The sequence below is a fragment of the Nocardioides sp. T2.26MG-1 genome, from assembly GCF_950101795.1.
GTDB lineage: Bacteria > Actinomycetota > Actinomycetes > Propionibacteriales > Nocardioidaceae > Nocardioides.
The window spans coordinates 387824-428377 of the sequence record NZ_CATNLZ010000033.1 but is presented as its reverse complement, the minus strand read 5'-3'; the positions used below and the strand labels follow the sequence as shown (position 1 = coordinate 428377).

36 protein-coding genes and 2 pseudogenes are annotated in these 40554 nt (G+C 73.0%); 23 read left to right on the top strand and 15 right to left on the bottom strand.

The features are described 5' to 3' along the window. Positions 1 to 128: 128 nt before the first annotated feature. Complete coding sequence (locus QQZ14_RS20255) at positions 129 to 803, bottom strand: helix-turn-helix transcriptional regulator (RefSeq protein ID WP_284536217.1); 675 nt, start codon at positions 801 to 803, stop codon at positions 129 to 131. 60 nt (positions 804 to 863) lie between these two features. Here QQZ14_RS20255 and QQZ14_RS25380 point away from each other — a divergent pair. Both QQZ14_RS25380 and QQZ14_RS25375 read left to right on the top strand, forming a co-directional pair. Then, positions 864 to 1274 (top strand): annotated as a pseudogene (locus tag QQZ14_RS25380) (hemerythrin domain-containing protein); the annotation flags it as partial. 162 nt (positions 1275 to 1436) lie between these two features. Then, positions 1437 to 1688, top strand: a pseudogene (locus QQZ14_RS25375) (DUF2249 domain-containing protein); the annotation flags it as partial. Between the two features lie 18 nt (positions 1689 to 1706). On the opposite strand, the gene QQZ14_RS20245 reads toward QQZ14_RS25375, so the two are convergent. Then, complete coding sequence (locus QQZ14_RS20245; RefSeq protein WP_284536215.1) at positions 1707 to 2780, bottom strand: tellurite resistance/C4-dicarboxylate transporter family protein; 1074 nt, start codon at positions 2778 to 2780, stop codon at positions 1707 to 1709. A gap of 56 nt (positions 2781 to 2836) precedes the next feature. On the opposite strand from QQZ14_RS20245, the gene QQZ14_RS20240 reads away from it, so the two are divergent. The 7 genes from QQZ14_RS20240 to QQZ14_RS20210 all read left to right on the top strand — a co-directional run bounded on the left by QQZ14_RS20240 (position 2837) and on the right by QQZ14_RS20210 (position 8121). Continuing rightward, positions 2837 to 3361 carry an RNA polymerase sigma factor gene (locus tag QQZ14_RS20240; RefSeq protein ID WP_284536214.1) on the top strand — a complete coding sequence of 175 codons (525 nt, stop codon included), beginning with the start codon at positions 2837 to 2839 and terminating at the stop codon, positions 3359 to 3361. Then, the gene (locus tag QQZ14_RS20235) at positions 3358 to 3978 is read left to right on the top strand and encodes a hypothetical protein (protein WP_284536213.1); all 621 of its coding nucleotides are present in this window, start codon (positions 3358 to 3360) and stop codon (positions 3976 to 3978) included. The genes QQZ14_RS20240 and QQZ14_RS20235 overlap by 4 nt, the downstream gene beginning before the upstream one ends. A gap of 17 nt (positions 3979 to 3995) precedes the next feature. Then, positions 3996 to 4553: a nucleotidyltransferase family protein gene (locus QQZ14_RS20230; protein WP_284536212.1), complete on the top strand. Its 558-nt coding sequence runs from the start codon at positions 3996 to 3998 to the stop codon at positions 4551 to 4553. Between the two features lie 77 nt (positions 4554 to 4630). Continuing rightward, the gene (locus tag QQZ14_RS20225) at positions 4631 to 5506 is read left to right on the top strand and encodes an AAA family ATPase (protein ID WP_284536211.1); all 876 of its coding nucleotides are present in this window, start codon (positions 4631 to 4633) and stop codon (positions 5504 to 5506) included. Next, a complete protein-coding gene (locus QQZ14_RS20220; protein WP_284536210.1) occupies positions 5503 to 6615 on the top strand; it encodes a vWA domain-containing protein in 1113 nt (370 codons plus the stop codon). Before QQZ14_RS20225 ends, QQZ14_RS20220 begins: the two co-directional genes overlap by 4 nt. Beyond that, a complete protein-coding gene (locus QQZ14_RS20215) occupies positions 6608 to 7789 on the top strand; it encodes an XdhC family protein (protein ID WP_284536209.1) in 1182 nt (393 codons plus the stop codon). The genes QQZ14_RS20220 and QQZ14_RS20215 overlap by 8 nt, the downstream gene beginning before the upstream one ends. After that, positions 7789 to 8121, top strand: coding sequence for a cupin domain-containing protein (locus QQZ14_RS20210; RefSeq protein ID WP_284536208.1), 333 nt, complete (start codon positions 7789 to 7791; stop codon positions 8119 to 8121). Before QQZ14_RS20215 ends, QQZ14_RS20210 begins: the two co-directional genes overlap by 1 nt. On the opposite strand, the gene QQZ14_RS20205 is transcribed toward QQZ14_RS20210, so the two are convergent. Beyond that, positions 8122 to 11196: a PKD domain-containing protein gene (locus tag QQZ14_RS20205; RefSeq protein ID WP_284536207.1), complete on the bottom strand. Its 3075-nt coding sequence runs from the start codon at positions 11194 to 11196 to the stop codon at positions 8122 to 8124. Between the two features lie 222 nt (positions 11197 to 11418). Between QQZ14_RS20205 and QQZ14_RS20200 the strand changes: the two genes are divergently transcribed. From QQZ14_RS20200 to QQZ14_RS20180, 5 genes are all read left to right on the top strand, one after another. Next, the gene (locus QQZ14_RS20200) at positions 11419 to 12654 is read left to right on the top strand and encodes a transcriptional regulator (protein ID WP_284536206.1); all 1236 of its coding nucleotides are present in this window, start codon (positions 11419 to 11421) and stop codon (positions 12652 to 12654) included. Between the two features lie 187 nt (positions 12655 to 12841). After that, entirely contained in the window at positions 12842 to 13312 is a 471-nt protein-coding gene (locus tag QQZ14_RS20195) for a (2Fe-2S)-binding protein (RefSeq protein ID WP_284536205.1), read from the top strand. Then, positions 13309 to 15804: a xanthine dehydrogenase family protein molybdopterin-binding subunit gene (locus QQZ14_RS20190; RefSeq protein ID WP_284536204.1), complete on the top strand. Its 2496-nt coding sequence runs from the start codon at positions 13309 to 13311 to the stop codon at positions 15802 to 15804. The genes QQZ14_RS20195 and QQZ14_RS20190 overlap by 4 nt, the downstream gene beginning before the upstream one ends. Then, entirely contained in the window at positions 15801 to 16655 is an 855-nt protein-coding gene (locus QQZ14_RS20185; RefSeq protein ID WP_284536203.1) for an FAD binding domain-containing protein, read from the top strand. Before QQZ14_RS20190 ends, QQZ14_RS20185 begins: the two co-directional genes overlap by 4 nt. A gap of 4 nt (positions 16656 to 16659) precedes the next feature. Further along, the gene (locus QQZ14_RS20180; RefSeq protein WP_284536202.1) at positions 16660 to 17373 is read left to right on the top strand and encodes an SRPBCC family protein; all 714 of its coding nucleotides are present in this window, start codon (positions 16660 to 16662) and stop codon (positions 17371 to 17373) included. A 38-nt stretch (positions 17374 to 17411) separates the two neighbouring features. On the opposite strand, the gene QQZ14_RS20175 is transcribed toward QQZ14_RS20180, so the two are convergent. Continuing rightward, positions 17412 to 18773, bottom strand: a complete 1362-nt coding sequence (locus QQZ14_RS20175) for an MFS transporter (RefSeq protein ID WP_284536201.1) — start codon at positions 18771 to 18773, stop codon at positions 17412 to 17414. Positions 18774 to 18854: 81 nt separating this feature from the next. Here QQZ14_RS20175 and QQZ14_RS20170 point away from each other — a divergent pair, with 81 nt between their 5' ends. From QQZ14_RS20170 to QQZ14_RS20155, 4 genes are all read left to right on the top strand, one after another. Further along, positions 18855 to 20606: a DUF2207 domain-containing protein gene (locus QQZ14_RS20170; protein WP_284536200.1), complete on the top strand. Its 1752-nt coding sequence runs from the start codon at positions 18855 to 18857 to the stop codon at positions 20604 to 20606. A gap of 47 nt (positions 20607 to 20653) precedes the next feature. Next, positions 20654 to 21217 (top strand): LemA family protein, encoded by a 564-nt coding sequence (locus QQZ14_RS20165; protein WP_284536199.1) that lies wholly within the window; start codon positions 20654 to 20656, stop codon positions 21215 to 21217. A gap of 117 nt (positions 21218 to 21334) precedes the next feature. Then, a complete protein-coding gene (locus QQZ14_RS20160) occupies positions 21335 to 22318 on the top strand; it encodes an iron-containing redox enzyme family protein (protein ID WP_284536198.1) in 984 nt (327 codons plus the stop codon). Then, a complete protein-coding gene (locus QQZ14_RS20155) occupies positions 22315 to 22524 on the top strand; it encodes a CDGSH iron-sulfur domain-containing protein (RefSeq protein ID WP_284536197.1) in 210 nt (69 codons plus the stop codon). The genes QQZ14_RS20160 and QQZ14_RS20155 overlap by 4 nt, the downstream gene beginning before the upstream one ends. Positions 22525 to 22544: 20 nt before the next feature. On the opposite strand, the gene QQZ14_RS20150 is transcribed toward QQZ14_RS20155, so the two are convergent. From QQZ14_RS20150 to QQZ14_RS20135, 4 genes are all read right to left on the bottom strand, one after another. Next, positions 22545 to 23183, bottom strand: coding sequence for a class I SAM-dependent methyltransferase (locus QQZ14_RS20150; protein WP_284536196.1), 639 nt, complete (start codon positions 23181 to 23183; stop codon positions 22545 to 22547). A 220-nt stretch (positions 23184 to 23403) separates the two neighbouring features. Then, on the bottom strand, positions 23404 to 24018 hold the full coding sequence (locus QQZ14_RS20145) for an alpha-ketoglutarate-dependent dioxygenase AlkB (protein ID WP_284536195.1): 615 nt from the start codon (positions 24016 to 24018) through the stop codon (positions 23404 to 23406). Between the two features lie 40 nt (positions 24019 to 24058). Further along, entirely contained in the window at positions 24059 to 26599 is a 2541-nt protein-coding gene (locus tag QQZ14_RS20140; protein WP_284536194.1) for an ABC transporter permease, read from the bottom strand. 10 nt (positions 26600 to 26609) lie between these two features. After that, positions 26610 to 27383 carry an ABC transporter ATP-binding protein gene (locus QQZ14_RS20135; RefSeq protein WP_284536193.1) on the bottom strand — a complete coding sequence of 258 codons (774 nt, stop codon included), beginning with the start codon at positions 27381 to 27383 and terminating at the stop codon, positions 26610 to 26612. A 191-nt stretch (positions 27384 to 27574) separates the two neighbouring features. On the opposite strand from QQZ14_RS20135, the gene QQZ14_RS20130 reads away from it, so the two are divergent. After that, positions 27575 to 28294 (top strand): GntR family transcriptional regulator, encoded by a 720-nt coding sequence (locus QQZ14_RS20130; RefSeq protein WP_342395249.1) that lies wholly within the window; start codon positions 27575 to 27577, stop codon positions 28292 to 28294. A 4-nt stretch (positions 28295 to 28298) separates the two neighbouring features. Here QQZ14_RS20130 and QQZ14_RS20125 read toward each other — a convergent pair whose 3' ends face one another. Beyond that, complete coding sequence (locus QQZ14_RS20125; RefSeq protein ID WP_284536191.1) at positions 28299 to 28643, bottom strand: hypothetical protein; 345 nt, start codon at positions 28641 to 28643, stop codon at positions 28299 to 28301. Positions 28644 to 28717: 74 nt separating this feature from the next. Here QQZ14_RS20125 and QQZ14_RS20120 point away from each other — a divergent pair, with 74 nt between their 5' ends. Continuing rightward, on the top strand, positions 28718 to 29440 hold the full coding sequence (locus tag QQZ14_RS20120) for a copper homeostasis protein CutC (RefSeq protein ID WP_284536190.1): 723 nt from the start codon (positions 28718 to 28720) through the stop codon (positions 29438 to 29440). Beyond that, positions 29437 to 29700: a DUF4031 domain-containing protein gene (locus QQZ14_RS20115; protein WP_284536189.1), complete on the top strand. Its 264-nt coding sequence runs from the start codon at positions 29437 to 29439 to the stop codon at positions 29698 to 29700. The genes QQZ14_RS20120 and QQZ14_RS20115 overlap by 4 nt, the downstream gene beginning before the upstream one ends. Positions 29701 to 29747: 47 nt before the next feature. Here QQZ14_RS20115 and QQZ14_RS20110 read toward each other — a convergent pair whose 3' ends face one another. Continuing rightward, the gene (locus tag QQZ14_RS20110; RefSeq protein ID WP_284536188.1) at positions 29748 to 30347 is read right to left on the bottom strand and encodes an HD domain-containing protein; all 600 of its coding nucleotides are present in this window, start codon (positions 30345 to 30347) and stop codon (positions 29748 to 29750) included. A gap of 80 nt (positions 30348 to 30427) precedes the next feature. Here QQZ14_RS20110 and QQZ14_RS20105 point away from each other — a divergent pair, with 80 nt between their 5' ends. Further along, complete coding sequence (locus tag QQZ14_RS20105) at positions 30428 to 30802, top strand: nuclear transport factor 2 family protein (protein ID WP_284536187.1); 375 nt, start codon at positions 30428 to 30430, stop codon at positions 30800 to 30802. Between the two features lie 6 nt (positions 30803 to 30808). Here QQZ14_RS20105 and QQZ14_RS20100 read toward each other — a convergent pair whose 3' ends face one another. The 3 genes from QQZ14_RS20100 to serA are packed head-to-tail and all read right to left on the bottom strand — an operon-like array spanning position 30809 to position 34285. Beyond that, positions 30809 to 32104, bottom strand: a complete 1296-nt coding sequence (locus QQZ14_RS20100) for an MSCRAMM family protein (RefSeq protein ID WP_284536186.1) — start codon at positions 32102 to 32104, stop codon at positions 30809 to 30811. 57 nt (positions 32105 to 32161) lie between these two features. Next, positions 32162 to 33031: an oxygenase MpaB family protein gene (locus QQZ14_RS20095; RefSeq protein ID WP_284536185.1), complete on the bottom strand. Its 870-nt coding sequence runs from the start codon at positions 33029 to 33031 to the stop codon at positions 32162 to 32164. A 54-nt stretch (positions 33032 to 33085) separates the two neighbouring features. Continuing rightward, positions 33086 to 34285 carry a phosphoglycerate dehydrogenase gene (gene serA, locus QQZ14_RS20090; RefSeq protein WP_284536222.1) on the bottom strand — a complete coding sequence of 400 codons (1200 nt, stop codon included), beginning with the start codon at positions 34283 to 34285 and terminating at the stop codon, positions 33086 to 33088. A gap of 178 nt (positions 34286 to 34463) precedes the next feature. On the opposite strand from serA, the gene QQZ14_RS20085 reads away from it, so the two are divergent. Continuing rightward, on the top strand, positions 34464 to 37175 hold the full coding sequence (locus QQZ14_RS20085) for a hypothetical protein (protein ID WP_284536184.1): 2712 nt from the start codon (positions 34464 to 34466) through the stop codon (positions 37173 to 37175). A 118-nt stretch (positions 37176 to 37293) separates the two neighbouring features. Here QQZ14_RS20085 and QQZ14_RS20080 read toward each other — a convergent pair whose 3' ends face one another. Together QQZ14_RS20080 and QQZ14_RS20075 are read right to left on the bottom strand one after the other, a co-directional pair. Then, positions 37294 to 38649 (bottom strand): TrpB-like pyridoxal phosphate-dependent enzyme, encoded by a 1356-nt coding sequence (locus QQZ14_RS20080; RefSeq protein ID WP_284536183.1) that lies wholly within the window; start codon positions 38647 to 38649, stop codon positions 37294 to 37296. Positions 38650 to 38860: 211 nt separating this feature from the next. Then, the gene (locus QQZ14_RS20075; protein ID WP_284536182.1) at positions 38861 to 40507 is read right to left on the bottom strand and encodes a DNA repair helicase XPB; all 1647 of its coding nucleotides are present in this window, start codon (positions 40505 to 40507) and stop codon (positions 38861 to 38863) included. Between the last annotated feature and the right edge of the window lie 47 nt (positions 40508 to 40554).

Below are 40554 nucleotides of genomic sequence, written 5' to 3'. Positions count from 1 at the left end.
AGACCACCATCGTCGAGGGTGCGGGCGACGCGTCTCGAAACCGAGTCGCCCAGCAGGACATCAAGCACCAAGACACCGACCCGCCAGAGGATCACCTCTGGCGGGTCGGTGCATTCCGCCGTCCCGCCTCAACGTGTGGTCGGGGGGATGGCGAGCAGGCACGCGCCCGGCTCGGCGAACGGCACCAGGTCGGTGCCGGCCGGGTCGACGCCGTACGACGCGAGCGCGCCGCTGACGATCCCGCGGTGCACCTCGCACACGACCCCGGGGTAGCGGTGCGCCGCGTCCAGCAGCGGGCAGCGGGTCAGCCGGACCCGCTCCGGCCGGTCGGCGTCGACCTCCGGCTCGAAGCCGAGCTCGTCGAGCATCGAGACGACCTCGGCTCGGGCCTCCTCGGGGGTCCGTGGGTCGGTGCCGCGGTCGGTGGCGAGGGTGCGGCCCCACTGCTCGCCGGCGAACCGGGCGGTCTCGGTGGGTGCCGGGCTGGTGGCGGCGATCGAGGCGGCCAGCGCGGTAGCGAGGCCGGCGTACTCGTCGTGGCCCCGGTCGTCGACCGCCTCGTACCGCCAGGCCGGGCGCCCGCGCCCCTGCGGCTCGCTGCGGACCCGGCGCACCCAGCCGTCCGCGACCAGCGCCTCGAGATGCTCGCGCAGCGTGTTGGGGTGCAGGCCGCTGGTCTGGGCGAGGGCCGCGAGCCGCGGCGGGGTCGGCTGGTCGACCAGCAGCTGGAGCACCGCCGCCCGGCCCGCGGTGAGCGGGCGGGGTCCCCGGCCCGGCCGGGGACCGAGCGGATTATTTTTCACGGGTTCTACTGTAGTAAATATGGTTCACCGACGCACATCCGATCCCCAGAGGAGCACCCGATGAACGACCTGATGGTCGCCTCCACCGCCGCGGACGCCCGCGCGGCCGAGGCGATGGTGGCCCACCACGCGGCGATGGCCGGCACGCTGACCACCCACGTCGCCGAGCTGGCGCTGGCCGCCCGGTCCGGTCGCCCCGACGACGCCGAGAGGGTCCGCGCGGAGCTGCTCACCTGGTGCCGCACCGACCTGGTGCCGCACGCGCTGGCCGAGGAGGCCGCGCTCTACCCGACGGCCGCCGCACAGCCGACCGCTTCGCTGCTGGTCACCGCGATGATCACCGAGCACCAGCTGCTGCTCGACCTCGTCGACCAGCTCGGCCGGGCCGGCGACGCGGTGACCGCCGCGGTCGTGGCCGGCTCGCTGCGCACGGTCTTCGAGAGCCACCTCGGCAAGGAGAACGACCTGCTGGTGCCGCTGCTCGCGACCTCGGCGGACGCCTCGCTCGCCGCGCTCCTCGACGGCATGCACGAGGAGCTCGAGCACCACGCGCACGACGCGCACGACGCCCACGACGGGCACGACCACGCGGCCGCCGCTCCCGCGGCCGGCCACGGCCACGGGCACGGCGGGTGCGGCTGCGGCGAGAGCGACGCCGCCGGCTACCCGGAGCTCGACGTCCGCACGATCCCGCATGCGATCCGGCACGCCACGGTCTTCGGCGCCGTCGACGGGGTACGCCCGGGCAGCGGACTGGTGCTGGTCGCCCCGCACGACCCGCTGCCGCTGCTCGCCCAGCTCGAGAGCCGGCACCCCGGCGTGCTCAGTGTCGAGTACCTCGAGCGCGGCCCCGAGGCCTGGCGGCTCCAGATCGTCCGCAGCTGAGCGACCGCCTCACACCGGTCACCCGACCGCACCGTCCGGCGGACGCCGCCGGACGGTGCGGTCCACGTGCACGACCATCGCGACGAACACCGCCACCGCGGCCGCGAACGCGACCCACAGCTCGACGGCCGCGATCCGGTGCACCAGCGGCAGGTGGTCGGCGCGGCCCAGGTAGATGCCGGCGGCCGCGTACATCCCGAGCGGGAAGATGATGCTCCACCAGGTGGCGTCGTACCGCAGCGGGATCTTGCGCACCACGTGCCGCCACCACCCGGCGGCCACCAGCGGCGGGATCAGCCAGGATGCGAACGCCCAGGCGACGACCGCCAGCCCGGCGATCAGGCTCCGGGTGACGGCGACCATCGGCGCGTCGGCCATCTCCACGATCCGGGCGCCGGCCAGCACGGTGATGGCCAGCGCGCCCATCGCCACCCAGTACGGCGGGTTGAGGTCCTCGGGCCCGAAGTCGTAGAGCATCAGCCGCAGGGTCACGACGACGCCGGTCACGGCGTACAGGAACACCCCCACCGACCACGCCACCACCGCCACCAGCGCGAGCGCCGCGCGGCCGGTCTGCACCTGTGGCTCCAGGGTGGCGGCGACGGTCGCCACGGACTGGGTGGCCACCGTCCAGATGAACCAGGTGCCGTTGGCGAGGGCGACCACCGGCCGCGGCTGCGGACCGAGCACGGCGGTCCACGGCACGACGTACCCCAGCACCAGCCAGGCGGTGCCGGCCAGGGCGAACAGCACCGCGGTCATCGTGTAGTGCCCCTCGAGCCCGAGCCGCACCCCCAGCACGTTGGTGCCCGCGACGAACGTGAAGAACCCGAAGCCGCGCCGGGGGTCCAGGAAGTCGTCGGTGGTCGCCGCCCGGTAGGAGACGAACCGCCACGACGTCAGGGCCAGCAGCAGGACGAACGCGGCCCCGCACACCGCGAGCAGCGCCAGCGACAGCGCGCGGTGTCCCTGGAGCTGCATGCCCACGGAGAGGATCCCGCTGGCCATCACGAGGGCGAAGTAGCCGGGGGCGAGGCCCTCGACGCCGGTACGGATCCGGTCGCCCAGGGTGGGCGGGAGCGTGGTCGACACCTCGGCAGGGTACGGCGGCACGGACCGGCCGGACAGAGATGTGTGAGGGTGGAGACGTGGAGAGCCGACGGGACCGCTTCGAGGAGGTCGCGCCGGGACTGATCGAGCCGCTACGCCGGTTCCTGGCCCGCCGTACCGACCCCGCGACCGCCGAGGACGTGCTCGCCGAGACGCTGCTCGTGTGCTGGCGGCGCGTCGAGGACCTGCCCGACGAGCCGCTGCCGTGGGCGTACGGCGTGGCCCGCAACTGCCTGCGCAACGCCGAGCGGGCGGCCCGCCGCCAGGAGCGGGTCGCCGCACGGATCATGGCCGTGGACCCGCCGCGGGAGGCCGCGCCCGAGCCGGACGGCGACGTCCGGGTCCGCGAGGCGCTGGCCCGGCTGCGGCCGGAGGACGCCGACCTGCTCCGGCTCTGGGCCTGGGAGCAGCTGGAGCCCGCCGAGATCGCCGTGGTCCTGGGCATCACCGCCAACGCCGCGAGCGTCCGGCTGCACCGGGCCCGCGCGAAGCTGGAGGACGAGCTCGGTAAGACCGGGCGGCCGGCCGGACATGAGGAGTCGAGAGAGGGGAGAGGGCCATGAGCGACGAGCTCCGCGACCGGCTGCGGGCGGTCGACCCTGCCGCCTCCCTGCCGCCGGCCGACCCCACGGGGGTGGCCCGACTCCTGGAGGACGTCATGAGCACCGAGCTCACCACCGAGAACCGTGCCACCGGGACCCGCGGCCGGGGACCGCTCACCTGGCTGGTGGCCGCCGCCGCGGTGCTGATCATCGCCGGGACCGGCGTGTTCGCCGTCCTGGGCCACGACGACGACCCGGCCGCGCCGCCGACCGCCGAGCGGACCCTGACCGTCACCCAGCTGAACGCGCCGAGCGCGGCGGCCTACGCCGCGAAGTGCATGGTCCCCAACGCCGACGTCATCGGCCAGCAGAGCGTCGCGTTCGAGGGGACGGTCACCACCGTGGCCGACGGGATGGTGACGCTGAGCGTCGACCACTGGTACGCCGGCGGCTCGACCGACCTGGTCCGCATCCAGGCCCCACCGGCCGACCTCCAGCAGCTGATCGGCGCGGTGTCGTTCGAGCAGGGTGGCCGCTACCTCGTGTCCGCGACCGACGACCGGGTGACGGTGTGCGGGATGAGCGCGCCGTACTCCAGCGACCTCGCCGCGCTCTACCAGCAGGCCTTCCCCGGCTGACCTGCGATCCTGGGCCGGTGCACGGACTGCTGCTCGCCGCCGGTGCCGGCACCCGGATGGGGATGCCGAAGGCGCTGGTGCGCGCCGAGGACGGCGAGCCCTGGCTGGTCCGCGGGGTGCGGGCGCTCGCCGACGGCGGCTGCGCGCAGGTGAGCGTGGTGTTCGGCGCGGCGGCCGAGGAGGCGCTCCCGCTGATCGAGGGCACCGGCGCGAGCGCGGTCGTGGCGGCCGACTGGGCCGAAGGGATGTCGGCCTCGCTGCGGGCCGGGTTCGCCGCGGCCGCCGGCACCGACGCCGATGCCGTGGTGGTCACGCTCGTCGACCTGCCGGACGTCTCCGCGGCCGTCGTACGCCGTCTCCTCGACCCGCCGCCCGACGCGCGCACGCTGCGCCGCGCCGCGTACGCCGGACGGGCCGGGCACCCGGTCGTGATCGGGCGCGACCACTGGGCCGGCGCGGGCGGGCTCGCCGCCGGCGACCGTGGCGCGCGCGACTACCTCGCCACCCACGAGGTGGAGCTCGTCGAGTGCGGCGACCTGGCCACCGGAGCGGACGTCGACCGGCCGCAGGCCTGATCCGCGGCGACGGCCCGCCCGGGAGCCGGGTCCGCGGACCAACCCCGGGCCAACACCCGCCCCCGTAGCCTTGGTCCATGGAGCTCGCGTCCCCCGCTGACGTCGCCGCCCGGCTGGGCGCGACCGGCTACCTCAGCGACGACGCGCTCGCGACCGTGACCTACCTGGCGCTGCGCATGCAGCGGCCGCTGCTGCTCGAGGGCGAGCCGGGCACCGGCAAGACCGCGCTCGCCGAGGCGATCGCCGAGAGCCTGGGGCTGCCGCTGGTGCGGCTGCAGTGCTACGAGGGCATCGACGCGACGCAGGCGCTCTACGACTGGGACTTCCCGCGCCAGATCCTGCACCTGCGGGCGCTGGAGGCCGCGGGCGCCGGGGCCGACGCCGAGGAGGCCGAGAAGAGCCTGTACGACGCTCGCTTCCTGCTCGCCCGGCCGGTGCTGCGGGCGCTCCAGGAGAGCCCGGCCGTGCTGCTCGTCGACGAGGTCGACCGCGCCGACGACGAGTTCGAGGCGTTCCTGCTCGAGGTGCTCTCGACGTACCAGGTCTCGATCCCCGAGCTCGGCACCGTCCGCGCGGCCATCCCGCCGTTCGTGGTGCTCACCTCCAACCGCACCCGTGAGCTGCACGACGCGCTCAAGCGGCGCTGCCTCTACCACTGGATCGACCACCCGGGCCTCGACCGCGAGGTCGCGATCCTGCGCTCGCGCGCACCCGAGGTGTCCGAGACGCTGCGCCGCCAGGTCGTCGGGCTCGTCCAGCAGCTGCGGGCGCGCGACGACCTGCAGAAGCCGCCCGGCGTCGCGGAGACACTCGACTGGGCCCGCGCGCTGCACCACCTCGGCACCGCCGAGATCGACCTGGCGTCCGCGTCCGCGACGCTCGGCGCGCTCGTGAAGTACCGCGAGGACGCCGACCGGGTGCGGCACGCCCTGGACCAGATGCTGCGGGCATGACCGAGCGCCAGCCGGACGAGATCTTGCTGGGCTTCGCCCGGGCGCTGCGGGCCGCCGGCGTACCGGTGACCCACGACCGCGCCCAGGGGTTCGTGGAGGCCGCGGCCGTGCTCGGGGTCGACGACCGGCGCGCGACCTATCTCGCGGGCCGGGCCACGCTGTGCGCCGGCCCCGACGACCTCGAGCGCTACGACCAGGTCTTCCACGCCTACTTCGAGGCCCGCGACGGGCTGCCCCGGCCACGCCCGGCCCAGCCGACCGCGCCGTTCGCCGGGCTGCCGCTGGAGGAGTCGTCCGGCGCCGGCGGGACGCCCGACGACGAGGTGCTCCGGGCGCGGGCCAGCGAGACCGAGGTGCTGCGCCAGCGCGACGTTTCCTCGCTCAGCGCGGCCGAGAAGCACCGGCTCGCGGGCCTGTTCGTGACCCTGCGCCCGCGCCCGCCGGTCCGGCGTACCGCCCGGCACCAGGCGTGGCACCGCGGCGACGTCGACGCCTCCCGCACGCTGCGCGCCTCGCTGCGCCGGATGGGCGAGCCGGCCGACATCGCGTGGCGGCGGCGGGGCGTGCGGCCGCGGCGGGTGGTGCTGCTCGTCGACGTGTCGGGCTCGATGAGCGGGTACGCCGACGCGCTGCTGCGCCTGGCGCACCGGTTCACCCAGGTCGGGCGCGAGGGCGGCGGCGTGGTCGAGACGTTCACCGTCGGCACCCGGCTCACCCACCTGACCCGGGCGATGCGGCTGCGCGACCCCGAGCGCGCGCTGGTGGCGGCCGGCGAGACCGTGCCGGACTGGTCCGGCGGCACCCGGCTCGGCGAGACGCTGCGGTTCTTCCTCGACCGGTGGGGGCAGCGCGGGATGGCCCGCGGCGCCGTCGTCGTGGTGTTCAGCGACGGCTGGGAGCGCGGCGACCCGGCCCTGCTCGGCGAGCAGATGGCCCGGCTGCGCCGGATCGCCCACCGCGTCGTGTGGGTCAACCCGCACCGCGGCAAGACCGGCTACGAGCCGGTCCAGCAGGGCGTGGTCGCGGCGCTGCCGCACTGCGACGACTTCCTCGCCGGTCACTCGCTGGCGACGTTCGCCGAGCTCGCGGAGGTGGTGTCCCGTGCGTGACGTGCTGACCGAGCTGCTCGGGTGGTGGCGGGCCGGGGAGACCGTCGGCGTCGGCACCGTGGTCGCGACGTTCCAGTCCGCGCCCCGGCCGCCGGGTGCCTCGATGCTGGTCGGCCCCGACGGGACCGCGGTCGGGTCGGTGTCCGGCGGCTGCGTCGAGGGCGCGGTCTACGACCTGGCGCAGTCCGTCGTGGCCTCCGGCGTACCCGTCCTGGAGCGGTACGGCGTCTCCGACGACGACGCGTTCGCGGTCGGGCTCACCTGCGGCGGGATCCTCGACGTCTGGGTCGAGAAGGTCGACCGGGAGACCTTCCCCGAGCTCGAGGACATCGCCGCCGACATCGAGGCCGGCCGCCCCGTCGCCCTCGCGACGGTCATCGAGCACCCCGACCCCGCCTGGCTCGGCCGCCGCCTCCTGGTGCGCCCGGAGACGGTAGTCCCTGACGAACGGGCCCCTGGGGAGCGCTCCCATGGGGCCCGTACGTCAGGGACTACCGCAAGCCTCGGCTCCGCCCGGGCCGACGACGCCGTCCACGACGACGCCCTGGGGCTGCTGGCGGCCGGGCACAACGCGACGCTGACCTACGGGCCGGACGGCGAGCGGCGGGGCGAGGGGATGCGGGTGTTCGTGTGGGCGTTCGCGCCCAAGCCGCGGATGCTGGTGTTCGGCGCGATCGACTTCGCGGCCGCGGTCGCCCGGGTCGGCAGCTTCCTCGGCTACCACGTGACCGTCTGCGACGCGCGGCCCGTGTTCGCGACCACCAGCCGCTTCCCCGAGGCCGACGAGGTCGTCGTCGACTGGCCGCACCGCTACCTCGCCGCCGAGGCGGAGGCCGGCCGCGTCGACGGTCGCACGGTCGTGACCGTGCTGACCCACGACCCGAAGTTCGACGTCCCGCTCCTCCAGGTGGCCCTGCGGCTGCCCGAGGTGGCGTACGTCGGGGCCATGGGCTCGCGCCGCACCCACGACGACCGCCTGGCCCGGCTGCGCGAGGCGGGCCTGACCGACGACGAGCTCGCCCGCCTCGCCAGCCCGATCGGCCTCGACCTCGGCGCCCGGACCCCGGAGGAGACCGCGATCAGCATCGCCGCCGAGATCATCGCCGGACGCTGGGGCGGCTCGGGCGAGCCGCTCGGTACGCTCGACGGACGCATCCACAAGGAGCTGGCGTGATGGACGGACTGTCCCTGGAGTCCCTGGTCGAGGAGCACCTCGCCCTGGCCCGCGAGCACGGCAGCGGCCGCAGTGCCGTCACCGTGCACGGCGGCCGCGAGCACCACCTCCGGCAGACGCTGATCGCGCTGGCCGGCGGCCGCTCGCTCGGTGAGCACGAGAGCCCCGGCGAGGCGACCCTGCAGGTGCTGCGCGGGCGGATCCGGCTGCACTCCGGGGCCGACACCTGGGAGGGCGGGCCGGGCGACTACGCGCCGATCCCGCCGCACCGCCACGACCTCGAGGCGATCGAGGACGCGGCCGTGCTGCTCACGGTCGCCAACCCGCTCTGATCACCGGCCCCGCGAGACCTGCCCCCGCGCGGGTCCGACGACCTGGCTCGCGCTGACGCCGCGCACCGTCACCTTGACGGTCTTGCTCCGGAACACGCTGGGCAGCACGAGCCGGCGCCGGTCGAGCGCCACCGACCACCGGCGGCCGTCGGAGACGGTGGCGACCACCCGCCAGGTCCGGGCGCGGGCCGCGTCCGGCCAGACCGCGACCGCCCGCGTCGCCGTCCGCCTGATCGTGACCCGGCCGGTGGCGGCCGGCCTCAGCGGACCCGGAGCGCGGTACGTCGTCACCGTGACCTCCTCCCGCGGCACCCCGTCCTGCTCGACGACCGCCACGATCGACCGCGTGCCCGCCGGTCCCGGCGCGGGCTGGAACCGGATCCGGCCCTTCGCGTCGGTCACCGTCGCCAGCAGCTGGGAGGTCCGCCCGGCCCGTTCGAAGAGCTGCACGCTCTGCCCCGCCACCCGGTTGACCGTGTAGTCCAGGGTGCGCGCGTGCCCGCTGCCGCCGACCGTCGCCCGGATCCGCGGCTTCGGCAGGGCCGAGGCCTGGGCGACCGCGACCAGGTCGGGCGACCCGTCGGCGGTGCGCACCTGCCAGCGGCCCGGCGCGGGGTCGCGGACGATGACGTACGTCGCGTGCTCGGGCGGCACCTGCAGGACGATGTGGTCGTCGGTGCCCTCGAAGGCCTCGGTGCCGGCGGGCACCACGATCTCGGTGCCGTCGGGCCCGGTGACCGTGACCTGCGGCGGGTCGCCCGCCGAGGCGAACCGGAAGTACACGGCCCGCTCGCCGGGGCGCACGGTCATGTCCTCGGTGGACACCGCGGCGGTGGCGGCGTACGACGCCAGCCGGGAGCGGGCTCCGCCGTCCCAGGCCGAGGCCCAGTGGTTGATGTCGCAGCCGGTCAGGTAGAACTTGAACTCGCCGTCCCACCGGTAGCCGAGCCCGAAGTTCGCGAAGTAGGTGTAGACGCAGCCGCCGACGCCGGTGCTCGAGATCACGAGGGCGCCGCCGCCGCAGCCCTTCCAGACGCAGACGTCGCCCCTGGCCTGGGCGTTGAACTTCATGGTCGGGGCGTAGAGCCACATGTCGATGCCGGCCTTGGCGCTGACGATGTCGTAGAGCCGGGCGTCGATCTTGCCGCCGAGACGGATCATGCCGTTGGACTCGTACTGCAGGTAGGCGCTGGCGACCCCGAAGCCCGCGATCGAGGCGTTGCCGTCGGCGCGCAGCAGCCACGGGTCGGAGGCCACGAACTTGAGGCGGCCCTCGATCGCGGCGGCCGCGACGCCGTTGACCGGCGGGCCCGCGGTGAGCTTGACGCCGCCGTTCAAGGTCAGCGGCGGCCCGGCGTCGTACCCGAAGTCGATGTGCTGGAGGAACACCCCCGACCCGAGCGCCAGTGGGGGCACGGGCGTGAAGTTCGCGGCGAACATCGTCACGGTCCTGCCGACCACCTGGATGCTCACCTGCAGGTTGCCCACCGAGGTCAGCGAGAGGTCGGCGAAGCCGTCGAACTGGAAGGACGCCGCGTTGTAGCGCAGGTCGAGATCGTTGACCGCGAACGCCCCGAACCTCGCGTTCCTCACGCGGAGGTGGACCTCCTCGAGGCGCAGCCCCTTGAGGTTGTCGGTCTTGAGCGTGACGGTCGCGGACACGTCCAGCGGCGAGGGCAGGTGGATCGTCACGGGCAGCTCGGCGCCGCGGTAGACCAGGTCGAGCCGCGCGTCGCCCTCGACCGAGAGCCCGAAGAGCTCCGCGCCCTTGGTGATCGAGATGCTGCCGAGGTTGAAGCGCGAGGACTTGCCGCTGGGGAGGTCCCAGCTGATCGTGCCGTAGTAGAACGCCAGCTTGCCGAGCGTGCTGCCCGCGTCGACCGACGCCTTGGCCTTGCCACCGATCGTCTTCACCTCGGCGGTCCAGCCGTCGATCTCGATGGCCACGCCGGAGTTGGGCCGCACGTCGATGCCGTTGAGGCGGACGGTCTTCGTGCTGGCGTAGAGCTCCTTCAGCAGCGCCTTGGGGCCGACGCCGATGCCTTCGGTGCGCCGGCGGAAGCAGGGCGACAGGGCCTCGGCGATGCCGGTGCGGACCGTCGTGTAGCAGGTCAGGTCGTCGGCGGGGTAGCCCTCGGGGACGACGCCGTCGGCCGCCGGGCCCGCACACCCGCCCGCGGTCAAGGGCAGGGCGCCGTCGGCGTACTTGCGCTCGATGGACGAGGCAGCGACCGAGACGACGTGGGTGACCGAGGTCGACACGCCGCCGCGGTCGTCGGTGACCATCACCGACACGGGGTGGTCGCCGGGGGCGGCGCTCACCATGCCGACGACCGGTCCCGCGCAGGAGGTCTCGAACGTGCCGTTGCCGTTGAGGTCCCAGCGGTAGCCGACGATCGAGCCCGAGGGCGTCGCAGGCGTCGAGCCGGACGCGTCGAGGACGGTCACGCTCCGCGTCCGGGGTGCGCGGGTGCGGACGGCGATCGCGGCGACCGGAGCCGTGCCCACGACGTTCACCTGGACCGACGCCTCGCTCGAGGCGTTGGAGAGGTCGGTGGCGACGACCCGCACCCCGTGGGTGCCGGTCTCGGCGAACGAGCGGGTCAGCGTGGGGCCGTTCTCCGGGGCGGGGCTGCCGTCGACGGACCAGGCGAGCGCGGCCGAGTCGTTCGGGTCGGGGTCGTCGATCGCGGCCGTGAACGTCACGGGCTCGCCGGGGGACGCCTGCGGCTTGTCCGCGGTGAGCGTCACGGTGGGCGGGTGGTTGGGCTGCGCCGCCCGGACCTGCACCGACGCGGAGGCGGTGCCGGAGTCGAATCCGTCGTCGACGGTGACCGTGACGGTGTGCTGGCCCTCGGACTGGAACGCCCACGCGAGGGAGGGGCTGTCGGCCTGCACGTCGAGCCCGTCGACGTTCCACAGGAACGTCGGGCCGCCGGCGTTGGTGGTGACCGTGAACGTGACCGTCTCACCGGGTGCCGCCACCTGGCGGTCCGGGGTGAGGGTGACGTCCAGCGCGGCGTCGGCGCGTCCGGGCACCAGCAGCGCGCTCAGCACCAGCACGGCGACGGACACGAGCCGCGCCGCTCGGCGCCGGTGCGCGGGGGAGGGACCGTTGGTACCGACAGTTGCGCCCACGTGGCACCCGCCCTCCAGCCGGGGACTTTCGCTGGACGCTAGGTCGGCGACCCCAGGACGTGAATAGCCCGATCGGGCCATGCTGGGCCGGCCGACTGCTTCCCCGGCCCAGGGAGGTCGCGTTACCGTGGCCCGCATCGAGAGTGACGAGGGCCACACATGACCGTTGACGGAGACCTCCAGGCGCGCCGCGTCGACGCCGTGCGCGCGTGGACGTCGTTCGTCGAGCACGGCGACGACGCGGCCGGCCTGGTGCGGCCGGAGATCCTCAGCAGCTGGACCCGCTCGGAGGCCGTGGTGCCGACCGATGTCAGCCAGGCGCCGCTGGCCGACGAGTCCGAGACCGCGGCCTGGTGGCGCAGCTCGCCGCTGCAGACCGCCGTGGAGCGGGTCGAGGCCGAGCTGCGGCGTACCGCCGAGGACGGCGACCTGGTCGTCGCGGTCACCGACGCCCAGACCCGGATCCTGTGGACGTACGGCGGGCGGGTGATGCGCCGCAAGGCCGAGACCGTCAACTTCGTGCCCGGCGGCCGCTGGGACGACCTGAGCGTCGGCACCAACGCCCTCGACCTCGCCAACCGGCACGACGCGCCGGCCATGGTGTTCAGCGCCGAGCACTACGCGCCGATCGTGCACAACTGGGTCTGCTGGGCGGCGCCCGTCCACGACCCGGTGACCGGCGCCCAGCTGGGCGTCATCGACCTGTCGACCACCTGGGACCGCACCCACCCGATCGGCCTGGCCACCGCGCGGGTGCTGGCCCGGCTGATCGAGACCGCGATGCCGGTGTCCGCCCACCACCCCGGCGTTGGCGGCGACGAGCGCCCCGAGCCGGGCCTGGTGATGCGGCTGCTCGGCACGGTCGAGGTGTGGCTCGACGGCCAGCGGCTGCTGCTCAACCGGCGCCAGACCGAGGTGCTCTCCCTGCTCGCGATGCACCCCGAGGGGCTCTCGCTCGAGCGGCTGCACGCACTCGTCTACGGCGACCAGGCGGTCACGCTGTCCACGCTCAAGGCCGAGGTCTCCCACCTGCGCGCGGCGCTCGGCGGCCAGCTCTCCTCGCGTCCCTACCGGCTGCCGATGCCGGTCGCCACCGACGTCGACCTGGTGCTCGGCCTGCTCCGCACCGGCCGGGTCGCGGCCGCGGTCGACGCCTACGGCGGCGACCTGCTGCCCGGCACCAACTCCCCGGCGCTCACCGAGCTGGGAGAGTACGTCGCGGTCGCGGTCCGCGAGGCGCTCCTCGCCGACCCGCAGCCCGATGCGGTGGTCCGCTACAGCGAGCTCGCGCCGTACGACACCGAGGTGGTCGAGGTCTGCCTGGCCACCCTCGCCGGCCGCCCGCACCGCGCGGTGCCGCTGCTCAAGGCCCGGCTCGCCGCCGCCTCCCGCTAGCAGTAACGCCGGGTTACCCCTTCTTCCCACCCGGTTGCAGCACGGTGGGAGGAGCCGGTGACCGGGCGTGACAGCGGGGGGCGGCCGACGACCCAACCAAGGACCAACCGGGGCTGCCTAGCGTGACCTGCACCACACCGGCCGCCGACTCCGGCCGGCCCTCGCACCGTCCTTCCCAGGGAGTGTCATGACCCGGATCAGTCTCACCGTCGACGGAGCGCGGGTCTCCGACGACGTCGAACCCCGCATGCTGCTCGTGCAGTACCTGCGCGAGCGCCTCGGCAAGACCGGCACCGTCATCGGCTGCGACACCAGCAACTGCGGCGCGTGCACGGTCCACCTCAACGGCACCAGCGTGAAGTCCTGCAACGTGCTCGCCGTTCAGGCCGACGGCGCGGAGGTCACCACGATCGAGGGCCTCGCCACCGACGGGCAGCTGCACCCGGTGCAGGAGGCGTTCCGCGAGTGCCACGGCCTCCAGTGCGGGTTCTGCACGCCCGGGATGATCATGCAGAGCGTCGACCTGCTCAACGACAACCCGAAGCCCACCGAGGAGGAGATCCGCCTCGGGCTCGAGGGCAACCTGTGCCGGTGCACCGGCTACCACAACATCGTGCGGGCCGTGCAGCACGCGAGCGGCCAGGGGGTGACCTCGTGACCGCCACCCAGGAGCGTCCCGCCGACGCCGTCGAGAAGGAGATCGGCCGCGACCGGCGGCGCAAGGAGGACCAGCGGCTGATCACCGGCCGCACCCGCTGGACCGACAACATCACGCTGCCCGGGATGCTGCACCTCGCGATGGTGCGGAGCCCGTTCGCGCACGCGAAGATCGTGTCGATCGACACCAGCGCCGCCAAGCAGTCCACGAACGTCGTCGACGTGCTCACCGGCGCCGACCTCGGCGAGTCGCTCGGCGTGAACATCAACGCCTGGCCGATCACCCCCGACCAGGTCACGCCCAACCACTCCCCGATGCCTAGCGACCGGGTCGCGTTCGCCGGCGAGATCGTCGCGGTCGTGGTGGCGCGCACCGCGGCCGAGGCGCGCGACGCCGCCGAGCTCGTCGACGTGGAGTACGACGAGCTGCCGGCCGCCCTCGACCTGAAGAGGTCCGCGGCCGACGAGGTGCTCGCGCATCCCGACCTGGGCACCAACAAGTCGGCGTACTGGGTCTTCGACTCCGGCGAGGCCGGCACCGGCGGCAGCGTCGAGGACGCGATCGCGAAGGCCCGCACCGACGGCATCGTGCTCGAGCGGGAGTACCGCCAGCAGCGGCTGATCCCGGCGTTCATGGAGCCGCGCTCCACGGTCGTCGACCCGACCGGCGAGCAGATCACGATGTGGTCGGCCACCCAGATCCCGCACATCCTGCGGTTCGCGCTCGCGGCCACCACCGGGGTGCCCGAGTCGAAGATCCGGGTGATCGCGCCCGACGTCGGCGGCGGCTTCGGCGGCAAGCTCCAGACCACCCCCGAGGAGTGGATCACCTGGGCGGTGGCTCGGCGGCTCGGCAAGCCGGCGAAGTACACCGAGACCCGCTCGGAGAGCCTGATGGCCGGCCACCACGGCCGCGACCAGTGGCAGAGGCTCACGCTCGCGGCCGAGAAGGACGGGACCGTCACCGGCTTCAAGGTCGACCTGCTGGCCGACCTGGGCGCCTACGTGTCGCTGGTCGGCGGCGGCGTGCCGGTGCTCGGGGCGTTCATGTTCAACTCGATCTACAAGTTCCCGGCCTACCGGTTCGCCGTGCAGACCGTGCTCACCAACAAGACCTGGACCGACGCCTACCGCGGCGCCGGGCGGCCGGAGGCGACGTACGCCATCGAGCGGATGATGGACGAGCTCGCCGCCGAGGTCGGCGTCGACCCGCTCGAGATCCGCGAGAAGAACTGGATCAAGCACGAGGAGTTCCCGTTCACGACGGTGGCCGGCCTCGAGTACGACTCCGGCAACTACGAGGCCGCCACCGCTCGCGCCAAGGAGATGCTCGGGTACGACGAGCTGCGGGCCGAGCAGCGCCGCCGGCGCGAGTCCGGCGACCCGGTGCAGCTCGGCATCGGCGTCTCGACGTTCACCGAGATGTGCGGCCTGGCGCCGTCGCGGGTGCTCGGCCAGCTCGACTACGGCGCCGGAGGCTGGGAGCACGCGAGCGTGCGGATGCTGGCCACCGGCAAGGTCGAGGTGGTCACCGGCACCTCGGCCCACGGGCAGGGCCACGAGACGGCGTTCAGCCAGATCGTGGCCGACCGGCTCGGGGTGGCCTTCGAGGACGTCGAGGTCCTGCACGGCGACACCCAGGTCGCGCCCAAGGGCATGGACACCTACGGGTCGCGGTCGCTGGTCGTCGGAGGCGAGGCGATGGTGCGGGCCGCCGACAAGGTGATCGAGAAGGCCAAGCCGATCGCGGCGCACCTGCTCGAGGCGTCCGTCGACGACCTGGAGTTCTCCGGCGGGCGGTTCTCCGTGCGCGGCACCGACCAGGGGATGGCGATCGGGGAGGTGGCGCTGGCGACGTTCGCGGCGCACAACCTGCCCGACGGCGTGGAGGCGTCGCTGGACTCGGACGCGACGTTCGACCCGGTGGCGTTCAACTTCCCGCACGGCACCCACCTGTGCGCGATGGAGGTCGACACCGAGACGGGCGCGCTGAAGATGCGCAAGTACGTCTGCTGCGACGACATCGGCAACATCATCAACCCGCTCATCGTCAGCGGGCAGGTGCACGGCGGGCTGGTGCAGGGCATCGCGCAGGCGCTGTGGGAGGAGGCGGTGTACGACGACTCCGGCACGCTGGTGTCCGGCTCGTTCGTCGACTACCTGCTGCCCACCGCGGCCGACACGATCAGCTTCGAGATCGACCACACCACCTCGCCGTGCACCACCAACACGCTCGGCACCAAGGGCGTCGGCGAGGCCGGCACGATCGCCTCCACCCCGGCGGTGGTCAACGCGGTCGTGGACGCCGTACGCCACCTCGGCATCAACGACATCCAGATGCCGTGCACGCCCGAGCGTGTGTGGCGGGCGATCAACGGCGCGGGTGCGGGCGGGTCCACCGAGGGTGCGGCGATGCCGCACTTCGAGTCGGGTGGCGCGACCGGCAACCAGGAGCAACCCGGCACCAGCAGCACGGAAGGAGCGGGTTCATGATCCCCGCAGCATTCGACTACGTGGCCCCGGCCTCGGTCGAGGACGCCCTCGCGGCGCTGGCCGAGCACGGCGACGACGCGAAGATCATCGCCGGCGGGCAGAGCCTGCTACCGGTGCTCCGGATGCGGCTCAACGCGCCGGAGATGATCATCGACCTCGGCCGGATCGAGTCGCTGCGCGGTGTGCGCGACGACGGCGACGCGATCGTGATCGGCGCGATGACGCCGCACGCCGTGGTCGGGTCGGACCCGCTGGTGGCCGAGCACGCGAGCCTGATCACCAAGGCGGTCGAGCACCTCGCGGATGCGCAGATCCGGCACCGCGGGACCTTCGGCGGTGCGCTCGCGCACGCCGACCCCGCCGGCGATCTCGGGGCGCCGGCGCTGGTGCTCGGCGCGGAGTTCGTGATCCAGGGCGCCGGTGGCACGCGTCGCGTGGCGGCCGACGACTTCTTCGTCGACCTCTTCGAGACCGCGATCGGGGAGGACGAGATCCTCACCGAGGTGCGGATCCCCAAGCACACGGGCTGGGGCGCCCACTACGAGAAGTTCGTCCGGGTCGCCCACCAGTGGCCGATCGTCGCGGTCGCCGCGACGGTCCGGGTCGACGGCGGCGCGATCGCCGAGGCCCGGGTCGGGCTCACCAACATGGGCTCCACGCCGCTGCGGGCCCGCGGGGTCGAGGAGGCGCTGGTGGGGCAGCCGGCCACCGAGGACGCCGTACGGGCTGCGGCGGCGCGGTCCACCGAGGGCACCAACCCGCCCTCGGACCTCAACGGGGACGCCGACTACCGGCGGCACCTCGCCACGGTCGTCACCCGGCGCGCGGTGCTCGCCGCGGCAGGCGGGTGAGCCCGTGGACCTGACCCACCGGTTCACGGTCCCCACCGGCGTCGAGGAGGCCTGGGCGCACTTCAACGACATCGCCTCGGTCGCCGAGTGCTTCCCCGGCGCGGCCGTCACCTCGGTCGAGGACGACACCTTCCACGGCTCGGTGAAGGTCAAGCTCGGCCCGATCGCGCTGGTCTACAACGGCTCGGGCACGTTCGTGGAGAAGGACGAGGCCGCGCACCGGTTCGTCGTCGAGGCGAAGGGCAAGGACAAGCGCGGCAACGGTACGGCGGGCGCGACCGTCACCCTCACGATGGCCGAGACCGCCGCCGACAGCACCGATGTCGAGGTCGTCACCGACCTGGCGATCACCGGCAAGCCCGCGCAGTTCGGCCGCGGCGTGATGCAGGACGTCTCCGACAAGCTCCTCGGCCAGTTCATCGACTGCCTCGAGCAGCGGATGGGCGAGCCCGAGGAGGTTGCTCCCGAGCCGCCCGCCGCGGTAGTCCCTGACGATCGGGCCCCTGATCTGCCCGAGCAGGGGCCCGATCGTCAGGGAGTACCCCCCACGCCCCCACCCGCGGCCACACCGAAGCACCTGGGCTCGGCGGGTGGGGAGGACCACCTCGACCTCGGGGCGACGGTGCTGCCGGTGTTGGCCAGGACCTACTGGCGGCAGGCGCTCGGGGTCGTGGTCGTGCTGCTCGTGCTGCGTCGGCTACTGGCGGGCCGCCGCTGACCACGTCGACCCGCCCGCAACTCTCGGGCGGGTCGACGTCAGTCGAGCACGACGGGCTGGGTCTGGGGGCTCGCGACGACCGGCGCGGCGAGGGTGGCCACCTCCGGCACCGGCTGCGGCGTCCGCACCCCGTTGACCTCCGGGGTCAGCTGCGGCTCGACCCGCGCAATGGCGAGCGCGCCGCACAGCAGGCAGCCGACCACCAGCGAGCCGATGTAGACGCTGCCGAGCCCGTGGCCGACCAGCAGGCCGGCGACCGGGGGCGCGATGACCGCCGCGAGCTGGAACGAGCCCGAGCTGAGCGCGTTGTAGCGCCCGCGCAGGTGGTCGGGCGCGAGCTCGTTGACCAGCGCCGGGACCGTCGGCTGCAGCAGCGTCTCGCCGAACGCGAACACCGACGCGCAGGCGGCGACCAGCATCGTGGCGCCCCAGGTGCCCGACACCAGCCCGGTCGCGCCCAGCAGCACCCACGAGAACGCCCAGACCACCGACATCACCGCGATCACGCGGGTCCGGCGGCGGCCCTCGATCCGCTGCAGCACGACCAGCTGGAGCACGACGATCACCAGCGTGTTGGCGGCGAACGCCAGCCCGAGGCCCTGCGTGGAGACCTCACCGACCGCGCGGGCGTACGCCGGCATGCCGGCGTTGAGCTGGGAGTAGCCGACGTACGACGACACGAAGCTCAGCAGCATCAGCGACGCGACCGCGGGCCGGCGCATCACCTCGCGGTAGCTGACCTGTGGCGGCGGCACGCCGTCCTCGTGGACCGGCCGGCCGGCCACGTGCCGCAGCGGCACCAGCATGAGGAACAGCGCGGGGAGGTAGCTGACCTCGTCGCCGAGGTAGATGGTCTGGAACGTCACGAGGTGGTCGACGTCGACCAGCGCACCGCCGACGATGCCGCCGATCCCGATGCCGAGGTTGAGCAGCGTGAAGTTCACGCCGAAGTAGCGCTGCCGCAGCCCGGTGGGGACGACGGTGGCGATCAGCGTCTGGAAGCCCGGCCAGGACACCCCGAAGGCGACGCCCGCGAGCAGCAGGGCGCCGGCCGCCATCCACTCGGCCGAGGAGAACGCGAGCAGCACGTTGGCGAGGACCTGCAGGACGAGCGCGCCCATCAGGATGCGGCGCGCGCCGAGCCGGTCGATGGCCGAGCCGCCGGGCCCGACGACGAACAGCCCGACGAGCGGCGGCAGCCCCAGCAGCAGGCCGACATCGCTGAGCTCGAAGCCGCGCACCTCGTGCAGGTAGACCACGTGGAACGGCAGCACCAGTCCGGTGCCGATGAACTCGAACACCACCACCGAGAGCAGCAGCTTGCCCTCGCGCGGGAGGTCGTGCCAGAACGAGCCGAGCGTGGGCCGGGCGGGGGCGTCGGAGGGGGCGGGCGAGCTCATCGGGCTCAGTCTCCCAGCGGCCGCCGACACCGGGCACGCGGTTTTCCGACGCCGCCCACGTCCGGCCCCTAGGCTCCGCACATGAGACGTCTGATCGCCGCGGTCATCGGGCTGGCCGTGGTGGTCCTGGTCCTCCTCGCGCCCGCTCTCCTCTACAACGTCACGCTCGCGGACGAGGAGCCCGAGCCGACCACCATCACCTCGTACGTCGCCCACTTCAGCATCGACGACGAGGGCGACCTCGCCGCGACCGAGACGGTCACCGTGGACTTCCCGGTCAGCGGACGGCACGGCATCTACCGTTTCTTCGACAAGGCCGACCCCAGCGCTCCGCACGCGCGCCGGGTCCCGCACGACATCGACGTGACGATGGACGGCCACGACGTGCCGTTCGAGCTGCTCTCCGAGGAGTCCGGCCGCTACGTCAACGCCAAGATCGGCGACGCCGGCTCCACGGTCCCGACCGGCGAGCACGTCTACGAGATCAGCTACCGGATCGACGGGGTCCTCGAGGACGGCACCGACGGCACCCGGACACAGCTCTACTGGAACCTCATTCCCGCAGGGTGGCGGCAGACGATCGCGACGGCCGACCTCACGGTGGACCTTCCCGTCGAGGCCGACGGCGTCCAGTGCGCGGTCGGGTCCGGCGCGACCGGGGGCTGCACGCTCGCGGGTGACGGCACGCGGACGCTGCGGATCCAAGCGGCCTCGCTGCCGGCCAACACCCCGGTGACCGTCAAGGCGGGTCTCGACATGGACACCCCGCCGGCCGGCACGACGCTGCCGTGGACCGCGCGCTACGACCCGGTGCTCGGCACCAACGTCGTCCTGCTCGGTCTGGTCCTCCTGCTCGCCGCGGCGGCGGGTGTGCTCGGCCACGTGCTGGCCCGCCGGGCCGCGGAGACCGACCCGCAGTTCCCGATCATGTACGCCCCGCCCGAGGGCATCGGCCCCGCGCAGGCGGCGTACCTGGTCACCGAGCAGGTCGACGACGAGCAGTACGTCGCCACGCTGATGTACGCCGCCGAGAAGGGCGCGATCGACCTCGAGCGTGCCGACGACGCCTGGACGATCACCGACAAGCAGGGTGCCCCGGGCTGGGCCGGGCTCGACCCAGTCACCTCGAGCGTCGCCCACCTGCTGGGTGGGCCGGGGACCTCCTTCGTCGCCGCCCCGAAGGACGTCGAGGCCGGCAAGCGGCTCCAGACCGAGCTCGAGTCCTTCAAGGACGGCACCCGGGACTGGGCGGCGACGTCGGGGCTCATGGTCAGCAGCGGTCTGGGGGGCTTCGGCTCCGTCGTGATCGGCGCCTGCTTCGTGGCCGTGATCGGCATCGCGATCGTCAACCCGCTGAACATGTCGGCGATCGGCCTGGTGCCCGGGCTGTTCGCGGTGTTCGGCGCCTATCTGGCCGCCCGCGGCTCGGGCACCCGCCGCACGAAGGCCGGCCGCGACCTGTGGTCGCGTGCGGGCGGCTTCCGCCGGATCCTCTCGACCCCGTCGGCGCAGGACCGCTTCGACTTCTCCGGGCGCCAGGACCTCTACACCGCCTACGTCCCCTGGGCTGTGGCGTTCGGGTGCGCCGACGAGTGGGCCGGCAAGTACCGCACCGAGATGGGCACCGAGCCGCCGGTCCCGTCGTACTTCGGCCCCGCCTACGCCGGCGCCTACACCGGGTCCGTAGTGTCGTCGATGGTCGACGACTTCAACTCCACGGTCAGCTCCGCGATCTCCTCCTACGAGGCCACCCAGAAGTCGTCGTCCTCCGGCGGCGGAGGCGGGTTCTCCGGCGGTGGTGGTGGCGGCGGCGGTGGCGGCGGCTCGTGGTGAACCACATCCTGACCACTGCACGTCCCGAAGCACTCTGAGGAGTTCACATGCTCATCGCCATCATCGTCATCGTCGTGGTGCTCGTCGCCCTGGTGGCCTTCGGTGTCGTCGGCTTCAACAAGCTGCGCACCACCGACATCGGCGCCCAGGAGGCGCTCGGCGGCATCGACGTCCAGCTCACCCGCCGTGCCGACCTGATCCCCAACCTGGTCGAGACCGTCAAGGGGTACGCCGCCCACGAGAAGGGCGTCTTCGAGGAGATCACCGCCGCGCGGGCCGGGGTGCAGCGTGCGGCCAAGGGCGACGACGTCCCCGAGAAGGCCGTCGCCGACGCCCGCATGACGCAGGCGCTGGTCAGCCTGAACGCCGTGGCCGAGAACTACCCCGACCTCAAGGCCAACCAGAACTTCCTCGAGCTCCAGGCACAGCTGGCCGAGACCGAGAACCAGATCTCGTTCGCCCGGCAGTACTACAACGACGCGGTCGCCACGCTGAACAAGCTGACCCAGACGATCCCGTGGATGTTCTTCACCGGCATCGCCGGCGTGCGCAAGCGGGAGTTCTACGACGCCCCCGACGGCCAGGAGAACGCGCCGCAGGTGAGCTTCTGAGCTGCCCGGTGTCTGCGGGCTCGGCTGCTGACAGCCGAACCCCGCGACCGGCGGATCGAGACTCGCAGTCGCCTTTCGGGTGAGCATGGGGGTGTGGTGCGGGGGTACTGCATGGCCATGCAGATCCCCCAGGCGCGCGGCCCGCTGACCGAGGCGCTCTTCGGCGCGCTCCGGTCCGGGTCCGACGACTTCTACCCCGTGCTCGCCGTCGGTCCCGTCGAGGGCGAGGACGCCGCGCTGGCACTGTGGGTGCTCTACGAGCTGCACTACCGCGGGTTCGACGACGTGAGCGACGAGATGGAGTGGGACCCGCAGCTGCTGCGGCTGCGCGTCGCGCTCGAGCGCGACCTCGAGCAGCGCCTGCGCGAGCGGTTCACCTCGCCGCAGGGCCTCTCGGTGGTCGAGGACTTCTTCGACTGGGTCGCCGAGCACGACGGTGCCTCGGTCGCCGACCACGTGCAGCGCGCGGCCGACCGCGACCAGGTCCTCGAGCTGCTGCGTGTCCGGTCGATCTATCACCTCAAGGAGTCCGACCCGGTCGCCTGGGTGGTGCCCCGCCTCGGGGTGCGCGCCAAGGCCGCGCTGACGGAGCTGCAGTACGACGAATACGGCAACGGCGACCCCAACCGCCTCCACCACCACCTCTACGCCCGGGGCCTGGAGGCCTGCGGGCTGGAGGCGGCGTACGGCGCCCACCTCGACGAGGTGCCGCTGGAGGTGCTGGAGCAGAACAACGCGATGTCGCTGTTCGGCCTCCACCGCCGGCTGCGCGGCGCGGCGCTCGGCCACCTGGCGGCCTTCGAGGCGACCAGCTCGATGCCGTCGCGGCGGATGGTGCAGGGGCTCGAGCGGCTCGGGCTGCCCGCGGAGATCGTCGAGTACTACGCCGAGCACGTCGAGGCCGACGCCGTCCACGAGCAGCTCGCGGTGCGGGCCATCTGCGGCGCCCTGCTCGACGAGGAGCCCGAGCTGGCCGACGACGTATGGTTCGGCGCGTTCACCTGCCTCGACCTCGAGGACCGGTTCGCCCGCACCATGCTCGACCATTGGGGCGCCGACCGTCTGGGCGCCGGCGAGGACCGCCGGGAGGAGGTCGCATGAGCGCCGCCTTCGAGCACCCCGACGTGGTGCTGTGCCCTGGCGGGCCGATGCTGCTGCGCGGCGACCATGTCGTCGAGGACGCCGACGGCGTGCGGCACCGCACCACCCGCGCGGTCACCGCGGTGTGCCGGTGCGACAAGTCCGCGTCGTTCCCGTGGTGCGACGGGACTCACAAGGTGCTGCCCGACCGGCTGCGCCCCGCCTGAGCGGGGGACCGGCCTGGGGGTCAGGCCCGGTCGAGCCGCACGAGCACGCCGCGCTCGCACCAGCGGACCTCGCTGATCACGAGCCCGTCGTCGGGCTGCTCCCGCAGCCGATCGCGCAGCAGGTCGACCTGCTCGACGGTGCCGAGCTGGAGCAGCACGCTCCCGCCGCGCATCAGGTGGTCGTGAGCCGTGTCGACACACAGCCAGGCGACCTCCATGCCGTCGGGGCCACCGTCGATGGCGAGCACCGGGTCCTCCGGGAAGCGTCCGATCTCCTCGCGGCGCACCCAGGGCGGGTCCGCGATCACCAGCGCGAACCGCTCGCTGTCGCGCAGCACCTCGTCCATGGAGCCCTCGCGCACCTCGACCTGCTCGGCGAGACCCGCGTCGGCGGCATTGCGCCGTGCGTAGTCGCAGGCGGCCGGGTTGAGGTCCACGCACACCAGCCGGCGCGCGGAGCCGGCCACGGCCAGCAGCCCGATCTGGCCGGCTCCGGCGCACAGCTCGAGCACCGGCCCGGCCGGTGCGTCCCCGAGGATCTCGGCGGCCCACTGGGACTGGGCCGCGGTCCACGGCCGGGGGCGCAGCACCCGGCCGTCGAAGCTGATCCGGAGCGGGCCGAAGCCCATCGTCTCCGCAGCGTGGTCGATCGTGGTCATGCGGAGCAGGTACCCCGCGGTAGCGGCCGCCACGCCTGAGTCCGCACCACCCGAACGGATGGGATGGCGGCTGCCCCGAGGGGGTCGCCGTCGAGGTGCCGCGTCGCCTCCCTCGTCACTCCTGCACCACTTGGCAGCCAGAACCCGCACGACACGCCGGGCGCCGTCGGCGTGTCGTGCGGGGATCGGCTGTCAGCAGCCGAACCCCGCAACGACCAGCTCACGCCACGTTGAGCGGGCGGAACTGCACCGAGATCCGCGGTCCGGCGTGGGCGACCTTGGGGACGGCGTGCTCCCAGGTGCGCTGGCACGAGCCGCCCATCACCAGCAGGTCGCCGTGGCCCATCTCGATGGAGATCGACGCACCGCCGAGCCGCGGGCGCAGCATCAGCCGGCGCGGGTCGCCCAGCGACACGATCGCGACCATGGTGTCCTGGGTCTTGCCGCGCCCGATGGTGTCGCCGTGCCAGGCCACGCTGTCGCGGCCGTCGCGGTAGTAGCAGCAGCCGGCGGTCACGAACGGCTCGCCCAGCTCGGGGCGGTAGTACGCCGAGAGCGCGCCCCGCGCCCGGGCCAGCGCCGGGTGGGGGAGCGGCTCGCCGACGCCGTACGTGTGCAGGAGGCGGGGTACGTCGACCTCCCGGTCGTACATCTGCCGGCGCTCGGCCCGCCACGGCACGTCGCGGACCAGCGTCGCGAAGACCTCGTCGGCCTCGGGCAGCCAGGCCCGGCAGACGTCGACCCAAGCGCCCCGGGTGAGCGGGCGCCGGTCGAGACCGTCGAAGGACGGGTCCTGCGCGGCCGGGGCCTCGAACAGCGTTCGCTGGAAGTCCATGGACTCGAGCATACGCCGAGATCGAACAGATGTTCGAGGCCTATTCGGTGGCGATCGCCTCCAGGACGTTGAGCCGCGAGGCCCGGACGGCGGGGAGGATCGCGGCGAGGACGCCGACCACGACGGCGACCACGAGGAACACCAGCAGCTGGCTCAACGGCAGCCCCAGGCTGGTCAGGTCGTCCTTCAGCGACTGCCGCAGCAGCACGCCGATCACCAGGCCGAGCGCCATGCCGAGGACCGCGCCGAGGACCGCGATGGCGACGGACTCCAGGGTGATCATCCGCCGTAGGCGCTTCCGGCTCATGCCGATCGCGCGGAGCAGGCCGATCTCCCGGGTGCGCTCGATGACGGAGAGGCCGAGCGTGTTCACGATGCCGATCACGGCGATCACGATCGCCAGCGCCAGCAGGCCGTAGATCATGTAGAGCAGCTGGTTGACCTGGTCGCGGATCGACTCGGCGAACTCCTGCTTGTCGTAGACCGCCACGACCGGCGTCGACTCCGCCGCCTTGTCCAGGTCCTTGCCGACCGCCACCGCGTCGGCGCCCGGCTCGAGCATGATGCTGAGGCTGGTGTCCTGGCGCGGCACCCCGACCTCGGCGAGCAGGTCGAGCGGCACGCTGACGTCCCCGGTCACCTCGCTGCCCTCGATGATCCCGGCGACCTCGAGGTCGAGCGTCTTGCCGGCGAGGAACATCAGCTTCAGCGGCGAGCCGACCAACAGGTCGTGGTCCGCGGCGAATCCGTCCGACACCACCGCCTCGTTGCCCTGCACGTCCTGGCGGCCGTCGACGACGGAGAGGTCGTAGATGTTGTTGAAGGCGTCGTCGTTGCCGGTCACGAAGACCGTGGAGTCGCCCACCTGGGCGGCGGTCCACTGCTGCCGGCTCACCGTCGCCACGCCGTCGACCTTCTCCAGGTCGTCACCGACCGCCGTGGTGAACGGGAGGAAGTTGGTGCTCTGCACCAGGAAGTCGGCGGTGAACTGCTCGTCCACGACGTCGTCGACCGACGAGTTGAGGGACGCGGCGAGCACGCCGATGCAGGAGACCAGCGCGAGGCCGATCATCAGCGCCGACGCGGTCGCGCCCGTACGCCGGGGGTCGCGCAGCGCGTTCTCGCCCGCCAGCCGGCCCGTGGCGCCGAACAGCCGGCCGAAGACGCCTCGGCACAGCACCAGCACCGGACGGCCGATCACCGAGCTGATCCCGGCCGCGGTCAGGATCCAGATCGCCGCGGCGATGCCGACCCAGAGCGCGTCGGGCCCCGGCCCGCCGACGACACCGACGACCGCGAACCCGACGCCGACGGCCATGAGCGCTCCGCCGATGATCGTGCGGCGGCGGAGCGAGCCGCTCACGGGCGCCGAGTCGGCTCGCATCGCGGCGACCGGCGCGACCTTGCCGGCGCGCCGGGCCGGCAGGAAGGCAGCGACCAGGGTGACGCCGACGCCGACGGCGTAGCTGATGACCACCGACTGCGCGTCGAGCGTCAACGCGTCGCTCGCGATGTCGAGCCCGACCGCTCGGAACAGCGCGGCCAGCCCGCGGGCCAGCAGCCAGCCGAGGCCGATGCCGATCGTGGCGGCCAGGGTCGACATGAGGATGGCCTCGAGCAGCACGGACTGGGTGACCTGGCGGCGCGCGGCGCCGAGGGCGCGCAGCAGCGCCAGCTCGCGGCTGCGCTGAGCCACGAGGATCGTGAAGGTGTTGACGATGATGAACCCACCGACGATCACCGCGATGATCGCGAACACCAGCAGGAACGTGGAGATCACGTCGAGGAACTGACCGACGGCGTCCTGCGACTCCTCCGCGACCTGGTCGCCGGTGACGGCCTCGAAGCCCTCGGGCGCCACCGTCGCGGCGGCGTCCGCCAGCTCCTCCTGGGTGACGCCGTCGGCGGCGGTCAACGACACCTGATGGAAGGCATCGGCGCCGTCCAGGAAGAGGTTCTGGGCGCCCTCGGTGCTGAACACGAGCAGGGTCGCACCCGCCGTACCACCGCCGTTGAACTCGGCGGTGCCGACCAGGGTCGCCGTGCGCTCGGACTCGCCGAACGGCGCGAGCAGCTTCACCTCGTCGCCGAGCGCGTAGTCGCCGTGGTCGGCGGCCGCGTCGTCGAGGACGATCTCGTCGGGCGCGGTCGGCCAGCGGCCGCTGCTCAGCAGCATCGGCGGCTCGCCCGCCATGTTGGGCCCGTCGGTGTGGTTGAAGGCCAGCGTCGGCGCACCCGTGCCACCGACCAGGGTGCCGTCGGAGGCGAGCAGGCTCATCCCGACGCCGACGACATCGCCGTCCGCGCGGCCGACCTCCGGGAGCGCGGCGAGCTGGTCGACCGCCTCGGGCGAGATGGTCTGCGTCGTCGTGGCGCCGCCCGCATCGAACGACGCCGTCTGCTCGGCGCGCACCACGCCGTCCGGGGTGGAGCTGTAGATGATGCTGTCGAAGGTCGACGACAGGCCGTTGCTGAAGACGAGGACACCCGACAGGAATGCCACGCCCAGCACGATCGCCAGGCCGCTCATCACCAGTCGCACCTTGCGGGCGAACAGGTTGCGCAGGGTCAGCTTGAACACGTCGCGCCCCTCAGGCCCGGGTGCTGCGGGCCGCCGCCAGCTCTTGCAGACGGGTCATGTGCTCGAGGATCTGCTCGCGCTGCGGGCTCTGGATCTCGTCGACCACCAGGCCGTCGGCGAGGAACACCACACGGTCGCAGTACGACGCGGCGACGGCGTCGTGGGTGACCATCACGACCGTCTGGCCGAAGTCGTCCACACTGCGCCGCAGGAACGCGAGCACCTCGGCTCCCGACGTGCTGTCGAGATTGCCGGTGGGCTCGTCCGCGAAGACGATCGAGGGCTGGCTGGCCAGGGCCCGGGCGCAGGCCACGCGCTGCTGCTGTCCGCCGGACAGCTCCGCGGGCCGGTGGCCGAGCCGGTCGCGCAGCCCGACCGCGTCGATCACGGTGTCGAGCCACTGCTGGTCGGGCTTGCGGCCGGCGAGGTTCAGCGGAAGAAGGATGTTCTCCAACGCGGTGAGCGTCGGGATCAGGTTGAACGCCTGGAAGACGAACCCGATCCGCTCCCGGCGCAGTGCCGTCAGGTCCTTGTCCTTGAGTCGGCCGAGGTCGGTCCCGGCCACCTCGACGGTGCCGCCGGACGGGGTGTCGAGGGCGGCCATGCAGTGCATGAGCGTGGACTTCCCCGAGCCGGAGGGGCCCATGATCGCCGTGAACCGGCCCGTCTCGAGGTCGAGGCTCACCCCGGCCAGGGCGTGCACGGCGGAGTCACCGGAGCCGTAGGTCTTGTGCAGGTCGACGGTGCGCGCCGCGGGGGTGTCGGCAGGGGACGTGACGGTCATGGCAGCAGCCTGCCGGAAGGTCGTCGACGCCCGCCATCGGGGACACCCCTGAGCCTGCCCGTGGTACTTCGCGCGATTGCTGCAGAGGAGGGCCCGACACGCGACGGATCTCTCGGGATCGGTCTCTCGAGTCCACGCTGTTCCCGCCGATCTGGGGACGCGGGGGCCGTTGTCTGCCTACAGTTCCCTCTGTGGACGAGTTGCTGGTGACTGAGGGGCGTGCTCTGAAGCACGTTCAGGTGCGTGAGTACGTGCGCACTCTCGTCACGGGGGCGGCACCCGGTTCACCTGCACCGTCTGAGCGTGAGCTGGTGCATCGGTTCGGGGTCGCCCGCATGACGGTGAGGCAAGCGATGGATGCCCTCGTGGTCGAGGGCCTCCTCGAGCGGATCCCGGGACGGGGCACCTTCGTGGCCCGTCCGCGGCGGGCCGCGAGCCGGCTGACGAGCTACACCGAGGAGATGTCGCGTCGTGGCCTGCTGGCCGAGTCTCAGACCCTCCTCGCGCGGCGCGAGCAGGCCGGGCCCGGGGTGGCGCGGGCTCTCAACGTCACCGAGGGGGACGCCGTGATCCACTGGCGCCGCCTCCGGCGCGCGGACAGCCAGCCGATGTGCATCGAGGACGCCTACCTCAACGAGGTGCTGATCCCCGGCTTCCTCCAGAGCGGCATGCCGACCAGCCTCTACGACTCGCTCGACGCGCGCGGGCTCCGCCCGACGTGGGCCGAGGACTCGATCAACGCCGACGTCGCGACCGAGGACGAGGGCAACCTGCTCGAGATCGCCACGGGCACCCCGGTGCTGCGCCACTCGCGCCGGGCGCTCGCGGGGGAGAAGGTCGTCGAGGTGTCCCGCACCGTCTACCGGGCCGACCGGTTCACGATGTGGATCCAGGTCGGGTCCGAGTCCTGACGGGTCAGAGCCCGCCGAGCGGCGCGATGACGTCGCCGCTCTCCTCGCACACCCACACCGGGTCGGGGCCGCCGAGGTCGGGCTGGATGTAGAGCGCGTGCACGGGTGCGTCCTCGCCGCAGTCGTGGCAGACCGGCCAGCGGCCGACGCTCTCGAACAGCGCGTCCTGCACGTCCTGGGCGACCAGGCCGGCGACGTACTGCTCGCCCTCCGGCCACTGCTCCGCCCACCACTTGCGCTGGGCGACCGCGTCCTCGAGGGCCGAGACCGCCGCAGCCGTCGCGTGGTTGCGGGCCTGCAGGTCGGCGAGCACCCGAGCACGCGCGTCGAACAGCAGGGCGTTGTCCATGCCCCCCATCATGCCCCGGCGGTCATAGCGCGCGGCTCCCGAATCGGGGGCCGGTGCGGGCCTACGATGCGCCCATGAGCGAGGCGCTGCTCGAGGTCACGGTGCTCGACCCGCGGGACGTGCCGGGCGCCGCCGAGGGCGGTGCCGACCGGCTGCACCTGGTCTCCCGCGCGACCTCGCCGGCGACCTCGCCCGAGCCCGCGCTGGTCTCGGCGGTCGCCCGCGAGAGCGAGCTGCCGGTGTTCGTGCTGCTCCGGCTCAACGACAGCTGGACCACCACCGGCGGGGAGCTGACCCGACTGGTCGGCCTGGCCGAGGACTACGTCGGGTGTGGTGCGGCCGGCGTCTCGTTCGGCTTCCTCGACGCCGACCTCGAGGTCGACCGCGAGGTGTGCGCGCACGTCGCGGCAGCGCTGCCGGGCGTGCCGTGGACCTTCGGGCGCGCCATCGACGACACCCTCGACCTGCGCCGCTCGTGGCGCTACCTGCTCGACCTGCCCGGCCTGGTCGGCGTCCGCTCGGCGGGCTCGCCGCGCGGCCTCGACGCCGGCTACGACGAGCTGCTGGCGCTGGCCTCCTCCGACGCCACGGTCGCGCGGCTGCTGATCCCCGGTGGCGGGCTGGTGGCCGAGCACGTGCCGTGGTTCGTGCGCGCCGGGGTGCGCCAGTTCCACGTGGGTCCCCAGGCGCGGCCGGGTGCGTCGTACAAGGCGTTCGTCGATGCCGGGCACGTGCGGTCCTGGCGGCTGCTGCTCGACGACGCCGTCCGCCACGAGCAGGCCCGCGCCGCCGGATGATCCTCATCGACCCGCCCAACGCGGCGGGCCACGGCCGGCTGTGGTCGCACCTGGCCAGCGACGAGTCCTACGCCGAGCTGCACGCGTTCGCCGCCGCGCTCGGCATCCCGTCCCGCGGTTTCGACCGCGACCACTACGACGTGCCGGCGGAGAGGTACGACGACGTGGTCGCCGCCGGCGCCACCCCGGTGTCCTCGCGCGAGCTGGTGCGGCGGCTGGTCGCTGCAGGTCTGCGGCGGCGCAAGCACGGTAGTCCCTGACGAACGGGCCCCATGGGAACGCTTCCACGGGGCCCGTTCGTCAGGGACTATCCCTCCAGGACGGCCAGCTCGCGCTCCACGTTGGCCCGGGCGGCCTGCTCCCAGGAGTCGCGGGCGTAGGCGGTGTGGAACAGGTTCGGCTTGGCGAGCAGGTCGCGGAGGACCGCGGCGCGACCGTGGGCGAACAGGTCGTCGGGGACGTGGGCATACTCCTCGCGGACCGCGGCGGTGTACTCGGCGTAGCGCTCCTCGGGGGCCGCGAGGATCGCAAGGTCCGCGTCGCACAGCGCGCCGCCGTTGTCGTCGCCCGCGGCCGGCCGGTGCCCCTCGGTCAGCAGCACCAGCCGTACGACCTCCTCGACCACCTCGGGCTCGACCAGGGTGGGCAGCGCCTCGGCGGCCCAGGCCGCCGACCGGCGCTCGGCGTCGGGGCGCCCGTCGTACACGCCGTCGTGGAACCACGCGGCCAGCACGACCGCCATCCGGTCGAAGGCCTCCTCCTGCGCCGAGAGCTCGTGCACCCGGTCGAGGACCTCGGTCAGGTGCCGGGTGTCGTGGTAGCGCCGGTCGGGGTGGGCGTACGCCGCCACGAGCTGCGCGCCGAGGTCGCGGGCGCCGGGCAGCGGCCAGGCGAGCAGGAGGTCCACGCGCCCCATTGAAGACGGTGCGCGGGTGGAGCCGCTACCGTGTCCCCGCAACGAGAACATGTTCTAGAAGTGGAGGGCCGATGGCCGCGAGCAGGGAGCAGATCCGGCAGGTCGTCGACCGCTACGTCGAGCTGGTGGGATCGGGGACCGCCGACGAGATCGTCGCGCTGTACGCCGAGGACGCGGTCGTCGAGGACCCGGTCGGGTCGGAGCCCCGCGTCGGGCACGCGGCGATCCGCGAGCTCTACGCCACCCTCGAGGGCCTCGACCAGCGCACCCGGCTGCTCGCCGTGCGGATCGCGGGCGGCGAGGCTGCCTTCCACTTCGAGGTCGCGACGCTCGCCGACGGTGTGACCTACACGCTCGCGCCGGTCGACGTGATGGTGTTCGACGACGGCGGCTCGATCACCAGCATGCGCGCCTATTGGGGCGAGGAGGACATGACGATCGGCTGAGCAACGTCAGCGGCGGGCGCTGTGCCTCGCGCCGGCGTTCGCCGACGCACACGCCGGGTCCGGCTGGTCCGGGGTGCGCGGCACCGAGAGGTCGCCGACGTACGTCTCCTCCCCGGTGGCGATCGCGAACCCGGTGAAGTCGGCGGAGTCGAACTGGCAGTAGCCCTCGCCACGCATGTAGCCGGCGCTGTCGATGCCGGGGTTCACGACGATCGTGAGACCGGCCTGGGTGGCGAGCCGCCCGTTGATGGTGAAACTCCCGTCGGCGGTGCTGTAGGCCGACGCGATCTCGGTGCCGTCCTGGTCGAGGAGGAGGAGCTGGGCTCCACGCGCGCCGGTGTACGGCGGGTCGAGGGGGACGTCGGGGGCACCGCGATCGACCAGGTTGCCGGTGATCCAGCCACCGCGCGTGGAGATCGAGAACTTGCCGAACGCCATCTGCCCCGACTTCACGGTCGCCCGCTGCACGGCGCCGGTCCGGGCGAACCAGACCCCCGCGCCGTCGAACTTCAGCGTGTAGTCGCCGGGATAGAGCCCCTTGAAGACGGCCGTCCCGCTCCGGGCGGTCGCGGTCCACCACTGCCCGGTCTTGTTGCTCGTGATCGTCACCGGCGTCGTGGTGCGCAGCCGGCCGTCGGGGGTGAACAGGTAGACGGTCATGCTGCCGGAGCGCTGGGCGAGCCGGATGGCGAGGTTCTTCGCCTGTCCGGGCTTGATGGCTCCGGCCCACGCGCTCTTGCCGACCCACTCCTTGCGCTTGTCGTAGGTGAAGACGGAGTACCTCCCCTGGGGGAGCCCGCCGATCGCGAACTGGCCCTTGCTGTTCGCCGTCGTCGAGAACGACTGCCGGGCGGTGTTCGCGGCGACCAGGCGGGCACCGCCGAGCGCCTTGCCGCCGGCCTTGGCGGTGCCGGTGATCACGGCACCCTTCCGCATGGTCACGGCCCTGGTCGTGATGTCGCTGGCGCGCACCGTGACCTGGATGTCAGTCGGGGCGTACTTCGTGATGTCGTACGCCGGACGCTGGTCGACGAACTGCAGGTGGTAGGTGCCGGGCTCCAGCCACATCGAGTAGCCGTCCACCCGGCCCAGTGCCTTCTGCCCGACGTAGGACCAGTTCTCGTCGAACCACAGCATCTTCAGGCCCGGCTGGTCGTGCTGCGGGAACCTGATCGCCCCGTTCACCAGCCCCTTGTCGTCGGCGGCCTGCGCGGTCTGGCCCGGGACGGTCACGACGAGCGCGGCGAGCAGGGCGGCCGTGAGCGCCAGGAGCATGCCATGGCGCCGGACGGAGGGGAGCATGCGGTCCAGCGTAGGCCGGACGCCTTCAGCCCCGCTCAAGCGCAGATCAGCGTTTGCTCAAGATGCGGTGCGGCTGGTCCGTTGCTCGCGACCGGGCGTCATCGCCCACCGGATGGTGCCGGTGGCGACTCCGCCCAGCGCGCGCACGACGGTCCGCTCCGAGACCGGCAGCCACGGCAGTCGCAGCGGCCGCCGGGTCCAGCGCGGCATCAGCGCGACCGCGGCCGCGACGAGCACGCCGTACCCCGCGCGTGCCGCCAGCGGCAGCGGTGGCCGCAGCAGCACGTAGGCCACCGCCTCGCGGGCCTCGGGGGTGGCCCGCAGCTCAGGGCGGTACGCCTCGAGCGCCGCGGCCAGCTCCGCCTCCGTCGCGGGCGGGTCGACGACGCCCAACCGCCGGGCGATCTCGGCGGTCTGGGCGACGTAGCGGTCGCGGTCGGCGCCGACCAGCGGCTCCTTGCCGTAGACGGTGTGCGCCCGCAGGAAGCTGTCGACCTCCGCCACGTGCACCCAGCCGAGCAGGTGCGGGTCGGAGGCGGCGTACGGCGTCCCGTCGGGCATCGTGCCGACCACCCGCTCGTGGATCGCGCGGACCGCGTCGACGGCCCGCTGGGCGTCCTCGGCGTGGCCGAAGGTGGTCACCGCGAGGAAGCGGCTGGTGCGGGCGAGCCGGCCCCACATGTCGCCGCGGTAGCCGGAGTGTTGGGACACGCCGCGCATCGCGGCGGGGTGCAGCGTCTGCAGCAGCAGCGCGCGGATGCCGCCGACGAACATCGAGGCGTCGCCGTGCACCCGTGCGATCGGGCTGTCCGGCTCGAACCACCGCGGCCCCGGCCGCCCGTGGATGCGCTGCGCGTGCTTGGCGCCGTCAGGCCCCGCGACGCGCAGGAACAGCTGCTGGCCCAGTCGCTCGCGGATCCCCGGCATGGCACGAGCGTACGTCGGCGGTTTCCCCGGTCAGCCGGGGAGACCGCCAGCAGGTCAGGCGTCCCAGGTCCGCAGCCAGATGGTGTGCGACGCCTCGGCGAGCTTGGCCAGCGAGTCCTGCGGCAGCGGGTCGAGGGTGTCGGTGATGACGTAGCCCTGCTGGCCGCGGGTGGAGAGGTACTGCCCGGTGACGTTGGCGTTGGCGTCGGCGAGCAGGTCGTTGACGCTGGCCAGCACGCCCGGCACGTTGTCGTGCAGGAAGCCGATGCGGTGGCCGGCCTCCAGCTCGGGGGCCTGCACCGTCGGGAGGTTCACCGACAGCTCGGTTCGGCCCTCGTGGGCGAACGCCGCGAGCTTGCCCGACACGAAGTAGCCGATCTCCTCCTGCGCCTCCTGCGTGGAGCCGCCCACGTGCGGGGTGAGGATGACGTTGTCGAGCCCGCGCAGCACCGACTCGAACGTCTCGCCCTGCGCCTTCGGCTCGATCGGGAACACGTCGATGGCCGCACCCGCGATGTGCCCGGACAGGATGTGCTCGCGCAGCGCGACGTCGTCGACGACCATGCCGCGGGAGGCGTTGATGAACAGGCTCCGCGGCTTCATCTTCGCCAGCTCCTCGGCGCCGAACATGCCGGCGTTGCCGGGCCGCCCGTCGACATGGAGGCTGACGACGTCGGCCTCGGCGAGCAGCTCGTCCATGCTGCGCATCCGCTGCGCGTTGCCGTGCGCCAGCCGGTCGGCGGTGTCGAAGAAGATCACCCGCATGCCGAGGGCCTCGGCCACGTTGCCGAGCTGGGTGCCGATGTTGCCGTACCCGACGATGCCGAGCGTCCGGCCGCGCACCTCGTGGCTGCCCTTCGCCGACTTGTCCCAGACGCCCTCGTGCATGCGCTGGGTCTTCTCGGTGAGCCGCCGGCCGAGCGCGATGATCTCGCCGATCACGAGCTCGACGACGCTGCGGGTGTTGGAGTACGGCGCGTTGAACACGGCCACGCCGCGCCGGCTGGCCGCGGCCAGGTCGACCTGGTTGGTGCCGATGCAGAAGCAGCCGACGGCCACGAGGTCGGTCGCCGCCTCGAGGGCGCGGTCGGTGAGGTGGGTGTTGGAGCGGATGCCGAGGATGGAGACGCCCGGGAGCGTCGCGACCAGCTCGTCCTCGGAGAGCGCACCCGACCTGAGCTCGACGTCGAAGCCCTGCCCTTCGAGGATGTCGACGGCGGCAGGGTGGATGTTCTCGAGCAGCAGCACCTTCACGATCGACCAGCCTAGGTCGGCGACGTACCTCCCACCGAACTGGCGCCGCAGCGTGGGACGGTCGCCCGGACCGGCTCGACCTGTGCCACCCAGCTCGACGGCGTCGTCCGGGTCCCATCGACCGCGTCCGGCCGGGTTTCGCCACGGCGGGCCGCCCGCAGCGGCATAGTTGCCGGTCATGGGACCACGCCGGCGGATCGCCGCTGCAGCTCTGGCGGCACTCGCCGCCACCACTCTCACCACGGGGACCGTCGCCGCGGCGCCCACGGGCCCAGCCGGTGACAGCGTCGTCGGCGGCACCGAGGTCGGCACCTGGCAGGTGCAGGACCTCGGGCAGGGCCGGTACGTCGTCTCCTGGCGCTCGCCGACCCGGTTCCCGCTCACGTCGGACCGGCCGACGATCGCCGGTCCGGCCGGCGCCCGGATCGGGACCCCCGAGCTCGGCGCCGACGGCCGCACGGTCAGTGCGGTCGTCACCTCCGACACCCGGCCCGAGGCCGCGGCGTACGACGTCCTGCTCTCCGGTGACCGCCTCGACGCACGCGGCGACGACCGCTACCGCGCGGGCACGGCGCCGTCGAGGCCGCTCGACCTCCCCGGCACCGAGACACTGACGGTCGACCCCGCGACTCGGGGGCCGTACGCCGTGGCGACCAGTGACTACCAGCTGGACCCGGTCAAGGTGGCGGGGATGCCCGTGCCCGTCGAGATGGTCGGCCACGTGGTCGAGCCGGCCGCCGACGCGGCGACCGGCCCGCGCCCGCTCGTGCTGTTCCTGCACGGGCGGCACAGCGTCTGCTACGACCCGAAGGACCCCGACGCCTACGGCGACTGGCCCTGCCAGGCGCCCTTGCGCGACATCCCCAGCCAGCTCGGCTACGACTACATCCAGCAGGTGCTCGCCTCCCAGGGCTACTCGACCGTGTCGGTGCGCGTCAACGGCATCAACGGGCAGGACTGGCGGCTCCCGGACGGTGGCGCGGACGCCCGCGCCGAGATCGTCGAGCACCACCTCGACCACTGGGCCGCCGTCGCGGCCGCCCACCAGGTCGACCTCGACCGGGTAGTGCTCGTCGGGCACAGCCGCGGCGGCGAGGGCGTCGACCGCGCGTCGATCCAGATCCCGCTGACCGCGCCGTACCGCATCGTCGGGCAGGTGCTCATCGCCCCGACCGACTTCGGCGCCCAGACCGCGCCGTACGTCCCCACGGTCACGCTGCTGCCCTCCTGTGACGGCGACGTCAGCGACCTGCAGGGCCAGAAGTTCACCGACACCGCCCGCGACCTCACCACCGGGGACACCTCGCTCAAGAGCTCGGTGATGGTGATGGGCGCCAACCACAACTACTTCAACACCGAGTGGACGCCGGGCCTCGCTGCGGCTCCGGCATGGGACGACTGGGGCGGACGGCCCAAGGGGCCCTGCGGCGACCAGAACCCCGACCGGCTCACCCCCGCCGAGCAGCAGGCGGTCGGGACGGCGTACGTCGCCGGGGCGGTGCACCTGTTCGCGGGCGGCGAGCAGGAGCTCCTGCCGCTGTTCGACGGGTCGCGCGCCCGGGTCGCGTCGACCGGCGACGCGCAGGTCCTCAGCCACGCGATCGGTGGCGGCCGCGACGTGCGCGCCCCCGGCGTCGGCGTGGACCGGTCGCTGCCCAGCGGCGCCACCACCCGGATGTGCCAGGGCGTGAGCTCGTTCGACCGGGTCTCGTCCTGCACGAGCGGGATCGAGTACGGCGGGGTGCGCCCGCACTGGCCCGAGGAGTACGAGCACGTCCCGGCCCGCACGTTCTTCGAGATGTCCTGGACCGCCGCCGGCCAGACCGGCGGGCTGCTGGTGGAGGACCCGCTCGACCTCAGCACCGGGCGTCTCGAGCTGCGCACGATCGTCGACCCCGCCGGCGGCCCGGCCGACCTCGACGTCCGCGTCACCGACGCCGACGGCGGATCCGCGCTGCTGGACTCGACGTACGGCGCCATGCCGGTCGTCACCAGCGGCGCCGACACCCAGAAGTACTGGGCGCAGACCCTGGTCGCCGACCCGTCGGGCGCCACGGGCATCGACCTGACCCGCATCGTCCGCGTCGACCTGGTCAGCGCCAGCGCCCGCGGTCGCGTGTGGGTCGCGGACCTCGCGGCCGCGCCGGCGACGCTCGCGCCGGTGCCCGCGCTGCGACTGCCGACCATCGACCTGGGCACGCTGCGCGTCCCCGAGGGCAACGGCCGGTCGCCGAAGACGGCCTACCTCCCGTTCCGGATCACCGGTGAGTTGAGCCGGCCCGGGCGGCTCGTGGTGATGACCGCGGGCCAGGAGCGCGGCAGCGTCCAGCGGTTCACGCTCGACCTCGCGCCCGGCCAGACGACCGGGCAGATCCCGGTCGCCTACACCCCGGACCGCGTCGACGACCCCGACAAGTCCACCACGAGCGTGATGGCCTGGGCGACGCGCAACGTGATGACCGACGGCTACCTCGGCCGGCTCGTCGTCCTCGACGACGACCCCAGGCCGCGGACGGTCGTGACGCCGGTGTCGCGGACCGTCCGCGAGGGCGACACGGCCCGGTGGCGGATCGCGATGGACAAGGGCGTCGACTACGACCTGTTCGTCAGCGGCCGGGTCGTGCGCGGCCCGGGCACTCCCGTGCAGGCGGGCGACGTGGGAACCACCTGGATCCAGCAGCACCTCGGCTCGGACGCCGACCTCGACAAGCCGCTGTGGACCTTCCGGCCGATGCTCTTCGAGCGACTGCGGGCAGGGGTGCGCACCCTCGAGATCGCGATCCCGGTGCGCCGGGACCGGGAGGCCGAGGGGCGCGAGACGCTGACCCTGCGGCTCAAGGTCGGCAAGCGCGCCTACGAGCGGACGGTGTACGTCGGGCCGTCCCGGTGACCGCGCCTCCCGCGTCGCCTCCGGCGCCGCGCGCGGTCGCGGATCGCTCCTGGGTCGATCGCCAGACGGTGTGGTTGCGGCGGACGCGCGGGCTGGGGGCCGCCGCCTGCGGAGTGCCTCAGATCTTCGGGATGCCGGCCAGCGCCGCGCTGAGGTCGGCGTCGGACAGCGGGTCGTCCTCGAGGCGGCCCGCGAGGAACGTCTCGTAGGCGCCGAGCTCGAGCAGCCCGTGGCCGGACAGGCCCACCACGATCACCGGCTCGGTCCCGGCCTCGGTCGCCGAGAGCGCCTCCCGGCGAGCCTGGGCGAGCGCGTGCGACGACTCGGGTGCCGCGACGATGCCCTGGGTGCGGGCGAACTCCAGTGCGGCCTCGAAGCACTCGCTCTGGTGCAGCGCGGTCGCCTCGATCAGCCCCTCGTGCACCGCGTGCGAGACCAGCGGCGCCATGCCGTGGTAGCGCAGCCCGCCCGCGTGGATGGGTGAGGGCACGAAGTCGTGGCCCAGCGTGTACATCTTCATGAGCGGTGTGAGTCCGGCGGTGTCGCCGAAGTCGTAGCGGTACTCGCCGCGGGTGAGCGTCGGGCACGAGGTCGGCTCGACGGCCAGGATCCGCGGGCTCTGCGTGCCGGCGAGCTTCTCACGCAGGAACGGGAACGACAGGCCGGCGAAGTTGGAGCCGCCGCCGGCGCACCCGATCACCACGTCGGCGCCCGTCTCGCCGGCCTTGGCCAGCTGGCGCAGCGCCTCCTCGCCGATCACGGTCTGGTGCAGCAGCACGTGGTTGAGCACGGAGCCCAGCGCGTACTTGGTCGTCTCGTCCTGGGCGGCCACCTCGACCGCCTCGGAGATCGCGATGCCGAGCGAGCCGGGGTGGTCCTCGGCGTACGCCTTGCCGGACTCGGTGAGCCGGCTCGGCGAGCGGTGCACGGTGCCGCCGAAGACCTCGATCAGCGTGCGGCGCTGGGGCTTGGAGTCGTACGACGCCCCCACCTGCCACACCTCGCACTCGATGCCGAACAGCGCGCAGGCGTAGGCGAGCGCGGTGCCCCACTGGCCGGCGCCGGTCTCGGTGGTCAGTCGCCGCACCCCGTGCAGGGAGTTGTAGTAGACCTGCGGCACCGAGGTGTTGGTCTTGTGCGACCCGGCGGGGGAGACGCCTTCGTACTTGAAGTAGATGCGCGCGGACGTCCCGAGCTTCTGCTCCCAGCGGCGCGCCCGGTAGAGCGGGCTCGGGCGGTACTGCCGGTAGACCTCCCGCACCGGCTCGGGGATCTCGACGTACCGCTCCCCGCTGACCTCCTGGAGGATCAGCTCCATCGGGAACAGCGCGGCCAGGTCGTCGGGTCCGACGGGCTCGTGGGTGCCCGGGTGGAGCGGCGGTGGCGGCGGCGTCGGCAGGTCGGCCACGACGTTGTACCAGTGGGTGACCTGCTCGGACTCGTCCAGCGTGAACATGACCTGGTCATCGCTCATGCTCGGCAGCGTAGCGACGCGGACACCCAGGTGGGCAGGGCGCGTCTGACTGGCTCGGACGACACGCGGGCAACGGGGACCCGCGAGCTCCTCGTGTGCCGCACAGACGGGTGCCACGCCGGACTTCTCGGCCTCTCTTGACGCTTCTCGGCTGTTGCAAAGGCCGAGAAGCGCCAGTTTCCCCAGTGCACCGGGGAAACCGCCGGCCGGCCTACGCCTCCGCTCCCAGGTCCTCCGCATCCACGATCCGGTAGGCATAGCCCTGCTCGGCGAGGAACCGCTGCCGGTTCTGGGCGAACTCGGCGTCGACGGTGTCGCGGGACACGATCGTGTAGAAGTGCGCGGTGCGGCCCTCGGTCTTGGGCCGCAGCAGCCGGCCGAGACGCTGGGCCTCCTCCTGGCGGGAGCCGAACGAGCCGGACACCTGGATCGCGACCTCGGCCGAGGGCAGGTCGATCGAGAAGTTCGCGACCTTGGACACCACCAGCAGCCCGACCTCGCCGGAGCGGAACGCCTCGAACAGCCGCTGCCGCTCCTTCACCGACGTCTCGCCCTTGATCACGGGCGCGTCCAGCGCGAGAGCCAGCTCGTCGAGCTGGTCGATGTACTGGCCGATCACCAGCGTCGGCTGGCCGGGGTGCGACTCCACCAGCGACCGCACGACGTCGATCTTGTGGTGCGTGCACGACGCGAGCCGGTAGCGCTCCTCGGGCTCGGCGGTCGCGTAGACCAGCCGCTCCGACGACGGCAGCGTCACCCGCACCTCGACGCAGTCGGCGGGCGCGATCCAGCCCTGGGCCTCGATGTCCTTCCAGGGCGCGTCGTACCTCTTGGGCCCGATCAGCGAGAACACGTCGCCCTCGCGGCCGTCCTCGCGCACCAGCGTCGCGGTGAGCCCGAGCCGGCGCCGGGCCTGCAGGTTGGCGGTCATCCGGAAGATCGGCGCGGGCAGCAGGTGCACCTCGTCGTACACGATCAGGCCCCAGTCGCGGGCGTCGAGCAGCTCGAGGTGGGGGTAGACGCCCTTCCGCTTGGTCGTCATCACCTGGTACGTCGCGATCGTGACCGGCCGGACCTCCTTGACCGACCCGGAGTACTCCCCGATCTCGTCCTCGGTCAGGGAGGTACGCCGGACCAGCTCGTCCTTCCACTGCCGGGCCGAGACGGTGTTGGTGACCAGGATCAGCGTCGTCGCCTGGGCCTGGGCCATCGCGGCCGCGCCGACCAGGGTCTTGCCGGCGCCGCACGGCAGCACCACCACCCCGGACCCGCCGTGCCAGAACGACTCGGCGGCCTCGCGCTGGTAGGCGCGCAGGTGCCACGCGGTCTCGTCGAGCGCGATCGCGTGAGCCTCGCCGTCGACGTACCCGGCGAAGTCCTCCGCCGGCCAGCCGAGCTTGAGCAGCGCCTGCTTGAGGTTGCCGCGCTCGGAGGCGTGCACGGCCACGGTGTCCTCGTCGATGCGCGCGCCGAGCATGCCCTGCACCTTCTTGGCGCGGAGCACCTCCTCGAGCACCGGGCGGTCGTTGCTGGCCAGCACCAGCCCGTGGATCGGGTTCTTCTCCAGCCGGAGCCGGCCGTAGCGGGCCATGGTCTCGGCGACGTCGACCAGCAGCGCGTGCGGCACGGCGTAGCGGCTGTACTCCAGCAGCGTGTCGACGACCTGCTCGGCGTCGTGGCCGGCGGCCCGGGCGTTCCACAGGCCGAGCGGGGTCAGCCGGTAGGTGTGGATGTGCTCGGGGGAGCGCTCCAGCTCGGCGAACGGCGCGATCGCCTTGCGGCAGTCGGCGGCGCGCTCGTGGTCGACCTCGAGCAGCAGCGTCTTGTCCGACTGGACGATCAGGGGGCCGTCGTTCACTTCACGATCCTAGGTGGTGGTGGAGGCGCTCCAGTTTCGGGGGGGGG

What these genes read in the sequence shown, in the direction of transcription:
- QQZ14_RS20120 (WP_284536190.1), top strand. Translation starts at nt 28,718, where the DNA reads ATGAGCGAGGCGCTGCTCGAGGTCACGGTGCTCGACCCGCGGGACGTG.
- QQZ14_RS20220 (WP_284536210.1), top strand. Translation starts at nt 5,503, where the DNA reads ATGACCGAGCGCCAGCCGGACGAGATCTTGCTGGGCTTCGCCCGGGCG.
- QQZ14_RS20115 (WP_284536189.1), top strand. Translation starts at nt 29,437, where the DNA reads ATGATCCTCATCGACCCGCCCAACGCGGCGGGCCACGGCCGGCTGTGG.
- QQZ14_RS20080 (WP_284536183.1), bottom strand. Translation starts at nt 38,649, where the DNA reads ATGAGCGATGACCAGGTCATGTTCACGCTGGACGAGTCCGAGCAGGTC.
- QQZ14_RS20185 (WP_284536203.1), top strand. Translation starts at nt 15,801, where the DNA reads ATGATCCCCGCAGCATTCGACTACGTGGCCCCGGCCTCGGTCGAGGAC.
- QQZ14_RS20105 (WP_284536187.1), top strand. Translation starts at nt 30,428, where the DNA reads ATGGCCGCGAGCAGGGAGCAGATCCGGCAGGTCGTCGACCGCTACGTC.
- QQZ14_RS20085 (WP_284536184.1), top strand. Translation starts at nt 34,464, where the DNA reads ATGGGACCACGCCGGCGGATCGCCGCTGCAGCTCTGGCGGCACTCGCC.
- QQZ14_RS20135 (WP_284536193.1), bottom strand. Translation starts at nt 27,383, where the DNA reads ATGACCGTCACGTCCCCTGCCGACACCCCCGCGGCGCGCACCGTCGAC.
- QQZ14_RS20155 (WP_284536197.1), top strand. Translation starts at nt 22,315, where the DNA reads ATGAGCGCCGCCTTCGAGCACCCCGACGTGGTGCTGTGCCCTGGCGGG.
- QQZ14_RS20200 (WP_284536206.1), top strand. Translation starts at nt 11,419, where the DNA reads ATGACCGTTGACGGAGACCTCCAGGCGCGCCGCGTCGACGCCGTGCGC.
- QQZ14_RS20175 (WP_284536201.1), bottom strand. Translation starts at nt 18,773, where the DNA reads ATGAGCTCGCCCGCCCCCTCCGACGCCCCCGCCCGGCCCACGCTCGGC.
- QQZ14_RS20100 (WP_284536186.1), bottom strand. Translation starts at nt 32,104, where the DNA reads ATGCTCCCCTCCGTCCGGCGCCATGGCATGCTCCTGGCGCTCACGGCC.
- QQZ14_RS20165 (WP_284536199.1), top strand. Translation starts at nt 20,654, where the DNA reads ATGCTCATCGCCATCATCGTCATCGTCGTGGTGCTCGTCGCCCTGGTG.
- QQZ14_RS20210 (WP_284536208.1), top strand. Translation starts at nt 7,789, where the DNA reads ATGGACGGACTGTCCCTGGAGTCCCTGGTCGAGGAGCACCTCGCCCTG.
- QQZ14_RS20095 (WP_284536185.1), bottom strand. Translation starts at nt 33,031, where the DNA reads ATGCCGGGGATCCGCGAGCGACTGGGCCAGCAGCTGTTCCTGCGCGTC.
- QQZ14_RS20235 (WP_284536213.1), top strand. Translation starts at nt 3,358, where the DNA reads ATGAGCGACGAGCTCCGCGACCGGCTGCGGGCGGTCGACCCTGCCGCC.
- QQZ14_RS20150 (WP_284536196.1), bottom strand. Translation starts at nt 23,183, where the DNA reads ATGACCACGATCGACCACGCTGCGGAGACGATGGGCTTCGGCCCGCTC.
- QQZ14_RS20125 (WP_284536191.1), bottom strand. Translation starts at nt 28,643, where the DNA reads ATGGACAACGCCCTGCTGTTCGACGCGCGTGCTCGGGTGCTCGCCGAC.
- QQZ14_RS20145 (WP_284536195.1), bottom strand. Translation starts at nt 24,018, where the DNA reads ATGGACTTCCAGCGAACGCTGTTCGAGGCCCCGGCCGCGCAGGACCCG.
- QQZ14_RS20170 (WP_284536200.1), top strand. Translation starts at nt 18,855, where the DNA reads ATGAGACGTCTGATCGCCGCGGTCATCGGGCTGGCCGTGGTGGTCCTG.
- QQZ14_RS20160 (WP_284536198.1), top strand. Translation starts at nt 21,335, where the DNA reads ATGCAGATCCCCCAGGCGCGCGGCCCGCTGACCGAGGCGCTCTTCGGC.
- QQZ14_RS20225 (WP_284536211.1), top strand. Translation starts at nt 4,631, where the DNA reads ATGGAGCTCGCGTCCCCCGCTGACGTCGCCGCCCGGCTGGGCGCGACC.
- QQZ14_RS20195 (WP_284536205.1), top strand. Translation starts at nt 12,842, where the DNA reads ATGACCCGGATCAGTCTCACCGTCGACGGAGCGCGGGTCTCCGACGAC.